Source organism: Rhizobium sp. H4 (genome assembly GCF_003013335.1).
In the GTDB taxonomy this organism is placed as follows: Bacteria; Pseudomonadota; Alphaproteobacteria; order Rhizobiales; family Rhizobiaceae; genus Rhizobium; species Rhizobium sophoriradicis.
Map to the genome: position 1 here is coordinate 1 of NZ_PSOW01000025.1, position 56,819 is coordinate 56,819.

Here is a 56,819-nt window from a genome sequence, read left to right on the forward strand (position 1 = left end):
ACTTGATCGAGACCTTGCCGGTAAAGGAGGTGTTCTTGACTTTGGTATAGGGCTTGAACCAGTCGATCCGCTTGCCGTGCTTGCCCCAGAACTTGTCCGGATCCTCGACGCTCTCCTCGTACCATTTCAGGTACTTCTCCTTATCGATCAGGGCACGCGCCTTCACCGACTTCGGCACCGGATGGATCTTCTCCGACATGCAACTCCTCCTCATGGGACATGCGACGGGCCAAGCAATTTATGAGCCCGGACCTCAAATCAGGGCAATTCATAGCAGGTCGCATCGCCACGGCAATTAGACAAAGGTCATTTGATTTCGGAAGAATTGCAATTCTGCGACAGTCCGGTTATATAGCGGCATATTTCCCGGACATTGTGGTGACAATCCACGGACCGCGACCGGCGCGGACGATAGAAGGACTATATCCATGGCTCAAACATTGCTCATGCCGAAGGCGACCGCCATCTGGCTTGTCGACAACACGGCGTTGTCTTTCGATCAGATCGCGCAGTTCTGCAAACTGCATCCGCTCGAGGTCAAGGCAATCGCCGACGGCGAAGCGGCGCAGGGCATCAAGGGCCTTGATCCGATCTCGACGGGACAGCTCTCGCGCGACGAGATCGCCCGCGCCGAAGCCAATCCGAACCACAAGCTGAAGCTTTCCGAGCCGAAGGTGCGCGTGCCGGAATCCAAGCGCCGCGGCCCGCGCTATACGCCGGTTTCCAAGCGCCAGGATCGCCCGAACGCCATTCTCTGGCTCGTTCGCAATCATCCGGAACTGAAGGACGCGCAGATTTCCCGCCTCGTCGGCACGACGAAATCGACGATCGAGCAGATCCGCGAGCGCACTCACTGGAACTCCGCCAACCTGGCGCCGATGGATCCGGTGACGCTCGGCCTCTGCAGCCAGATCGACCTCGACATGGAAGTGGAAAAGGCCTCCAAGGGCCGTCCGCTACCGACCGCGGCCGAACTCGGCGCGACGCTGCAATCGGCGCAGGAAACCGAGCGCCTGACCCCGAGCTACGAGCGCGAGGAAGAAAAGGAAAAGGAAATCGACGCCGATGCCGTCTTCCGCAAGCTGAGCTCGCTCCGCTCGGCCCCGAAGGACGAGGACGACGACGATCACTACTGAGAGATCGACGATCTCATGAAAAACCCCGCCGGTATGAGCTGACCGGCGGGGTTTTTGTTGCGGATTGCCTGTTTCGATTTAGCTGCGGAACAGGGTGAGGATGTTCTGTGCCGAGCTATTGGCAATCGAAAGCGACTGGATGCCAAGCTGCTGCTGCGTCTGCAATGCAGAGAGCTTGCTCGATTCCTCTTCCATATCGGCATCGACCAGGCGACCGATGCCCGAGTCGATCGAATCGTGAAGGCCGCTGACGAAATTCTCCTGCAGCTGGATGCGCGTCGAGATCGATCCCAGAGCCGAGCCGGCAGCGGTCATGGCGCCGAGAACCAGTTCGATCCCGGTCAAGGCTGAGTCGAGTTGACCCTGGGTAAAACCGGTAATGTCGAGATCATAGATTGACGGCATGACGATGACGGTGCCGCCATAAGTGCCGTTAAAAGCGGTGCCGATAATGCCGCTGCTCGTCTCGATCGCACCCGTGCTGGTCATGCCGAAGAGCACATTGCCGAGCGTTCCTGAATCGAGCACGTAGTCGGTCATCTTCACCGACACGGCATTGCTGCCGTCACGGACGAAGGAGGAGACGACGCTCTTCGTGCCGGAAGCGCCGGCCACCCAGTTTTCCCCGGAGAAGGAGGCGGACTGGGCGATGCTGAGCAGCTGCTCCTGCAGTTGGTCGAGTTCCTGCTGGATCTTCGTCTTGTCGACGCCCTTTTCCGTGGCGGCGACGATCTTCGCCTTGATTTCGCTGACGACGTCTAGGGCGCTGTCCATGGCCGCATAGGCGGTGTCGACCTTGGCCGCACCGAGGCCGAGGGCGTCGGAGACGGCGGAAAGCGCCAGGTTGTCGGAACGCATGGTCGTTGCGATCGACCAATATGCGGCATTGTCGGCAGCCTTCTCGACACGATAACCGGAGGAAACGCGACCCTGGGTGTCCTTGAGGCTATCGTTTACGCCGCGCAAAGTCTGCAGCGCTGCCATGGCAGCGTTGTTGGTGAGGATGCTCGTCATGATCCGTTCCACAATAGGAGAAAGGGGCATTCCGGACTACGCGCCGCGCGTCCTTCAGACGCGCAAAGGACACTGTAGCACTTCAACTGCTGCAGAATTTTCTCCTAAATCGATTCCGACTTAAGGAATTATGCAGCAGGCCGGTAACGGCGACTGCGTCATGCAAAGCCTGCTGTGCAAGCCTTTGCCGTTAACAAATCCTTGCGCAACTTGGTTAACAATTCCTCAATTGAGCTTATAGAATCCTTAATTTACATCGGCAGAGAGCCGAAACCGCGCTTGCGCAGCGCCTCGGCGATCTCCTCCAGAATCGCCGGATCATCAATGGTCGCAGGCATTTTCCATGGTATGCCGTCGGCAATTTTCTGCATGGTCCCGCGCAGGATCTTGCCCGATCGCGTCTTCGGCAATCGGTTCACTGTAATGGCCGTCTTGAAGGCGGCGACAGGCCCGATCTGATCGCGAATCATCGCCACCACCTCTGATTCGATTGCCGCCGATTCGCGAGCGACACTCCGTTTCAGCACCAGGAAACCGCAAGGCGCCTGACCCTTCAGCGCATCGATGACACCGATGACAGCGCATTCGGCGACATCGGGATGCCGCGCGCAGACCTCCTCCATCGCACCGGTCGAGAGCCGATGACCGGCGCAATTGATGATGTCGTCGGTGCGCGACATGATGAAGAGATAGCCGTCCTCATCGACATAGCCGGCGTCGGCGGTCTTATAATAACCGGGAAACTCATCGAGATAGGCCGATCGAAAACGGTCGTCCGCATGCCAGAGGGTCGGCAGGCAGCCGGGCGGCAGGGGCAGCCTGATGACGATATTGCCGAGCGTTCCCGCCTCGATCGGATGGCCGGCATCGTCGAGCACCGCAACTTCATAACCCGGCATCGGCAGCGCCGGCGAACCATGTTTGACCGGCAGGGCACCAAGGCCGAGCGGATTTGCGGCGATCGGCCAGCCCGTCTCCGTCTGCCACCAGTGGTCGATGACGGGGATGGCGAGCATGCGTTCGGCCCATTTCAAAGTCTCCGGGTCCGCCCGCTCGCCGGCAAGAAACAGCGCCCGCAAATTGGGCATCCTGTAGCGCGCGATCAGTTCGCCGTCCTCATCCTCTCGCCGGATGGCACGAAAGGCGGTCGGCGCCGTGAAGAGCACGCGCACGTCATGCTCTGCAACGACGCGCCAAAATGCGCCGGCATCGGGCGTACCGACCGGCTTTCCCTCGAAGATCAAGGTCATCACGCCCGATATCAACGGTGCGTAGACGATATAGGAATGGCCGACGACCCAGCCGATATCGGACGCCGTCCAGAAGACTTCGCCCGGCTTCAGCCCATAGATATTCCGCATCGACCAGTTCAGCGCGACCAAGTGCCCGCCATTGTCGCGCACCACACCCTTCGGCTGGCCGGTGGTGCCGGAGGTATAGAGGATATAGAGCGGATCGGTCGCCTTGACGGAAACACAGGCCAGCTCGGCGCCACGGTAAGGCGCCACCGCCGCTTCGAAATCCTCATCACGGCCGCCGACGAGTTCTGCCTGAAGCTGCGGCCGCTGCAGCACCAGGCAGCGCTCAGGCTTCATCCGGGCAAGCTCGATCGCCTGATCGACCAGCGGCTTATAGGCGACGACGCGGCCGGGCTCGAGCCCGCAGCTCGCGGTGATCACCAGCCTGGCGCCGCTGTCGTCGATACGGGCCGCAAGCTCACTGGCGGCAAAGCCGCCGAATACGACGGAATGGACCGCGCCGATACGAGCGCAGGCAAGCATGGAAAACACTGCCTGCGGCAGCATCGGCATATAGAGGATGACGCGGTCGCCTTTGCCGATGCCGAGCGCCAGCAGCGTCGCGGCGATGGCCTTCACCTCGCCGAGGACCTCGTCATATGAGAAGCGGCGCTTCTCGCCGGTCATGGCGCTGTCGAAGATGATGGCCGTCTCACTGCCGCGTCCGGCCGCGACATGCCGGTCCAGGCAATTGTGGCAGGTATTGGTTTCCGCCCCCGCAAACCAGCGGCCGTAAATACCGTCATCAGGCGAAAACACCCGCTCCGGCGGCTTGAACCAGTCGATCTCGGCGGCGGCTTCGCGCCAGAAGGCTTCGGGATCGCGTTTCCAGGCCGCATAGGCCTGATGATAGCCGTTCTGCATCTGCTCCTCCCCAGGACATGCAAGCCTCGATGTTAATCTAGGGAGAGGGGAGGGGAACGGGAAGCCCGACCAAAGCAGCGTATCAGCGCGAGCCGAAAATCGCCGATCCGACGCGGACACTGGTGGCGCCGAAGGCGATCGCCGTCTCGTAATCGCCCGACATGCCCATGGAGAGTTTCTCAACGCCGCATTTCGACGCGAGCTTTGCCAGCAGGGCAAAATGCGGCCCGGGATTTTCCTCGGCCGGCGGAATGCACATCATACCTTCGATCGGAAGACCGAGCTCGCCGCGGCAAAGCGAGACGAAGGCCGGCGTGTCGTCAGGCGCGATGCCGGCCTTCTGCGGCTCCAGCCCGGTATTGACCTGGACGTAGAGCCGCGGTGTCTTGCCTTGCCGCTTCATCTCCTCGGCAAGGGCCCGGGCAATCTTTTCCCGATCGACGGACTCGATCACGTCGAAAAGCGCCACAGCATCCGCCGCCTTGTTTGATTGCAGTGGTCCGATCAAATGCAGCTCGATGTCGGGATGCTCTGCCTTCAGTGCCGGCCACTTGCCCTGGCTCTCCTGCACCCGGTTCTCACCGAAGACGCGCTGCCCGGCTTCGATGGCCGGGCGGATCGCCTCCGCCGCGAAGGTCTTCGACACCGCGACAAGCCGAACGGAGCCGGCCGGACGACCGGCCGCGCGTTCCGCGGCGGCAATCCTTGACCGTACGTCGTTCAGGCGCTCTTGAAGTTCCATCGTTCTGCCTCGACATTTCCGCATGAGAGTGAAGGCAATGAACTAGCCAGCCATTCTGTGCTTGCCAAGGCCCGCTGCCGCGAAATCGCCCGGCCGGGACGAAGATCGGGCGCTTGCAGCGCCTGCAAAACTTGACGCTAAGGTGGTTTCATGGTGAAGGTCTCGACCAACCTCCCCTGATTTTCCGGAATTTCGAATACAATGGCCACCGAACGTTATAATCCGCGCGATGCCGAGCCCCGCTGGCAGCAGAAATGGAACGAAGACAAGGTCTTCGAGACCGACAACGCCGATCCGCGCGAAAAATATTACGTCCTCGAAATGTTCCCCTATCCGTCGGGGCGCATCCATATGGGCCATGTCCGCAACTACGCCATGGGCGATGTCGTTGCCCGCTACAAGCGCGCCCGCGGCTATAACGTGCTGCACCCGATGGGCTGGGACGCGTTCGGCATGCCGGCGGAAAACGCCGCCATGGAGCGCGGCGTCCACCCCGCCTCCTGGACCTACCAGAACATCGCCTCGATGAGGGCGCAGTTGAAGGCCATGGGGCTTTCATTGGACTGGAGCCGCGAATTCGCCACCTGCGACGTCGACTATTACCAGCACCAGCAGCATCTCTTCATGGATTTCCTCGAGAAGGGCCTGGTCTACCGCAAGCAGTCGAAGGTAAATTGGGATCCGGTCGACAACACGGTGCTCGCCAACGAACAGGTGATCGACGGCCGCGGCTGGCGTTCCGGCGCGCTGGTCGAACAGCGTGAACTGACGCAATGGTTCTTCAAGATCACCGATTTCAGCCAGGACCTGCTGGACGCGCTGGATACGCTCGACCAGTGGCCGGAAAAAGTCCGACTGATGCAGAAGAACTGGATCGGCCGCTCGGAAGGTCTGACGGTGCGCTGGGAGATCGTGCCGGAAACGGCGCCGGCCGGCGAGACCGAGATTACCGTCTATACGACCCGTCCTGATACGCTGTTCGGCGCCTCCTTCCTGGCGATTGCCGCCGACCATCCGCTGGCCAAGGACGCGGCCGCAAAGAATGTCGAGATCGAGGCCTTCTGCGAGGAATGCCGCCGCGCCGGCACCTCGCTCGCAGCACTCGAGACCGCTGAAAAGAAGGGCCTGGACACCGGCATCCGGGTCCGCCATCCGCTCGATCCCGCCTGGGAGCTGCCCGTCTATATCGCCAATTTCGTGCTGATGGATTACGGCACGGGCGCGATCTTCGGCTGCCCCTCCGGCGACCAGCGCGACCTCGATTTCGCCCGCAAATACGGCCTGCCGGTCGTGGCCGTGGTGATGCCTGGTGATGGCGACGCTGCGAGCTTCTCCGTCGGCGATACCGCCTATGACGGCGATGGCGTGATGATTAATTCGGGCTTCCTCGACGGCAAGACGACGCAAGAGGCCTTCAATATGGTTGCCGACCGGCTGTCGGCCGCTTCGCTCGGCAATACGCCGGTGGCTGAGCGGAAGATTAATTTCCGCCTGCGCGACTGGGGCATTTCACGTCAGCGTTATTGGGGCTGCCCGATCCCGGTCATCCATTGCGAAGCCTGCGGCGTCGTGCCGGTGCCGAAGAAGGACCTGCCGGTGAAACTGCCGGAAGACGTGACCTTCGACCAGCCGGGCAACCCGCTCGACCGCCATCCGACCTGGCGTCACGTCGCCTGCCCCAATTGCGGCAAGGATGCCCGCCGCGAAACCGACACGATGGACACCTTCGTCGATTCGAGCTGGTATTTCACCCGCTTCACCGCGCCGTGGGAAGCAAAGCCGACCGATCCTGAGGCGGCTAATCGTTGGCTGCCGGTCGATCAATATATCGGCGGCATCGAGCACGCGATCCTGCATCTGCTTTATTCGCGCTTCTTTACCCGCGCCATGCGCGAGACCGGTCACGTCGCCGCGAGCGAACCCTTCAAGGGCCTGTTCACCCAGGGCATGGTCGTTCATGAGACCTACAGCCGCAGCGCCGGCGCCGGACGTGAATGGGTGGCTCCCGCCGATATCCGCATCGAGGAGATCGATGGCAAGCGCCGCGCCCTGCTGCTGGCGACAGGCGAGGAGGTCGCCATCGGATCTATCGAGAAGATGTCGAAATCGAAGAAGAACGTCGTGGATCCCGACGATATCATCGCCTCCTATGGCGCCGATACCGCCCGCTTCTTCGTGCTGTCCGATTCGCCGCCGGAGCGCGACGTCATCTGGTCCGAGGCGGGTGTCGAAGGCGCTCACCGTTTTACCCAGCGCCTGTGGCGGCTGATTTCTGAAGCGGCCGGCGTCCTGTCGACCGTTGCAGCCGCACCGGCGAGCGAGGGCGAGGCGCTGGCGATCTCGCAGGCGGCGCACAAGACGCTGAAGGCCGTTCAGAACGACTATGACAAGCTCTGGTTCAACAAGGCAGTCGCCCGCATCTACGAGCTCGTCAATGCGCTCGCCGCACCGCTGACGAGGGTTGCGGCAGGTGAAGGCGATATCGCCTATCGTGCCGCCGTGCGTGACGCGGCCGAAATTCTGATTCAGCTCGTCGCCCCGATGACGCCGCATCTTGCAGAGGAATGCTGGGCCACGCTCGGCAATACGGAGCTGCTTGCCCGCACCGACTGGCCGCGTTTTGTCGAAGCGCTCGTCGTTGAAAACGACGTTGTGCTGCCCGTGCAGATCAACGGCAAGAAGCGCGCCGAATTGACAATTTCTCGCGATGCCGATCAGAATGCCGTCACCAACGCCGTGCTGGAACTGGATGCGGTGAAGAACGTGCTGAACGGTCAGGTGCCGAAGAAGATCATCGTGGTTCCCCAAAGGATTGTGAACATTGTCGTCTGATATCACCCGCAAGCTGGCCCGCAATGCCGGCATCGCCATGATCCTTGCCGCCTCGGCATTGCTGTCAGCCTGCCAAGTCCGGCCGCTTTATTCCGAGAGCTCGGGCGTCACCGAAAAGCTGTCCTCGGTCGGCTTTTCCGAGGCATCCGGCCGCGTCGGACAGCAGGTCCGCAACCGGCTGATCTTCCTGGCGTCGCGCGGCGCCGGCGAAGCGGCAAATCCGCAATATCACGTCGAATTGCGGACCACGTCGAGCGTCGCCGATACGCTTCTGCGGCAATCCGGCGATACCTCGCGCGCCGGCCGTGTGACCGTCACCGTCACTTATACGCTGAGCGCTGTCGCCGACGGTCGCGTCATCAAGGCCGGGAGCCGCCAAGCGACCGCACTGGTGGACTTCTCCGAGCAGGAATTTGCCAAGCAAAGGGCGATCCGAGATGCGGAGAATCGCGCCGCCGATCAGACGGCGGAATTCGTAGGCGCCGATCTCGCTGCTGCCCTCAGCCGCTGAGGGCGGGCAGATGGCGGAGATAAAGTCGCACGAGTTCGAGACCTTTCTGCAGAAATCGGCGCAGAACTACCGGATTTTCGTCATTTATGGCCCGGATCGGGGTCTGGTGTCCGAACGCGCCGGTCAACTCGCCGGCAAGACCGGCGTCGCGCTGAACGATCCTTTTTCGCTGACAAAACTCGATATCGCCGATTTGCAGAAGGATCCCGGGCGACTGGTTGACGAGGCCCAATCCATCGGGCTGTTCGGCGGCGAAAAACTCATCTGGATCCGCGGCGCCGCCAACGAAAAATACCTTGTCGATTCGCTGGCGCACCTGGCTGAAAAACCGCTCGAGGCCGCCTATCTGATCGTCGAGGCCGGCGATCTGAAAAAGGGATCGCTGCTGCGCAAGACAGCGGAAGCCGCGCGAGCCGTCATGACGGTACCGTCTTATGCCGATGACAGCCGCGCCTTGAACGGCTTGATCGATGCTGAACTCGGGGCGGAAAAGCTCGGCATTACACCGGCGGCGCGCCAGGCGCTGATCGCCTTGATCGGCGGCGATCGCATTGCCTCACGCAATGAAGTGCGCAAACTCGCCCTCTACTGCCGCGGCCTTGATACGGTCGAAGAACATCACGTTACCGAAATAATCGGCGATGCCAGCGCGATCTCCGTTGATGATGCCGTCGACGCCATCCTCGGCGGCGATCTCACCGGCTTCCTCCACGCCATGCAGAAGATCAGCAGTTCAAAAACAGCGATTTTTCTGGTGCTTCAGGCCTGCCTGAAGCAGTTTCAGCTTCTCGATACCATGCGTGCAGAGATGGATGAAAAGCGCCTGCAGGCGCCGCAGGTGATGCAGACGATGGGACGGCATCTGCATTTTCGCCGCAAGCCGATCCTCGAGCAGGCGCTTCGCCAGTGGTCCCCGGAAGGCATCGCGCGTGAATCCAACCGTCTGCAAGCGGCCATTCTGCAGAGCCGGCGTCGGCAGGTGCTGGAAGACAGCGTTGCGATGCAAACACTTCTCTCCACCACCCTGCAATCAGGCCGCAAGTCGGCGTGATTATCGCCGTTCCAGCAAGCGGCAGACTTCCTCGAGCTGCTCAAGCGACTTGTAGGAAATTTTGATCTGGCCGCCGCTGGTTTTGTGATTGATTGACACCTCGAGCCCGAGGGCATCGGACAGCGTGCGTTCCAGCGCCAGCGTATCCGAATCTTTTTGATCGCGGCGCGAGGCCATCTGCTGAGGCTCCGATTGCGCCTTGATATTGTTCTGCGCCAGCTTTTCGGCATCACGCACCGACATGCCCTTGGCAACGATCGTGCGGGCAAGGCTTGCCGGATCGGGCGTTGACACCAGCGCACGCGCATGTCCGGCCGAAAGACTGCCGGCAGCCAGCAGATCGCGAACCGGATCCGGCAGTTTCAGCAAACGCAGCGAGTTGGCGACATGGCTGCGGCTCTTGCCGATAATTTCGCCGAGATCGTTCTGGGTATAACCATATTCGGCGATAAGCTGCTCGTAGCCCAACGCCTCTTCAAGAGGATTGAGATCCGCGCGCTGGACGTTTTCGACAATAGCAATCTCAAGCGCCGTCTTGTCGTCGACATCGCGGATAATCACCGGGATTTCGATCAGGCCGGCAAGCTGCGCTGCCCGCCATCGCCGTTCGCCGGCGATGATTTCATAGCGGTCCCGCTCCATCGTGCGCACCACGATCGGCTGCACGATGCCATGCTGGCGGATCGAGCTGGCAAGATCGTGCAATTCGGTGTCGTCGAAAAAACGACGGGGGTTGCGGGGGTTGCGACTGACGAATTCTATCGGGATCATCCGATCGGCGCTGACGGTTCGCTCAGCCTCCACCGGAACGGGTTGATCCATTTCACCAATCAACGCCGCAAGACCACGGCCCAATCGCCTTTTCGATACATCGTCATTCATGATCTACACTCACCTGCATCCTGAAATGATTTTACGCAGCCAGTCTCTGGCGCTCCCGCTGAATGACCTCGGAGGCCAGCTGCAGATAGGCCTGGCTGCCCGCGCATTTCAGATCATAGAGAATGGCCGGCTTGCCGTAGGACGGCGCTTCGGACACCCGGACATTGCGCGGAATTAACGTATGATAAACCTTCTCGCCGAGATGCGTGCGCACGTCATTCACCACCTGTTGGGCAAGATTGTTGCGAGCATCGAACATCGTTAGGACGATGCCCTGGATATCCAGCCGCGGGTTAACCGTCCGACGCACCTGGCTGACGGTTTCGAGCAGTTGGCTCAGTCCCTCGAGCGCGAAAAATTCGCATTGCAGCGGTACCAGCACCGAATGGGCCGCCGCCATGGCATTCATCGTCAGCAGATTGAACGAAGGCGGGCAATCGAGAAGGATATAGGAAAATGCCATGGCTTCGGCGGACGACAGTGCCTTCCGCAATTTAAAGACGCGATCGCTCTGCTGCGAGATTTCCATCTCGATGCCGAGCAGATCCATGGTCGATGGCACGATGAAGAGGTTGGGAACGGCAGTTTCCAGCGTCACCTCGCTGATTCCGCGCTCTCCGACCATCAGGTCATAGGAGGAAAGTTTGCGATCGCGACGGTCGATGCCGAGGCCGGTGCTGGCATTGCCCTGCGGATCGAGATCCACGATCAGGACGCGCTCGCCGATGGCGGCCAACGCTGTTGCCAGGTTGATGGCGGTGGTCGTTTTGCCAACGCCACCCTTCTGATTTGCGATGGTGATTATCCGGTGTCGTTCGCCAGCCATTGCCGCAATATCCGATCTGTTAAACCAAGCGCCGGAGATTCGATATTTCCAAAATCACGGATTCCTGCTCGACGGCGCTCTTATGTTCTACCAGATCGAATTCCCACCGGCCACGCGCTTCATCGATTTCCCTCAGGTAATCCCGGCCTTTGTGAAAAAATCCACGACAATTTCCCTTGCCAAGCATCCAAGGTGCTGCATAGCCGATCAGCCCGTCGAGGTCGGCGAGGGCTCTGGCTGAAATCGCACCACACTCGCCGATCTCGGCATGGGCATCCTCGATTCGAATCGCGTGAACGCTCCCGCGTGCGTTTGTCTCCCGCAGTGCGGTTCGCAAAAATGCTGCCTTTTTGTGATTGCTTTCGACAAGATGCACCCACCCATCCTGCAGCTCCGCCAGGAAGATTGCGGTGATCACGCCGGGAAAGCCACCGCCGCTGCCGAGATCGACCCAGCGAACTGGCTCGGGGTAAATCTGGAAAATCTGGCTGCTGTCCGCGATATGACGCCGCCACAAATCATCGAGCGTCGATGGCGCTACGAGATTGATGGCTTTTGCCCATTTCTGAAAGAGTGCCGCAAAATGTTGGAGTCGTGCCTGTGTTTCACGTGAAACACGCAAACCGTTCAATTCCATTCTCAAAGACTCTCAAATCTTGTGTTAGGCAATTTGGCGCTCTGCACCGCTCCGGCGGCGCAAATGCACCAGCAACAGCGCAATAGCGGCGGGCGTCATGCCTTCGACAATGGCTGCCTGCGCGACGTTGAACGGACGGGCCGCACTAAGCTTTGTCTTGAGCTCGTTCGACAAGCCGGAAAGCGCAGAGTAGTCGAAATCATCGGGGATACGCCGTTCCTCGTCGCGCTGCTGGTCAGCAATGGCCGCAGCCTGCCGGTCGAGATAAACGGAGTAGCCCGCCTCTATCTCCAACGCCTCGGCAACCGTCGGCCGGATCGCGCCCAGAGCATCCGGCCAGACCCGCCGGAGGGCGGCAAAGTCGTAGTCCGGGTAGGACAATAAATCATAGGCCGTCCGGCGCTGACCATCCAGATTGATGTTCAGGCCGGCGCGCCGCGCTTCATTGGGGGTCACCTTCAGCGACATCAACTGGGCGCGCCCGGCGTCGACTTCTGCTTGATAGACTGTGAATCGCCGCTCGCGTGCACGGCTGACGCAGCCAAGCCGCATGCCAAGTGGTGTCAGCCGAGCATCAGCATTATCGGCCCGCAGCGTCAGACGATACTCCGCGCGCGACGTAAACATCCGATACGGTTCCGTAACGCCTCGCGACGTGAGGTCATCGATCATCACCCCAATGTAAGAATTTGTTCGGCTAAAATGGAACGGATCCGAATCGGTGCTTCGCAGTGCAGCATTCAAGCCTGCCGCCAACCCCTGCGCCGCTGCCTCCTCATAACCGGTGGTCCCGTTGATCTGGCCGGCGAGAAACAGGCCTCTCAGCCGCTTAACTTCGAGCGACGGCGTAAGCTCCCGCGGGTCGACATGATCATACTCGATGGCATAACCCGGCTGGAGGATCCGCGCCGTCTCGAGTCCGGGAATGGTCTTTATGAAGTCCGCCTGGACCTCGGCCGGCAGCGACGTCGAAATGCCATTTGGATAGACCGTATCGTCGTCGAGGCCTTCCGGTTCGAGAAAGACCTGGTGGCCGTCGCGTTCGCCGAACTTGACCAGCTTGTCCTCGATGGATGGGCAGTAACGCGGCCCGACACCTTCGATCTGCCCGGAATACATCGCCGAGCGTTTGATATTGTCTATGATGATCCGATGTGTCGCTTCGGTCGTCCGGGTGACGCCACATTCGATCTGCCGCGTCGTGATCGAATCGGTCATGAACGAAAAGGGCACGAGATCCTCGTCCGCACCCTGCCGACCGACGGACTGCCAGTCGATTGTCTTGCCATCCAGCCGGGCCGGCGTGCCCGTCTTCAATCGCCCCAAGCGCAGCCCCAACCGGGCCAGAGTTGCCGACAACCCCAGCGAGGGGGGTTCGCCGACGCGGCCGGCGGGTGTCTTATCCGAACCGATATGGATCAGACCACGCAAAAACGTCCCGGTCGTCAACACGACTGCCGGCGCTTTCAGCCGCCGGCCATCCTTCATGATCACGCCGGCAACACGGTTATCGACGACGTCGAGATCGAATGCGTCGCCCTCGACGATATCCAAGCCTGGTGTCGCTTCGATCGCCGCCAGCATCGCCAGTCGATAGAGCTTCCGATCCGCCTGCGTTCGCGGACCGCGGACGGCGGCACCCTTCTTCCGGTTCAACATTCTGAACTGAATGCCGGCAAGATCGGCGACCCGGCCCATCAGACCGTCCATCGCGTCGATCTCGCGGACCAGATGTCCCTTGCCAAGCCCACCAATCGCCGGATTGCAGGACATGACACCAATCGTGTCTCGCCTGTGGGTGACCAAGGCGGTTTTCGCCCCGAGGCGCGCAGCTGCACTGGCAGCCTCCGTGCCGGCATGGCCGCCGCCGATCACAATCACATCATAGACATTGCCGGTCATCTCAAACTCCAACTCGGCGGGTTTCACGTGAACTCAGGCGACAGCCTCAAGAAAAGGTTTCACGTGAATCATTTACCGATACAAAACTCCGAGAAGATCACATCGAGCAGCTGCTCGACATCCACCCGCCCGGTAATCCGTCCCAAATACTCAGCCGCCAGGCGAAGCTGCTCCGTGCGCAGTTCGAGATTCGTCTCGCTCTGCGAGATTGCCGCATCTAGCGCTGCCAAACATTTCGCCAGCGAATCCTTGTGCCGCTGTCGGCTCGGGATCGCCATAGACAGGCCAGCAAACCGCTCCTTGACGACGCGCCCGATCAGCGCCCGCAATTCCGGCAGGCCCTCACCGGTTGCCGTCGAAATCCGCAGATCATATCGATCGGAGCCAGTCTCGATGAGATCCTTCTTCGTTCCGACCCTAACATGCGGCACAGCCTGGTCCAAGTCGGCAGGAATGACGGGATCGCTCACATCGACCAGCAACAGCACAAGATCGGCATCACGAAGCGCTATGCGTGCCCGCCGCACGCCTTCCATCTCCACCCGATCGTCCGCCTCACGCAGACCGGCCGTGTCATAGAGTTTGACAAGATAGCCGTCAATGTCGAGATCGACCTGCAGGACGTCACGAGTGGTTCCGGCAATATCCGTGACGATTGCGACGTCGCGTCGGGCGAGAGCATTCAACAGGCTCGACTTTCCCGCATTCGGCGCCCCGGCGATCACCACCTTAAAGCCGTCTCTGATAATCTCGCCCGCCGAAGCCGCGTCGAGATGATGCCAGATATCATTGCGAAGCCGATCCATGTCGGCCCAGACCATATCTGACACCGATCCCGGGACATCGTCTTCGTCGGCAAAATCGAGTTCCGCCTCGATCAGGGCGCGCGAGCGGGTCAATCGTTCCGCCCACGAATCGTATACTGCCGAGACACCACCAGCGCTGTGTTCCACGGCGAGGCGGCGCTGCATCTCCGTCTCAGCCTCGATGAGATCGGCCAGGCCCTCGACCTCGACAAGATCAAGCTTGCCATTTTCGAAAGCGCGTCGCGAAAACTCGCCTTCAATCGCCATACGAACACCAGGAGTATCACCCAGCGCCTGAAACAGCGCTGCCAGGACGGCCTTGCTGCCGTGGATCTGCAGCTCGGCGACATCTTCACCGGTAAAAGAGTTTGGAGCGGGGAAAAACAGCACCAGACCGCTATCGATCGGTTGATTGTTGCGCGCCCGAATCGTTCGGTAGGAAGCCAGCCGATCAGCCGGCACTGATCCGGCCAGCCTGATCAAGAGCTCTCGGGTTAACGGACCGCTGATGCGAATGACCGAAACACCCGAGGGCGGGGCGCCGCTCGAAAGCGCATAAATCGTATCATTCACCATGGCTCATCGTCCGCTTGTCAGTTCGAATCCGAATCGATTCCTCTTAAATAAAAAGCTGGCGACATCGAGGCGATGCGCCAGCTCTCAATGGATGAATCCGGCTAAGGATCAGGTATTCATCGAGTCGAAGAAATCGGAATTGTTCTTCGTCTGTTTGAGCTTGTCGATCAGGAATTCGATTGCATCCGTGGTGCCCATCGGAGCAAGGATACGACGAAGAACGAAGATCTTCTGCAGATCCTGGCGTGGCACGAGCAGGTCTTCCTTACGCGTGCCGGACTTGAGGATGTCCATCGCCGGGAAGATGCGCTTGTCGGCGACCTTGCGGTCGAGGACGATTTCCGAGTTGCCGGTACCCTTGAACTCTTCGAAGATCACTTCGTCCATGCGGCTGCCGGTATCGATCAGCGCCGTTGCGATGATGGTCAGAGAACCACCTTCCTCGATGTTGCGCGCGGCGCCGAAGAAGCGCTTCGGCCGCTGCAGCGCATTGGCGTCGACACCGCCGGTCAGAACCTTGCCGGAGGAGGGGACGACGGTGTTGTAGGCGCGGCCGAGGCGCGTGATCGAATCGAGCAGAATGACGACGTCACGGCCATGTTCGACGAGACGCTTGGCCTTTTCGATGACCATTTCAGCCACCTGGACGTGACGCACCGCCGGTTCGTCAAAGGTCGAGGAAATCACCTCGCCGCGGACGGAACGCTGCATGTCGGTGACTTCCTCCGGACGTTCGTCGATCAGAAGCACGATGAGATAGCATTCCGGATGATTGGCCGTGATCGAATGCGCAATGTTCTGAAGAAGGACGGTCTTACCGGTGCGCGGCGGCGCAACGATCAGGCCGCGCTGACCCTTGCCGAGCGGCGCCACGAGATCGATCACGCGGGGCGACAGATCCTTGGAAGTCGGAATATCGAGTTCCATCTTGAAGCGCTCATTCGGATAGAGCGGCGTCAGATTGTCGAAATGAACCTTGTGACGGATCTTTTCCGGATCGTCGAAATTGATGGTGTTGACCTTGAGCAGCGCGAAATAGCGCTCGCCTTCCTTCGGTCCGCGGATCGGTCCCTCGACCGTGTCGCCTGTCTTCAAAGAGAAACGGCGGATCTGCGATGGCGAGATATAAATGTCGTCAGGGCCGGGCAGGTAGTTGGCGTTGGCCGAGCGCAGGAAGCCGAAGCCGTCCTGGAGCACTTCGACTACCCCTTCGCCGATGATCTCCACATCCTGGCTGGCTAGCATCTTGAGGATGGCAAACATCAATTCCTGTTTGCGCATCGTGCTTGCATTCTCGACCTCGAGCGATTCGGCGAAAGCCAGAAGATCCGTCGGGGATTTGCTCTTAAGTTCCTGAAGCTTCATTTCAGCCATGAAGTGACCAATACTCTTTTCAATTTCGAAGGGGAAAGGCGATGTTGGGGGTCGTATTCGGTACTGCGAATGGGGCTCGCAGACGACTGAACTCTTCACACATGCCACGTAGATGAGATGCGCGGAAAATAGCGAGTCGCAATCGCCCCCGCAAGGGGGCTGATTAAAATGAAGCAAATTTAACCCGAGGAAGATTTTCCTCAGAACGGCTTCACCACCACGAGGATCACGATCAGGATCATCAGCAGTGTCGGCGCCTCATTCATGAACCGCCAATAGCGCGCCGAGCGGCGATTTTCGTCGCGCTCAAATGCGCCGACGGCGCGGCTGAAGAATACATGAACAGCGGTCAGCAGCACGACCAGACCGATCTTAGCATGCAGCCAGCCGCCCTGGAATCCATAGACCGACCAGGCGAGATAGAGGCCGAAAAGCCAGGTCAGCATCATCGCCGGCGTCATGATAATCCGCAGCAGCCGGCGCTCCATCACCTTGAAGGTTTCCGACTGCACCGAGCCCGGTTCCGCGTCGGTGTGATAGATGAACAGCCGCGGCATGTAGAACAGTCCTGCCATCCAGGAAATCACCGCGATGATGTGAAGCGCCTTGATCCAGAGATAGAGATTGTCGGGGTTCCAGGCGAAAAGCCCGACCGCCATCAGCGCGAAGAAGGCCAGGGCAAAATGAGCACGGCGCCGGGCATAAGCGCCGGGTTTCCGATCCGTCTGCCTTTCCCGCGTCACTTCGTCCCCCGCACGCGCTCGACCAGCTGACGCACATGATCGGGGTCGGCCTGCGGCGTGATGCCGTGGCCGAGATTGAAGATCAGCGGTCCATGGCCGAGATGCTGCAGAATATCGTCGACGCCCTCTTCCAGCGCCCGGCCGCCGGCAACGACACGCATCGGATCGAGATTGCCCTGCACCGGTCCATCTTTCTGAAGTTCGGCAGCGAAGGCCAATGGGACGGACCAGTCGAGGCCGATCGCATCGGCACCTGTCTTCTGACGATAGGTTTTCAGCTGATAGCCGGCACCCTTGGCGAAGGCGATGATGCGCGCATGCGGCCGCCGCGATTTGATCGAAGCGATCATTCGCGCAACCGGCCTGATCGCGAAGGCCTCGAATTCCCTTTCCCCGAGAACCCCAGCCCAGGAATCAAAGATCTGCACGGCGTCGGCGCCGGCATCGATCTGGGCGACGAGATAATCTGACGACACGTCGGCAAGCAGCATCAGCAGATGCTCGAAGGCGCCGGGATAATTGTAGGCGAAGAGGCGGGCAGGGGCCTGATCCGGCGTGCCGTGACCGGCGATCATATAGGTAGCAATCGTCCAGGGCGCACCGCAGAAGCCGAGCAGCGTCGTCTCATCAGGCAACTCCTCCCGCAACCGTCGCACCGTTTCCAGAACCGGTCTGAGATAAGCGACGACCTCTTCCCCATTCAATCGCCCGATCCCGGCTTCATCGATCGGATCCATCTCCGGCCCATGCCCTTCGGTGAACCGGACATTCCGTTTCATTGCATCGGGGATGACCAGAATATCGGAGAACAGGATGGCCGCGTCGAAGCCATAGCGGCGGATCGGCTGCAGCGTCACCTCGACGGCGTAATCGGGCGTGTAGCAGAGATCGAGAAAACTTCCGGCCTTTGCCCGAGTCTCTCTGTATTCCGGCAGATAACGTCCCGCCTGCCTCATCAGCCAGAGAGGCGGAGGGCTGAGGCTTTCGCCGTCGAGAACCCTCATGATCTTTCGGCGCGTGTCGCTCAAGCGCTTCTTCCCTATAAAAAATCAAAGATATTTTAAAAGGTTTCTATTTCTTAGAGTCGGTGTCTATCAAGGATTAAAATCCATCCACTGCCGATGCCATTTGTCGCGCGCCTGCACCAAAACTCGAAAAGAATTTTCCGATTCTTCGAAATTTCCGGGAGAAGGCGAATCCCAAAATGATTCCAAAATCTTGCCAGGCAGCCGATTTTCTCCTTCCTGTGGATAGCTTGTGGACTTGCCTTCGACAAACCAATTTCGTCCCCATCCTCCACAGGACCTGGCAAAACCGGTCCGCAAAATTCGAAATGTGGATAAGGCGGCATGTTTTCCCTTGCCCGAGGCAGCCTCGCCGCCTTAGCTCTCCATCATCCAGTGTTTTCAACAGGCAGCGGAAAATAGCGTGGAGAACAGAACGAACTTCTTTCATCTGCATCTGATTTCTGACTCGACGGGAGAGACTCTGATCTCCGCTGGCCGTGCCGCCTCGGCGCAGTTCCGATCCGCTCAGCCGATCGAGCATGTCTATCCGCTGATCCGCAATCGCAAACAGTTGCTGCCGGTTCTGCAGGCGATCGACGATGCGCCCGGCATCGTGCTCTACACCATTGTCGACCGGGAGCTGGCGAGCCTGATCGACGAGCGCTGCACCGAAATGGGCGTCGCCTCGGTCAATGTTCTGGAGCCGGTGATGAATGCGTTTCAGATCTATCTCGGCGCTCCGTCGCGCCGCCGGGTCGGAGCCCAGCATGTGATGAATGCCGGTTACTTCGCCCGCATCGAAGCGCTGAATTTCACCATGGATCACGACGACGGCCAGATGCCGGACGATTACAACGATGCCGATGTCGTCATCATCGGCATCAGCCGGACGTCGAAGACACCGACATCTATCTATCTCGCCAATCGCGGCATCAAAACGGCCAACATTCCGATCGTCTATGGCGTGCCGTTGCCCGAGAGTCTTTTTGTCGCGACCAAACCCTTGATCGTGTGCCTGATCGCCACCACCGATCGTATTTCCCAGGTGCGGGAAAACCGCATCCTCGGAGCGACCCAGGGCTTCGATCGCGAACATTACACCGATCGCGCCGCGATCTCCGAGGAGCTGAAATATGCGCGCTCGCTTTGCGCCCGTCACAACTGGCCGCTGATCGACGTGACCCGCCGCTCGATCGAGGAAACCGCCGCGGCGATCGTTGCCCTGCGCCCGAAGCTGCGCTAAGCGCTGACGCAAAGTCGGCACTCCGAGGAGCCTATGACAACAACAATCATCCTTGCATCGTCGAGCCCGTTTCGGCGGATGCTGATGGAAAATGCCGGCCTGTCCTTCGAGGCGCAGGCCGCAACGATCGATGAAAGGGCGCTGGAAGCGCCGTTGGAAAAAGCCGGGGCAACGCCGGATGCCGTTGCCCTCGCTCTGGCCAGGGCCAAGGCCGAGGATGTCAGCCGGCGCTTTTCGGACAGCCTGGTTATCGGTTCGGATCAGACGATGTCGCTCGGCGACCGGGTCTTTCATAAGCCGAAGGACATGGCCGACGCGGCCGGCCACCTTCACGCCCTGTCGGGAAGAACGCATCGATTGAACAGCGCCGTCGCCATCGCCAACAATGGTGTAGTCCTGTGGGAACATCTCGCCCATGCCGAACTGACGATGCGGCCTCTGACGGCGGAATTCATTGCCGGGCATCTGGCGCGGGTCGGTGACAAGGCGCTTTCGAGCGTCGGCGCCTACCAATTGGAGGGGCAGGGCATTCAGCTCTTCGAGAAAATCGAAGGTGATTACTTCACCATTCTCGGCCTGCCGATGCTGCCGCTTCTGACGAAATTGCGCGAACTCGGAGCGATCGATGGGTGATTCACGTGAAACATTCGGGCCGAAGGCGTTTGTCACAGGCTTTCCGATCAAGCATTCGCGCTCGCCGTTGATCCACGGATATTGGTTGAAGACGCTCGGCCTGCCAGGCAGCTACCGCGCTCATGAAGTCGCACCGGAAGCCTTTGCCGATTTCATCGCTTCGCTGAAGGATGGCAGTTCCGGCTTTACCGGCGGCAATGTCACCATTCCCCATAAGGAATTGGCCTTCCGCCTCGCCGACAAACCGGACGCGCTGTCGCTCGAACTCGGCGCGTCGAACACGCTCTGGCTGGAGGATGGCCTTCTCCACGCGACAAATACCGATGGCCGCGGCTTCACTGCCAATCTTGACGAACGCCATCCGGGCTGGGACCTTCATGACACGGCCGTGATCTTTGGCGCCGGCGGCGCCAGCCGGGCCGTCATCCAGGCGGTTCGCGACCGCGGCTTCAAGACAATCCACGTCGTCAACCGTACCGTCGAACGGGCCCACGAACTGGCCGACCGTTTTGGCCCGAAGGTTCAGGCCCATCCGGCCGGTGCGCTTGCCGAGGTCATGAAAGACGCCGGCCTCTTTATCAACACCACGTCGCTCGGCATGGACGGCGAGCCGGCGCCGCAGCTTGATTTCACTCCACTTGCTGCCGACGCCGTCGTTACCGATATCGTCTATGTGCCGCTGAAGACGCCGATCCTGGCGCAGGCGCAAGAGCAGGGCTTTGCGATCGTCGACGGTCTCGGCATGCTGCTGCATCAGGCCGTGCCGGGCTTCGAGAAATGGTTCGGCAAGCGCCCCGTCGTCGACGCCGCACTGCGTGCACTGATCATTGCGGATATGGAAGCACACTGATGCTGAAGATCGGATTGACCGGCTCGATCGGAATGGGAAAGTCGACGGCCGGCAAGCTCTTTGCCGAGGCCGGGATTCCGCTGAACGATTCCGATGCCGTGGTCCACGATCTCTATGCCGGCGAGGCTGCACCGCTGGTGGATGCCGCCTTTCCCGGCACGATGAAGGACGGCGTGGTCGACCGGCAAGAACTCGGCCGCCAACTGGCGCACGATCCCGACGGCTTCAAACGGCTGGAGGCAATCGTTCACCCGCTGGTCCGCAAGCGCGAAACGGAATTTCTGGCCCGCCACCGTGCCGCCGGCGCCGAGATGGTTCTGCTCGATATCCCGCTGCTTTTCGAAACTGACGCTTGGGAAAGGGTGGATGTCATCGTCGTCGTCAGCACCGATCCACAGATTCAGCGTCAGAGGGTGCTTGCGCGCGACGACATGACCGAGGAAAAATTCGACATGATTCTCTCTCGCCAGACGCCGGATGCAGAAAAACGGCGCCGTGCCGATTACCTGATCGACACCAGCCACAGCATTGAGCAGACGAGGGAACGGGTGCTTGAGATCGTCGCCGATCTGAGAATGCGAATTGCCAAGGGAGATTTCCGGAATGCGTGAGATCATTTTCGATACGGAAACCACCGGCCTTGACAACCGGATGGACCGCATCATCGAAATCGGCGGCATCGAACTCTTCAATCACTTCCCGACCGGCAACACCCTTCATATCTACATCAATCCGGGAGATCAGAAGGTCCATCCGGATGCGCTCGCCGTGCACGGCATTACGGATGAATTCCTCAAGGACAAGAAAGCCTTCGCCGAGGTCGCCGAGGAAATTCTCGCCTTTTTCGGCGATGCCAAGTGGATCGCCCACAACGCCACTTTCGACATGGGCTTCATCAACGCCGAATTCGCGCGGATCGGTTTGCCGCCGATCCTGCCGGAACGGGTGGTCGATACGCTGTCCATGGCGCGGCGGAAAAATCCGATGGGACCAAATTCGCTCGACGCACTTTGCCGGCGTTACGGCGTCGACAATTCGCACCGCGCCAAACACGGCGCGCTTCTCGACTCCGAGCTGCTGGCCGAAGTCTATATCGAAATGATCGGCGGCAGGCAGGCGGCCCTTGGCCTCGGCCAATCCGGCCAGGCGGCGGGCGGCGAAATGGCGATGGAAGATGATGGAGCGATATTAGCGGTGCTTGAGCGGCCCCGGCCGCTTGCACCCCGCCTCAGCCAGGCCGAAGCGCAGGCGCATGAGGCGCTGGTCGCCAAGCTCGGCGAAAAAGGCATCTGGTCGAAATTCGCCAGCTCGCCAGCGTGACAAATCGGGCCGCAGCGTCCCTTTCGCGTCTTTCAGACGCGCGGCGCTGAATTAAAAATGCCCGGGACTTGCCCGGGCATCCGCATGTCAGAACCGACGGAATTCGATCAGTTCGGAACGGCCTGAACCTTGGCGCGGGCCTGCTCTTCGGCAACGCGCTGGGCAAACATCTGCGTGAAGTCGATCGGGTCGATCATCAGCGGCGGGAAGCCGCCGTTGCGGGTCACGTCGGCGATGATCTGACGGGCGAAGGGGAAGAGCATGCGCGGGCATTCGATGAAGAGAACCGGTAGCATGTGCTCCTGCGGGAAGCCGGTAACGCGGAAGACGCCGCCATAGACGAGTTCGGTGTGGAACACCGTCTTGTCATCATCCTTGGCTTCGGCATTCAGCGACAGCACGACATCGAAATCCGTGTCGGAAAGCGGATTGGCGTTGACGTTCACATTGATGTTGATCGTCGGCGCCTTGTCGCGCGCCTGCAGCGAACGCGGCGCACCCGGATTTTCAAAGGACAGATCCTTCGTATATTGCGCAAGGATCGAAAGGGTGGGGTTGGTCGCACCGTTGCTGTTGTTGTCGTCTGCCATTGGCTTTTCCTCGAAGGGCATGGGAATGGTGCCGCCATCTAACATTTCGGGGAGGGGCTTACAACCCTGAGCGCTGGGCGCTGTTGCTCGGTCGAAGCACTTCAATCACCGAGATGTTTGCCGGACCACGGCGAGTTGCGATCCTGCTGCCTATGATAATCCTCCTCGTCGAGATCCACCACCTTCGAATTCCGGTTGCCGTCGCGGGACTGCGGTTTCGGGCCGGCGGAAAAGCCGCCCCGGACGACGACGAAGCGCTTGGCGATCGACCGCCAGACAAGATCGCCCACCGGCGGAATGAGAATGAGGATTGCGATGATATCGGTGAGGAAGCCGGGAATGATCAGCAGCAGCGCGGCGATGACCGTCATCGCCGGCTTCAGCAGATCGCGGCCGGGCATCACGCCGTTCCGTCCTTGGCTCGACATGCGGCGCAGGATGTCGATGCCCTGCCGGCGCAGCAGGACCACGCCCAAAACAAAGCTCGCCATGACAAGCGCCAGTGTCAGCACCAAGCCGAGCGCCCGGCCGACGACGACGAAACCGGCAATTTCGCCAAGCGGCAGCAGCAGAATGAAAGCCGGCAGGATTGAAAAACGCATGGTCGTCATGTCCCGGACTGGCCGGTCTCCTCTTGGCGCCGGCGAAGATGCCAGCCATCATTTGAATCATCTGTATAGGCGGACTATATGGGAGTACAAATCAGAGATGTTAACGGCGGCTGCGATACGATATGAGTTCGAACGACTTCATCACATTATTCTTCCTGGTGGCGGCGGTGCTGATTTTCTTTCAGCTCCGCTCCGTGCTCGGCCGCCGCACGGGAAACGAGAAGCCGCCGCGCGATCTCTATACGCCGCGGGACGCGGCGCCTGCTGAAGCTGCCGATGCCGGCAAGGTCGTGACGCTGCCGCGGCGCGATGCGACAGGGGAGGACGAGGATCGCTTCGCCGCCATCGATGCCGTTGCCGCACCAGGAACGCCGCTCAACGAATCGCTACGCGCCCTGAATAAGGCCGATCCTTCCTTCAATCCGAAGGAATTTCTGAACGGCGCCCGCATGGCCTACGAAATGATCGTCATGGCCTATGCCGACGGCGACCGGAAAACGCTGAAGAACCTGCTGTCCCGCGAAGTCTATGACGGTTTCGATGCGGCGATCGGCGAGCGCGAAAGCCGCGGTGAGAAGGTGAAGTCCACCTTCGTCGGCATCGACAAGGCCGAAATCACCCATGCCGAGACGAAGGGCAGCGAAGCGCAGATCACCGTGCGCATCGTCAGCCAGCTGATATCGGCCACTTACGACAAGGCGGATGCTCTGATCGAAGGCGACGCCGAGAACGTCGCCGAGGTCAATGACCTCTGGACCTTCGCCCGCGACACCCGCTCGCGCGATCCGAACTGGAAACTTGTGGCGACCGAATCGGAACATGAGTGACCACGCATCGGACTTCGTCCTGCAGGCCATAAGCTTTGACACTCTGGAAGGCTGGAAGGATGATGATCCCTCCGGCCTTTTTGAAGTCATGCGATGCTGCAGGCGGCAAATCACCGAGGTCAAACCCTACCGCGCCGGCTCGCTGGGCCTGAGTTCGGAAGACTTGCTTCCGCTTCTGATCGCCGCTGAAGATTTCACGCCGTCCTCCCCCGCATCGGCACGCCGCTTTTTCGAAACACACTGCCGGCCATTCCTGATCCGCCGCAAGGATGGCAATCCCGGCTTCGTCACCGCTTTTTACGAACCCGAGATCGACGTGTCGGACCAGCCGGACGATGTCTTCCGGTTTCCTTTCTACCGCCGCCCCGACGATCTGATCGATCTCGACGACGGCAATCGCCCGGCCGAACTGGACGAGGCCTATGCGTTCGGCCGCCGCCATGATGACGGCGGGATCGGCGCCTATCCGGATCGCCGCGCGATCGACCAGGGTTTTCTTGAAGGCCGCGGCCTCGAAATCGCCTGGGCGAAGTCGAAGGTCGATGTCTTCTTCGTCCATGTGCAGGGCGCCGCCCGGCTGCGTTACAGAAATGGCCGGATCGGCCGCATCACCTACGCAGCGAAGGCCGGCCATCCCTTCTCGGCAATCGGCAAACTGCTGATCGAGTGCGGAGAAATCGACCGAGCCGAGATTTCGATGCAGTCGATCCGCGCTTGGCTGGCGTACAATCCCGAGCGGGTGGACGAAGTGTTATGGCACAACCGCTCCTATATTTTCTTCCGGGAGGCGGCGGTCGCCGATCTTGAGGCCGGTCCGATCGCGGCCGCCAAGGTGCCGCTTCTTGCCGGCCGTTCGCTAGCCGTCGACCGGCTGATCCATACCTTCGGCTTTCCCTTTTTCATCCGCGCCGAAAGCCTCACCCATCTCGATCATGGCCGGGCCTTCGGCAGGCTGATGCTGGCGCTCGATACCGGCTCGGCGATCGTCGGGCCGGCCCGCGGCGACATCTTCACCGGTTCGGGGGATACGGCAGGAGAACGAGCCGGCACCGTCCGCAACGACGCCGATTTCGCCATACTCATTCCCAATGCCGCCGCCGGACGATTTGACTGATGGCTAGGGATCGCAAGCTCAGCGCTGATGAGAGAATCCTCTGGGGCAAGGTTGCCCGCAGCACGCGGCCGATGCCCGGCAAGACGGATGAACTGAGCGAACTCGATGCCTTTCTCGCCGAGACCGAAGCGGCGGTTGAACGGGAGAAGGCCGAAAAGCAGCTGCCTGCCTCGTTTACACCGGAACAGAAGGCAACGCCTTCGGCGTCGAAACCGTCGGCCGGGGTGCACCATCCGCTGGAAAAGCCGGTCAAGCGTAAGATCGCCAAGGGCCGGCTGGCGCTGGAAGCGCGGATCGACCTGCATGGGCTGGTACAGAGCGAGGCTCATGTCATCCTTCTCGATTTCCTGATCCGCGCCCATGAGCGCGGCCTGCGCCATGTCTTGGTCATCACCGGCAAAGGCAGCTCGATGGGCAGCGACGGTGCGCTGAAGCGGGCCGTGCCGCTGTGGTTCTCAAAGCCGGAATTCCGCTATTTGATCTCTTCCTATGAGCCGGCCGCACAGCATCATGGCGGCGAGGGCGCGCTCTATATCCGCCTGTCGCGGCGGCATGGGGAAAGGCCATGACCCCCTTCGGCGAGGCGGTTCGCCGGCTGAGGGTGCGCAAGGGCGTCTCGCAGAAGGAAATGGCGGAAGCACTGAACGTCTCCCCCGCCTATCTCTCGGCGCTCGAACATGGCAAGCGCGGTCTGCCGACATTCGATCTGCTGCAGCGCATCGCAGGCTATTTCAATATCATCTGGGACGAGGCCGAGGAACTGTTCCTGCTCGCCCGTTCCTCCGACCCACGCGTCGTCATCGACACCTCGGGCCTGCCGCCGGAATATACCGAATTTGCCAACCGGCTGGCCCGGCGGATCCGCGAGCTTGACAGCGCTGAGATCGCCCGGTTATCGGCTCTTCTCGAAAATAGCGGCAAAGGCGACGGAAAAGCGTCATAATCCCCTGTTTTATGGCTTGTTCAGGGGACTTGCCATTGGGAACAGGGCTCAAAAAACCTATATACGAGAGTGAAGAAAGCCGGTGATTCGCAAGGCGCGCCGCCGCTTACGACAACAGGGAAAATCTCGACAGAATGAGCGATACATCCGCGACGGAAAACGGCGTAAGCACCGAATATGGCGCAGATTCCATCAAGGTCCTGAAGGGCCTCGATGCCGTGCGCAAACGCCCCGGCATGTATATCGGCGATACCGACGACGGCTCCGGCCTGCATCACATGGTCTATGAAGTCGTCGACAACGCCATCGACGAAGCGCTGGCCGGCCATGCCGACATCGTTACCGTCAGCCTCAATCCGGATGGTTCGGTGACGGTCACCGATAACGGCCGCGGCATCCCGACCGACATTCATTCCGGCGAAGGCGTGTCGGCGGCCGAAGTCATCATGACGCAGCTGCATGCCGGCGGCAAGTTCGACCAGAATTCCTACAAGGTCTCCGGCGGTCTGCACGGGGTCGGCGTTTCCGTCGTAAATGCGCTTTCCGTCTGGCTGAAGCTGAAGATCCGCCGCCATGGCAAGATTCATGAAATGAGCTTCACTCATGGCGTAGCCGACGCGCCGCTGAAGGTCACGGGCGAAGCGCCAGACGAGACCGGCACCGAAGTGAGCTTCATGCCGAGCAGCGAAACCTTCACCATGACGGAGTTCGACTACGGCACGCTGGAGCATCGCCTGCGCGAGCTCGCCTTCCTGAATTCCGGCGTGCGCATCCTGCTGACCGATAAGCGCCATTCCGATATTAAGCAGGAAGAATTGCGCTATGACGGCGGCCTCGAAGCTTTCGTCGCCTATCTCGACCGCGCCAAGAAGTCGCTGGTCGACAAGCCGGTCGCCATCCGCGGCGAAAAGGACGGCATCACCGTCGAAGTGGCGATGTGGTGGAACGACAGCTACCACGAGAACGTGCTCTGCTTCACCAACAACATTCCCCAGCGCGACGGCGGCACGCATATGGCCGGCTTCCGGGCGGCATTGACGCGCCAGGTCGTGTCCTATGCCGATAATTCCGGCATCACCAAAAAGGAAAAGGTGACGCTGCAGGGCGAAGATTGCCGCGAGGGCCTGACCGCGGTCCTGTCGGTCAAGGTGCCCGATCCGAAATTCTCCTCGCAGACGAAGGACAAGCTCGTGTCCTCGGAAGTCCGTCCCGTTGTCGAAAGTCTCGTCAATGAGGCGCTGAGCACCTGGTTCGAAGAGCATCCGAGTGAAGCCAAGATCCTCGTCGGCAAGGTCGTCGAGGCGGCAGCCGCACGCGAAGCAGCCCGCAAAGCCCGCGAATTGACCCGCCGCAAGGGCGCGCTCGATATCGCCTCGCTGCCTGGCAAGCTCGCCGACTGCTCCGAGCGTGATCCGGCAAAATCCGAAGTTTTCCTGGTCGAGGGCGATTCCGCCGGCGGCTCGGCCAAGCAGGGCCGTTCGCGCGAAAACCAGGCGATCCTGCCGCTGCGCGGCAAGATCCTCAACGTCGAACGTGCCCGTTTCGACAAGATGCTGTCGAGCCAGGAAATCGGCACATTGATCACAGCGCTCGGCACCGGCATCGGCAAGGACGAGTTCAATGCCGAGAAGCTGCGTTATCACAAGATCATCATCATGACGGACGCCGATGTCGACGGCGCCCATATCCGCACGCTGCTGCTCACCTTCTTCTTCCGGCAGATGCCGGAGCTGATCGAGCGCGGCCATCTCTATATCGCCCAGCCGCCGCTCTATAAGGTCGCGCGCGGCAAGTCGGTGCAGTATCTGAAGGACGAAAAGGCGCTTGAGGAATATCTGATCGGCCAGGGTCTGGAAGATGCGGCGCTGCGGCTCGGCAGCGGCGAGGTCCGCACCGGTCAGGATCTGCGCGAGGTCATTCTCGATGCGCTGCGTATGCGCGCTCTGCTCGACAACCTCCATTCGCGTTACAATCGCGCCGTCGTCGAACAGGCGGCAATTGCCGGCGCGCTCAACGCCGAACTCGTCAGTGACCAGGCAAGAGCCCAAGCATTGGTAAGCGAAGTCGCAAGCCGTCTCGATATTATCGCCGAGGAAACCGAGCGCGGCTGGCAGGGCGATCTGACCAGCGATGGCGGCCTGCGCCTCGAGCGCATGGTCCGCGGCGTCAAGGAAATCGTCGTGCTCGATATGGCGCTGATCGGCTCCTCGGACGCCCGGCACATAGATCAGCTGACGTCACGTCTCAAGGAAATCTACCAGACGCCGCCGTCGCTGCATCGGCGCGAAGGCGACATCGAGATTTCGGGGCCGCGCGCCCTGCTCGACGCGATCTTCGCCAGCGGCCGCAAGGGCCTCACCATGCAGCGCTACAAGGGGCTCGGCGAGATGAATGCCGAACAGCTCTGGGAAACGACGCTCGATCCGAACGTCCGTTCGCTGCTGCAGGTCAAGGTCGCGGACGCCACCGATGCCGATGGTCTCTTCGCCCGCCTGATGGGTGACGAGGTCGAGCCGCGGCGCGAATTCATCCAGGACAACGCGCTGAGCGTCGCAAACCTCGATATCTGATCAATATTTTCTCAGCAAAAGGCCCCGCTGTTCTCGTACCGCGGGGCCTTTTGTTTTTTCGGTTTCGCTCAGTTCGCGACGAAACGGCCGTTGAAGGCGACTTCGGAGAGCGGCTTGCGCTGGCTGGGGAATTCGCGCGCCTGGTTGCGTTCGGAAAGGACGGTCTTATCGGCCAGGCGGCCAACCGCAACACCCGCCTCGACCCTATACCCCTGAGGAATGCCGAAGGTCTTCATGATATCTTCGTGTTTGATACCGCCCATGCCATGGGCGTAAAAACCGGAAAGGCGCGCCTGGAGCGCCAGGTGGCCCCATGCCGCGCCGGCATCGAAGGAATGCGTGTAGCTCGGCTTTTCCTCGCCGGAACCGGCAGCGCCGGTGAAGCTGCGCGACACGACGAAGATTAGCGCTGACGCATTCTTCGCCCATTCCTGATTGGCATCGACGAGCAATGCGACGAATTTCTCCCAATGCTGTGAACCTTTCAGGGCATAGATGAAGCGCCAGGGCTGCTGGTTGGAAGAAGACGGCGCCCAGTGGGCGGCGTCGAGCAGGCTGAGAAGCTGCGCCTCCTCGATGATTTCGCCGGTGAAGGCGCGCGGCGACCAGCGATCGAGAAACATCGGATCAATCGGATATTGGGATTCGCGGTTATTGCTCTTCGTCATGCTTGTTCCGGGGTTGGGAGCAGAAATTCGGGTCAGCTTCGGTCAGTCCATCCAGACGATGTCGAGTTCCTCGCGGAAGGCGAAGCGCTTCAGGTGATCGTCGATAACGCCCTGCATCCTTGCCTGCTGGGCTGGATCGGCAACGGAAAGCACCATGGTGAGGGCCGCATCATCGGCCGTGAACGTCACTTCAGCGGTATCGTTGAACGGCACCCGGCCCTTATGGGGGTCGAAATCGACACTGAACTTATGACTCCAGTGTTTGCAAAGCTGCTGCAGGTAGCGGCTTGCATGTTCGGTACGCACGACGGCTTTGGAGAAGTGCATCGAGAAAACTCCATCTCATTTGAGCTCGTTCAGAAGTCATATTTCGCAGCTTCGCTGCCTTGGCAAGCGCGGCATCGTCGCATGCTCGATTGGCGGGGCATCGCCGAAACTGTCAATCTCGATCATATCAAGCGCGGCTACTACTCGCTGGAAAGCCTCAACCCGACGAAAATCTTTCCCGCCGGTCCTGACTTGTCTGAAATTTCTAGAAGGCCGTACCGCTTCCCGGCAAAGCCGTAATGACACCGATGAATAATTCGTTCATAGGTGATCGCAACTTCGTTTTTGATGAGGAGGAACTCCATGAAGCTGATGCGTGTTGGCGAAGCAGGTCGCGAAAAACCGGCACTTCTCGATGCCGATGGCAAAATCCGCGATCTCTCCGGTCATGTCGGCGATATCGGCGGCGAGGCAATCTCGCCGGCCGGCCTTGCAAAGATCGCGGCGATCGATCCGAAGAGCCTTCCCGAACTCGGCGCCGGCCGCATCGGCGCCTGTGTTGCCGGCACCGGCAAATTCATCTGCATCGGCCTCAACTTCTCGGACCACGCCGCCGAAACCGGCGCCACCGTGCCGCCCGAGCCGGTGATCTTCATGAAGGCGACGTCGGCCATCGTAGGGCCGAATGACACCGTCCTCATCCCGCGCGGCTCGGAAAAGACCGATTGGGAAGTCGAGCTCGGCGTCGTCATCGGCAAGACGGCGAAATATGTCAGCGAGGCCGACGCGCTCGACTACGTCGCCGGTTACTGCGTGTCGCACGACGTTTCCGAACGCGCCTTCCAGACGGAACGCGCCGGCCAGTGGACCAAGGGTAAGTCCTGCGACACTTTTGGGCCGATTGGCCCCTGGCTTGTGACCAAGGACGAGATTGCCGACCCGCAGAACCTCGGCATGTGGCTGAAGGTCAACGGCCAGACGATGCAGAACGGCTCCTCGAGGACGATGGTCTACGGCGTCGCCCACATTGTTTCCTATCTCAGCCAGTTCATGTCGCTGCATCCAGGCGACGTCATTTCGACGGGCACGCCGCCCGGTGTTGGCATGGGCATGAAGCCGCCGCGCTATCTTCGGGACGGCGATGTCGTCGAGCTCGGCATCGAAGGCCTCGGCAGCCAGAAGCAGAGCTTCGTCGCCGATCGTTAACGACACTAGTAGCGCTGAAGCTTAAGCTTTCAGTTTTATGGTGATGCCAGGGATCAACACTCTGGCATTTCCTGTGCAGGTTCGGCACGTCCATGTTGCTGTGCAACAAAAACCTGTTAATCTACGTTACGTGCCAGCGTGCGGAAAGGTTCGATGTCTATCAATCGACGTCATCTTTTCGATAGAGAAAGGCAGCGCCTTGTATGTTTTATCAGCTTTATGAATTGAATCATGCTGCCATGGCGCCGTTTCGCGCCGCGGCAGATATCATGCGTTTTGCCTATGCCAATCCGCTGAACCCGTTTGCCCAGACGCCGTTCGGCCGCACGATCGCGGCAAGCCTCGAAATGTTCGAGCGCACGACACGCCGCTACGGAAAGCCTGAATTCGACTTGAAGTGGACGACGATCGACGACCAGACGGTTTCCGTCCGTGAAGAGGTCGTCTGGTCGCGCTCCTTCTGCAATCTGCTGCATTTCGCCCGCAACGTTCCGCCCGGCCGCTCCAGCGACCCGCGCATCCTGATCGTGGCGCCGATGTCCGGTCACTATGCGACGCTGTTGCGCGGCACGGTCGAGGCGCTGCTGCCGAGCGCCGATGTCTACATCACCGACTGGATCGACGCCCGGATGGTGCCGATGACGGAGGGCACGTTCGATTTCGACGATTACGTCGATTATGTCATCGAGATGCTGCATTTCCTCGGTCCCGACACGCATGTGATCGCCGTCTGTCAGCCTTCCGTCCCGGTGCTGGTCGCAGCCGCGGTGATGGAGGAAGCCAACGATCCGCTATCGCCATCCTCGATGACGCTGATGGGCGGCCCGATCGACACGCGCATCAATCCGACCGCCGTCAACAAGCTCGCCCAGGAACGGTCGCTGCAGTGGTTTTCCGATAATGTCATCATGCATGTGCCCTGGCCGCAGCCGGGCTTCCTGCGGCGTGTCTATCCGGGCTTCCTGCAGCTTTCTGGCTTCATGTCGATGAACCTCGACAGGCACGTCGTCGCCCACAAGGAATTCTTCATGCACCTCGTGAAGAACGACGGCGAACCGGAAAAACATCGCGATTTCTACGACGAATATCTCGCCGTCATGGATCTGACGGCCGAATTCTACCTGCAGACGGTCGAACAGGTCTTCATGAAGCATTCGCTGCCGAAGGGCGAATTGATGCATCGCGGCAAACGCGTCGATGCCGCGGCGATCCGCAACGTCGCGCTTCTGACCGTTGAAGGTGAGAATGACGACATCTCGGGCGTCGGCCAGACCAAGGCGGCGCAGACCATCTGCGTGAACATTCCCGAAGATATGCGTATGCATTATCTCCAGCCGGATGTCGGCCACTACGGGGTTTTCAACGGCTCGCGTTTCCGCCGCGAGATCGCACCGCGCATCGTCAATTTCGTCCGCCAGCATTCGCGTGCCGCGGTCAAGCGCCCGGTGCGGCGCGTCATCAAGGGCGGCCGGACGGCGTAAATCAGGGCCAGCTGAATTAGAAAAGTGGATTCAAGACCTTGTCCGATTTCCCGGGCAATCGTCTTGAAGCCTGCTATTGCGGTAACCACATCGATTTCAGCGTTCGGCATCTTGCCGGCGCAGAACGCGAGGATACCGCACGATGAACCAGTCAGCATTGCTTCGACCGGATTGGACTCCGGCTACCATTGCCCTGATGATTCTCGGCTTCATGGTTTTCTGGCCTCTGGGTCTGGCCATGCTTGCCTATATCATCTTCGGCGAGCGTCTGCGCGGCTTCAAGCGCGACGTAAACCAGGCGACCGACGGCTTCTTTGCCTCCTGCCGCCGTTCGCATGGCCATCACCGCTCGCATTTCTCGACCGGCAACGTCGCCTTCGACGACTGGCGTAAGGCCGAGCTCGACCGGATCGAGGAAGAGCGCCGCAAGCTGGACGAAATGCGCCAGGAATTCGACGAGTATCTCCGCGAACTCCGCCGCGCCAAGGACCAGGAAGAGTTCGACCGCTTCATGCGTGAGCGCAGGAATGCCAAGCGCGACGATAACGGCGGCCCGGTCGCGGAATTTCAGACGCCGTGAGTGGATGAGTGATGAAGCGATGACCGGCATCTTGACCGATGCCGGTTTTTCCATGCCCGGCTTCCCGCTGAAGCGTTTAGCTTCGCCGGCGAATCGTATAGAAAACACCCATGTTTCCGCTTCTGAAGACACGGCCAAAGGTGCGAAAGCCGGCTCCGCCCGAAACGCGGACGCTTGATGTCGCCGGCCGGCTCATGCCTCTCACCATCAAGCATCATGACCAGGCGACGCGCATCACGCTGCGCATCGAGCCAGGCGGCCGCGCGTTGAAGATGACGGTGCCGAGGGGCCTTGCGGCGCGTGAGGTCAACGCCTTCCTCGATCGGCACCAGGGATGGCTGCTCACCAAACTTGCCAAGTTTTCGACCGACACCGGGCTGCGCGATGGCGGCAAGATCCTCCTGCGCGGCGTTTCCCATCGCATTGTGCATACGGGCAGCTTGCGCGGTTTGACGGAGGTGGTCTCTGTGGGCGGCGATCCGGTGTTGCGTGTCAGCGGCATGCCTGAACATGTCGGGCGGCGCATTGCGGCCTTCCTCAAGAAGGAGGCGCGCGCCGATCTCAAGAGGCTGGCGGCAACGCATGCCGCAACCATCCGGGCGCCGATCCGCTCGATCTCGATGAAGGATACCCGAAGCCGCTGGGGCTCCTGCTCGTCGGAGGGAAATCTGAGTTTCTCCTGGCGGATCGTCATGGCGCCGCCTTCCGTGATCGACTATCTCGCCGCCCACGAGGTCGCCCATCTCAAGGAAATGAACCACGGGCCCCGCTTCTGGGCGCTTTGCAAGAAGCTTTGCCCGGGCATGGAGGAAGCGAAATCCTGGCTGAAGCGGCACGGCAGCCAGCTGCACGCCATCGATTTCGACTGATCGAAGCTCGCCCTAAATGCAGCTTTGCATGCAAATTGGCTCGACTCTTGCCGCATTTCGTGTCACTTCGCTGCCATGAAACCGGATATCAAAATCTGTGGCTTGAAGACGCCGGAAGCTGTCGATCGCGCGCTGGAACGCGGCGCGACCCATATTGGTTTTATCTTCTTTGAAAAGAGCCCGCGCTACATCGAGCCGGACCTGGCGGCAAAACTTGCCGAACCGGCCCGCGGCAAGGCGAAGATCGTCGCCGTCGTCGTCGATGCCACAAATGACGAGCTGGATGAGATCGTCTCGCTGTTGAAGCCGGATATTCTGCAGCTCCATGGCAGCGAAAGCCCCGAACATGTGCTGACCATAAAGGCGCTCTATGGCTTGCCGGTCATGAAGGTCTTTTCGGTGCGCACGGCCGACGATCTGAAGCGGGTCGAAGCCTATATCGGCATTGCCGACCGTTTCCTGTTCGATGCGAAAGCGCCGAAGGGTTCCGAACTGCCGGGTGGTAACGGTATTTCCTTCGACTGGAGCCTTCTCGGTTGGATCGACGAGAGCATCGACTACATGCTGTCCGGCGGACTGAACAAGAACAATGTCGCGGATGCGCTGGCGAATACCAAGGCACGTGGTATCGACGTCTCCTCGGGCGTCGAAAGCGAGCCTGGCGTCAAAAGCGTTGCAATGATCGATGAATTTTTCGATGCGGTCGAAACGGCGGATGCGCCTGTCATGGCCTCAGGGAGTTGAGAGTGAACGAGACGCCTAAACCGAATTCCTTCCGTTCCGGCCCCGATGAAGATGGTCGCTTCGGCATTTTTGGCGGTCGTTTCGTTGCCGAAACATTGATGCCGCTGATCCTCGATCTGCAGGACGAGTGGAACAAGGCGAAGACCGATCCGGTCTTTCAGGCGGAGCTGAAACACCTCGGCGCGCACTACATCGGCCGCCCCAGCCCGCTCTATTTTGCCGAGCGGCTGACGGCTGAACTCGGCGGCGCGAAGATCTATTTCAAGCGCGAGGAGCTGAACCACACCGGCTCGCACAAGATCAACAATTGCATCGGCCAGATCCTGCTCGCCAAGCGCATGGGCAAGACGCGCATCATCGCCGAAACCGGCGCCGGCCAGCACGGTGTCGCCTCCGCCACCGTTGCCGCCCGCTTCGGCCTTCCCTGCGTCGTCTATATGGGTGCCACCGACGTCGAGCGTCAGGCGCCGAACGTGTTCCGCATGAAGCTGCTCGGCGCCGAAGTCAAACCGGTGACCGCCGGCAGCGGCACGCTGAAGGACGCCATGAACGAGGCGCTCCGCGACTGGGTCACCAATGTCGAGGACACCTATTATCTGATCGGCACGGCAGCCGGTCCGCACCCCTATCCGGAGATGGTCCGTGACTTCCAGTCGGTGATCGGCGCCGAAGCAAAAGAGCAGATGCTGGCGGCCGAAGGCCGCCTTCCGGATCTCGTCATCGCGGCCGTCGGCGGCGGTTCGAACGCGATCGGCATCTTCCACCCCTTCCTCGACGATTCCTCCGTGAAGATCGTCGGTGTCGAGGCCGGCGGCAAGGGCCTGCAGGGAGATGAACATTGCGCGTCGATCACTGCCGGCACGCCCGGCGTGCTGCACGGCAATCGCACCTATCTCCTGCAGGACGGCGACGGACAGATCAAGGAAGGCCACTCGATTTCGGCCGGTCTCGATTATCCCGGCATCGGCCCGGAACATTCGTGGCTCAGCGATATCGGCCGCGTCGATTATGTGCCGATCATGGATCACGAAGCGCTCGAGGCCTTCCAGACCCTGACCCGCCTCGAAGGCATCATCCCGGCGCTCGAGGCCGCGCATGCGATTGCCGAGGTGATCAAACGTGCGCCGACGATGGGCAAGGACGAGATCATCCTGATGAACCTCTCCGGCCGCGGCGACAAGGACATCTTCACCGTCGGCAAGATTCTGGGAATGGGACTGTAAGACATGACCGCACGCATGGACAAACGCTTTGCCGAGCTGAAGGCCGAGGGCCGTCCGGCGCTTGTGACCTATTTCATGGGCGGCGATCCTGACTACGATACCTCTCTCGGCATCATGAAGGCGCTGCCGGAGGCAGGCTCTGACATCATCGAGCTCGGCATGCCCTTTTCCGATCCCATGGCCGATGGCCCCGCGATCCAGCTGGCCGGCCAGCGCGCGCTGAAAGGCGGTCAGACGCTGAAGAAGACGCTGCAGCTGGCGTCTGATTTCCGCAAGACCAACGATCAAACGCCAATCGTAATGATGGGCTATTACAATCCAATCTACATCTATGGCGTCGAGAAATTCCTCGACGATGCGCTCGCCGCCGGCATCGACGGCCTTATCGTCGTCGACCTGCCGCCCGAGATGGATGACGAGCTCTGCATCCCGGCAATCCGCAAGGGCATCAACTTCATCCGCCTGGCGACGCCGACCACCGACGAGAAGCGCCTGCCCGCCGTGCTGAAAAACACCTCCGGCTTCGTCTACTACGTCTCGATGAACGGCATCACCGGCTCGGCGCTGCCCGATCCGTCGCTTGTTTCGGGCGCCGTCCAGCGCATCAAGCAGCACACCGAGCTGCCGGTCTGTGTCGGCTTCGGCGTCAAGACTGCGGAACATGCCAAGGTCATCGGCGGCTCGGCCGACGGCGTCGTCGTCGGCACCGCCATCGTCAATCAGGTCGCCACCAGCCTGACCAAGGACGGCAAGGCGACGGCGGACACCGTTCAGGCGGTCGCAACGCTGGTGCGCGGCCTCTCATCGGGAACCCGTTCGGCGCGCCTTGTTGCTGCCGAATAGTTTTCCCACATTGGCACTCGTCAATCAGGAGTATTCGAGTTGAACTGGATCACCAACTACGTTCGCCCGCGGATCAATTCCATGCTGGGCCGTCGCGAAGTGCCGGAGAACCTCTGGATCAAGTGCCCGGAAACGGGGGAAATGGTCTTCCACAAGGATCTGGAATCCAACAAATGGGTCATTCCGGCGTCCGGTTATCACATGAAGATGCCCGCCAAGGCCCGGCTGGCCGATCTCTTCGACAATGGCGAATACGAATCGCTGCCGCAGCCGAAGGTCGCCCAGGACCCGCTGAAGTTCCGCGACTCGAAGAAATATATCGATCGCCTACGCGACAGCCGCGTGAAGACCGAACAGGAGGACACCATCCTCGCCGGCCTCGGAAAAGTGCAGGGCTTGAAGCTCGTCGCCGTCGTGCACGAATTCAACTTTATCGGCGGTTCGCTCGGCATTGCCGCCGGCGAGGCGATCGTCAAGGCGTTTGAGCGTGCGACGTCGGAAAAGTGCCCGCTGGTAATGTTCCCCGCTTCCGGCGGCGCGCGCATGCAGGAAGGCATTCTCTCGCTCATGCAGCTGCCGCGCACGACGGTTGCCGTCGACCTGCTGAAGGAATCGGGCCAGCCCTATGTCGTCGTGCTGACGAACCCGACGACCGGTGGCGTGACCGCCTCCTACGCCATGCTCGGTGATATTCATCTGGCCGAGCCCGGCGCCGAAATCGGCTTTGCCGGCAAGCGCGTCATTGAGCAGACGCTGCGCGAAAAGCTGCCGGAGGGCTTCCAGACCTCCGAATACCTGCTGGAACATGGTATGGTCGACATGGTCGTCAAACGTCACGACATCCCGGAAACGCTGGCGCGCCTCCTGAAGATCCTGACGAAGAAACCCGTCTCGGCGGCCAACGACATGAATGCCGGTGCGATCGCCCTGGCGGCGAGCGCCTGATAACCGACAAGCAGGCGGGGTGCCGAATTGATACCCAGAGGCCAAACCGCGGTGAGTGAGGCAGCGCAAGAGATCGAAAAACTCATGGGATTGCATCCCAAGGGCTTCGATCTGTCGCTCGATCGCATCACTCGTCTTCTCGATCAACTCGGCAATCCGCACAGGAAACTGCCGCCCGTGATCCACGTCGCCGGCACCAACGGCAAGGGGTCGGTCACCGCCTTCTGCCGCGCTTTGCTTGAGGCAGGCGGCTACAGCGCCCATGTCCACACATCGCCGCATCTCGTCAATTGGCACGAGCGCTATCGCATCGGTGTGGCGGGCGGACGCGGCCAGCTCGTGGACGATGCCGTCTTCGCCGATGCTCTCCGCCGCGTGGCAGAAGCCAATGCCGGACAGCATATTACCGTCTTCGAAATCCTGACGGCGGTCACCTTCATTCTGTTTTCCGAACATCCGGCCGACGCGGCGATCATCGAAGTCGGTCTCGGCGGACGCTTCGATGCCACCAACGTCATTTCCGATCCGGCCGTCTCGGTGATCATGCCGATCTCGCTCGATCACCAGCCCTATCTCGGCGACAGGGTCGAGCTGATCGCCGCTGAAAAAGCCGGCATCATGAAGCCGGGATTGCCCGTCGTTATCGGCCACCAGGAATATGACGCGGCACTCGACGTGCTGATGTCGACGGCCGAGCGGCTGCATTGCCCGAGCGCGGTGTTCGGCCAGGATTTCATGGCGCATGAGGAATATGGCCGGCTGGTCTATCAGGACGAATACGGGCTTGCCGACCTGCCGCTGCCGCGCCTTCCCGGCCGCCATCAATATGCCAATGCCGCCGCCGCCATCCGCGCCGTCAAGGCGGCAGGTTTCACCATCACCGAGACGATGATGGAAAAGGCGATGAATTGCGTGGAATGGCCGGGCCGGCTGCAGCGCCTGAGCGATGGCCGGCTGTTGCAGCATGCGACCGCCGGCGCCGAGATCTGGGTTGATGGCGGGCACAATCCCGGTGCCGGCGAAGTGATCGCCGAAGCCATGGCCAATTTCGAAGAGCGCCAGTCCCGGCCGCTGTTCCTGATCATCGGCATGATCAACACCAAGGACCCGGTCGGCTATTTCAAAGCCTTCGCCGGGCTGGTCGAAAAGGTTTTCTGCGTGCCGATCCGCGGCAGCGAAGCGATGATCGATCCGGTGATACTCTCGCATGCTGCCTATGATGCCGGTTTGGTTGCCGAACCGATGTCGACGGTCGGCGAAGCGCTCGAAGCCATAAAAGCCGTTAGCGATCCGCAAGCGCTGCCGCCGCGCATCCTCGTCGGCGGTTCCCTCTACCTCGTCGGCGACGTGCTTTCCGACAACGGCACGCCTCCCAAGTGAGGGGCGAATGAAGAGCCCAAAATGAAAAAGCCCGGTCAAAGCCGGGCTTTTTCGTAATGTGACATCAATCGATCAGGCAGCGTTCGAAATCCAGTTCGACAGAGCGGTCTTAGGCTTGGCGCCGACCGAGATATCGGCGACTTCGCCGCCCTTGAAGATTGCAAGCGTCGGAATGGAGCGCACGCCGAACTGTGCGGCGAGTTCCGGGTTCTCGTCGATATTGAGCTTGGCAACCTTGACCTTGCCTTCCATTTCGACGGAGATTTCTTCGAGGCTCGGCGCAATCATCTTGCACGGGCCGCACCATTCAGCCCAGAAATCGACGACGACGGGTTCTGCAGATTCCAGAACTTCCGACTGGAAGTTATTGATATCGACTTTCACGGTAGCCATAGGCTGCTCCTTTGACGGAATTGGATGTTGAACCACATGTGATGCTGCGGTGCCAAATTTTCAATGTCCGGTATTTCACTTTGTCTTCAGTCCTGCAAGCGCCAAACCGAGCGCCCTTTCGCTCAGCGTGTAGAGGGAGGCGTTCTCGGTATAGACGAGCATGCAGTCGATGCGCTTGCCGGGATAGAGCGGTGCCAGGATCTCGCGATAGATCGCCAGCTGCGCCCGGTGTGCAAAGGGGATGGCGTCTTCGGACGCCGGCGGCACGCGATTGGTTTTGTAATCGAGAATGACGACGCGATCGGTAAGCACCGCCAGCCTATCGATGCGACCGGAGACGGCATAGCGCCTGCCGTCGAGGGTCAATGTCCCCATGATCGAGACCTCGGGCCGGGCCTGCTCGCCGAGGACGGGCTGCAAGTCCTTCTCGTCCAATAGTTTCAGAACCGAATCGACCAGCTTGCGCCGTTCGGCCTCGGGCCAGAAACGGGCCGCCCGTTCGCCGTAACGCTGGGCCGCACCGGGCCGCTCCTCCGGCGGAATATCGGGAAGCGCCTGCAGCATGCGATGCAGCAGCCTGCCTTTCTCCAGCGAGCGATCGCTGCGTTGCTTCTCTGAAAAGAGCGGAGAAGCGACAACCAGGCCGCCTTCGTCTTCGTCGATGATCGTCCCGGCGCCGGAAGGGCTGAGGGGCCGAGGCAGTTCCGCCTGTGGCGGCAATGGCCGCAACAGGCCTTCCGGCAGCCTAATTTCGTCGTCGCGCGCCTCACTGCGGATGATACGCTCGAAGCTCCGCTCCACCCGCGGCACGCGCCATCTGATGCCCTGCCATTCCCCGTCGGGGTCGGAGAAGCTGGCTGCCTCCACATGCGGATGACCTTCGCTGAGCGCGGTGGAAATCATCATATGCCAGGTGTCGTTGTTCGCGCGCACGCCACGGTAGCCGCAGACGACCAGCCGGTCGGCGGCCCGCGTCATGGCGACATAGAGCAGCCGGCGATACTCCTCTTCGGCCAGTATCTGGATTCGCGCGGCATCGTTCTGCGTCAGCGAATTGGCGAGGTCGGCGACGGGAACCCAGGCGGGCATCGGCGGCTCATCCGGGTCGGTTTCGATCAGGCGAAGCTTCGGCAGATGCGTATGCGTGAAGGCTTTGGAGCCACCGTCGACCAGGAAAACGATGGGTGCCTCAAGACCCTTTGAGGCATGCACGGTCATGATCCTGACCTCGTTGCGTCCCTTGTCCTGCTCTCGCTTGACCTCGGGCGCTTCGAGCTCGAGCGTCGAGACGAAGGATTGCAGCCCGGGAAGGCCGGAGCTCTCATGGTCGAGGGTGAAGGTCAGGAATTCGTCGAGGATATCGCTGACTTCAGTGCCGAGGCGGGCAAGAAACTGCCGCCGTCCGCCGTGGCTGCCCAGCAGGCGCGCATAGAAATCATGCACCGATAGGGTTTTCGATTGTCGGAGGAACAGTTCCAGCTTTTCGACCGCCGCGCGGAAACGCTCGTTGCCGTCGGCGGCGAATTTCTTGAGATGGCTCCAGACGCTCTCATCGTCGCCCCGCAGTGCCGCGGCCGCAAAGATGTCCTCCTCAGAGAGATCGAAAAGCGGGCTCTTGAGCACGGCGGCGAGCGACAGGTCATCTTCCGGCAGAAGCAGGAAACGGCCGAGTGCGAGCAGATCCTGCACGGCGATATGGCTGGTCAGGGTGAGCCTGTCGGCGCCGGCGACGGGAATGTCGCCGCGACGTTTCAAGGCGCGTGTCAACGCATTGACGAATGCGTCGCGCTTGCGCACCAGCACAAGAATATCACCGGCCTCGATCAGCCGCTCCTTGCCTTTGTCGACGATCGTTTCACGGCCGACGAGCGCGCCGATCGAATGGGCGATGCGCCGCGCGAGAATTGCGGCCGGCGCGCTTTCCGGCGTCGCATCGAAGGGCGCCGTCCAATCCTCTTCCTTCACCACCGCTTCCGGCGCGACCATTTCCCAGAGGTCGACGGCGCCGGGATGTCCGATGCGGCTGGAACGATGCACGACCGGCTCGCCGACAGCGCTGAGGCCTCGCGCATTGTCGGATGTCCTGAAAATCTCGTCGACGGCCTCGAGCACGTCGGCAGTCGAGCGGAAGGAGAGCGGCAGCCGCACGGAAGAAAAGCTCTGCCCGCTGTCCGAGACGCGCCGCCGCGTCCGGTCGCTCTCTTCCGAAAAACGCTCGGGCCGCGCCCCCTGAAATGAATAGATCGACTGTTTCTCGTCGCCGACGGCAAACAGCGTGCGCACGATCGGCCGGGCGCTCTCGCCGGAAAAGAAATCCTCGGCGAGCGACTGGATGACGCTCCATTGGATCGGGCTGGTATCCTGCGCCTCGTCGACGAGGATATGATCGATACCCCGGTCGAGCTTGTAATGGATCCAGGGACCGACGCCGCTCTTTGTCAGCAGGTCGGCGGTGCGGGTGATCAGGTCCTCGAAATCGAGTTGGCTGCGCTGTTTCTTCAGTTCCTCGTAATCGTGATTCAGCCGATCGGCGAGCACGAGCGCGGCTTGCGTGGCGCCGTGCATCCGCATCAGTTTCAGCCGGTCGCGGCTTGCCGCGACATGCGCGCGGGCGGTGATGATGGCCTCCGCCAATTGCGGCGCTTCAGCAAGCATGGCCTTGACCAGGAACTGCGCGTCCGTTTTCTGCTCGCCCTTCGCCGTCAGGAAAATTTTCTCAAGCATCGCAGCGCGTCTGGCGTCATCCGGCTCCCGGCCGGCGAGCCTCAGGCCATAGGCAACCTCCTGCGCTTTGGCGCCGCCCTTTTGATCGGCCAGCGACAGATAAAGTTCCAGCGTACCGCATGAAAGTTCCGGCAGCGGCCAGTATTGCGCCGCGATCCCTCTCTCGGTGTCATCGGCGGCGAGCCCCAACCTTTTGCGCAGAACCATGTCCACGCCGCCCTGCTGTTCGGCGGCCGCGGTAAAGCGGCGGATGGCGTTGCGGTTGGCGACAATGTCGCCGAGCAGGTTCTCCAGGCCGGATTCGTCGCCGAGATTGAGAACGTAGGCGAAAGCCTCTGCAAGGGCGCCGCCTTCTTCCGGCGCAGTCGCCGTCAGCAGCGCCCGGCGCGCATCGGAAAGCAGCGCCGCGGCGGCGCGGTCGTCGAGAACCGAAAAATGCCCAGCGACATTGGCCTCCAGTGGGAACTGATGCAGCAGCGCCTCGCAAAAGGCGTGGATCGTCTGGATCTTCAAGCCGCCCGGTGTCTCCAGCGCCTTGGCAAACAGCCGCCGGGCCTCGGCCAGTTTTATCCGATCGGGCGCCGTACCTTCGATCTCAATGATCCGCCGGCTGAGATCGTCATCGTCAAGCACGACCCAGTCGGCCAGCCGTTCGAAGACCCGGTTCGACATTTCCGAAGCCGCGGCCTTGGTATAGGTGAGGCAGAGAATGGCCGAAGGCCGCGCGCCGGCGAGCAGAAGCCGGATGACGCGCTGGGTCAGGACATGCGTCTTGCCGGAACCGGCATTGGCCGAAACCCATGCCGAGCGCACCGGATCGGAGGCGATCGCCTGTTGGACCGTGGTCCAGCCGATCCAGGCCCCCGGATCGTCGTTATCAGGAAGGTCGCTCCGCTCACTCATCGCCGCCGCCTTCCTCATTCTCGGCCGTCGACCATTCGGAGACGCGGGCGAGATGATCGTAGTCGCCGCCGAAATCAAATTGCTGCGCCGGGATGAGCCGCGAGGTAAAGCCTTTTTCGCCGGATTGCAGCAGGCTGACGAACTTGATCAGCTGGTCGACCGATTCCTCGGCAAGGTCGATTGCCGATTTCGCCTTGTCGCTGCGGGCGGCGTTTTCATTGTTGACCATATCGACCTGGAATCGGTTTCCGGGACGCAGGCGGACATAAAGCAGATCCTGCGGCGTGAGGCTGCCGGCATCGCGAAAGGCGCCGGCGCGCAAGGCCGCGGCTTCCAGCGCGAGCTGCGGATCGAGAAGCGCGCGTGCCTGCGCCGGCGAAGGGTTGTAGCCGGTCTTGTAGTCGATGATGTCGGCGGCGTTCGGCCCGGTAATGTCGATCCGGTCCGCGACGCCATTGAGCCGGATATTGATCGCCTCCAGCTCCACGCCGCCGCGCACTTCCGTCAGCGTCCGGCGGATGGCTGGCCGTCGTCCGGCCTCCCATTCGAGGAAGGCGCGAGCCACTTCCCGAAAACGCGGCCGCCATACGGCATCGATATGCGGCGGCAGCTTTTCCATGTCGAAAAGCTCGGTCAGGATAAGCTCCATCGCTGCTGCCGCCTCCGGCGTGCCGGCCACATGCGCCGCGCGGATGAACCGGTCGATGATCGTGTGATAGAGCGTACCGCGTTCAGCTGCGCCGGGGTCGCGATTGAACGCGTCGACCGGATCCAGCCGCAGGATGCGGCGGGCATAGATGGCATAGGGATCGCGGCGCAGCCGTCCGACCTCGCTGAAGGAGTAGGATTTCGGCTGCAGCGCCAGCGGCGGTTTCGGTGAAGGCCGTTGCGCCGGCGCCTGGCTCTCTCCCCGATCGATGAGACCGGCCCATTGCAAGAACCGGCTGCCGCGCCCCTTGAGTTCCGCTTCGAGCGCCTCCCCGCCCAGCGCCAGCAGCCGCTGCAGCCAGCGCGAGGCGACCGTCGGCGTCGAGCCCTGACGCAGCGCCCTGGAATAGATCAGGTGGCGGGTGCCGTTCGCCATCTCGAAATCATGCGCCAGCTGGCCGATGCGCCGCTCCGGCGGTTCGAGCCCGATCTCCGTCTTCATCATTCGCGGAATGAAGGGATTGTTGGCGCTCTGCCCCGGCCATGAGCCTTCGTTCAGTCCGCCGAGGATCAGCGTATCGACGCTCTGCAGCCGGGCTTCCAGCGTGCCGAAGATGAACAGCCTGGGATGGCTGAGCGCCCGTGGTTTCACCGCATGGCCGGCGGCGAGCGCCGCCATGATGTCGATCCATTGCGGCCCGTCGGCCTCCATCTGCCCGTCCGTGTCGATCACTTCGCCGAGAAGGGAGGCAAGTGCGTCCCCCGCCTCGTTCGACCAGAGATCGGCAAGATTGCCTTGCGGATCGGCCGCGACCGCTTCGAGAGCACGGCCGGTACGCGCGGCCCATTCGGACAGCGTGAAACTCGCCGTCTTGCCGCGATCCTCCGGCCGGTGCCGGAAGAGCGCAGAGGCGAGAGGCTCGGTCGCCTGGGTAATCCGGCGGGCAAGCTCGGATGCGAGATTGGCGGCGTCGGCGGGAAGCGCCTTTCGCCATTGCGGTGCGTGCCGATCCAGGGCCTGTTCGGCAAGCTGATGGGTCAGAAGCACCTCGAGCGCGCTGATATCCACCTCGGTCACGCCGCCGCGCAGCGCCAGAAGCTCGAGCGTTTCGGTGGCGGAAATCAGGGCGTCGCGTTCGAGGCCGAAGCGGGCCAGAGGATGTTTGAGCAGTGAGACGATCGCCACCGGATCACCCGGGCGCAGCGCCGCCTCCAGCAGCAATTGCAGCAAGCTGCCCTGCGGCGTGGCCGAAAGCGGCGTGCCGGCCGAATCGTCGGCGAGGATGCCGAAGCGTGAAAGCTCCGCCATCACCCGACGGGCGAGGTTGCGGTCCGGCGTGATCAGGGCTGCCCGGCTCTCGCCGTCCTGCCCCGGCCGTTCCAGCGCCAGTCTGAGCGCGACGGCAATCGCGGTTGCTTCCTCGCGCTCGTTGGCGGCTTCGATCAGCGAAACGTCGTTGAAGGCCGAAGTCAGCGCTCCCCCGGGGAGCTCGCTCTTCCATGTTCCCCAATCGCTGGTCGCCTCTGCCGGGGCAAGCGCCCGGGACAGGATTTCGGCGCGCCGGTCAAGATCGGCCTCCGGTCTGTCAAGGATGCTGACATCGGCCCGGGTCAGCCTTAGCCTCTTCAGCAGCGATGACAGTCCGTATTGCGGATGGCTCCGGCTGGCCGGATTGGGATGCTGGCCCGGCGCCGGTTCGGGCGCGACCATCTGCCAATGTCCTTCCGGCATGGCGAGATCGAGGCCCGGAAGCACGATCACGCCTTCGGACAGATGGGCGACGGCGGCGATCAGATCGGCAGTCGCCGGAACCGAACCTGTCGACCCGGCGATGATGATCGGACCGCCGGGCTTGGTCGCCGAAAGCTGGGCCGCTTCGGCCCTGAGAATGGCGTTTCTGTGCCGTGCCGGCGAAGATTTGCCGAGTTCGGAAAGCCGCGCCGGCCAAAAGGCGCTGGCGATCTGCAGAAACTCGGCGGTCAGCTGCCACCAGGCGGCATAATCGCCGGTGTCGAGCTTCGACAGTTCCGACCAGTCGAGATCCTCGGTTTCGATGGAATCGATCAGCTCGGCGAGATTGCGGGCGAGCCAGATCGCATCCGCCGGGCTTGCCGGCGCGACCAGCGGCGAGTCCGAATGAATATGGCGGACGATCTCCGGCAGTTTGTTGCGCCAGGCAAGGATCAGGCGCGCCAGTTCCAGCAGCCGCGCAGTATTCGACAGCGGCTGGGCGAGGTCGATCGTCGTCGGCAGCACCTCGTCGAAATAGCCGCTGTCATCGTCGGTTTCACCGAGCGGGCGGATGACAGGCAGGATCGCCGACCGGCCGCCGAGCAGATCGACGAATGCCGAGCGCAGCACACGCACGGCGCGCCGCGTCGGCAGGTAGATGGTTACTCCGGCGAGCGACAGCGGGTCGTCGACATTATGCCGGAAGAGCGGCGTCAATCGGCCGTCGCACAGTGTCGTCGCCAGGGTTTTCAGGAAGGGAAGGCCGGCCGGGATCGTCAGGATGCGTGGCTGGTGCCGCTCCGTCATGGCTCACGCGAACGCCCGCAACCTGCGGATCGTTTCCTCCGCCTCGCCGATCGCCTCCGGCGTTCCCACAGTCAGCCAGTGCCCGTCGAGCACCAGACCGAAAAGCCGGTCGCGTGCAATCGCCTTGTCGAAATAGATATTGAGGTTGAAAGCATCCTTCGGCGCATCGTCGAACAGCGACGGGTTCATGGCGATCGCGCCGGCATAGACGACGGGATTGGACGGATCATCGCGGTAACGTATCAGCCGGCCGTCGGCCGCAAGGTTGAAGTCGTTCTTGCCGTTGTGACCGGTGGTATCTTCGATGCCGACACAAAGCAGCGCCATGTCCATCTGATCGGCGTCGAGGAATCCGGCTAAGCGCTGCAGGTTCGTCGGCCGCCCGGGCTGCTCGCCGATCCAGAAGAGATCCGCATTCATGACGAAGATATCGTCCCGATCCAGCAGCCTCAGTCCCTTCGCCAGCCCGCCGCCGGAATTCATCAGCCCGTCCCGCTCGTCGGATATGATGATCTCGAGGCCGCGATAATTGCCGAGATGGGCGAGCATCTGGTCGGCATGGTGGTGAACGTTGACGACGGCCCGTTCGACGCCGGCCGCCACCAGCGCGTCCAGCGCATAATCGATCATCGGCTTGCCGTCGATCTTCACCAGCGGCTTTGGGATCGTGTCGGTGATCGGGCGCATGCGGGTTCCGAGACCCGCGGCCAGTACCATGGCTTGTCTGATGGTCATCTTGATCCGGAATTTATGATTCGCTCTGGCCTATTCCAGCCCTTGCGCACCAATCGCGCAAGGGGGCAAGCTCCTCATGCTCGAGCGCGACGTTGAGATAGGCGAGTGTGCGCGGCATATGCCTGAGATAATCGGGCTTCCCGTCCCGCTGCAGCAGCCGCACCCAGAGACCGGCAAGTTTGCAGTTGCGCTGCGCCGACATGATCGCCCAGGCCTTCATGAATCCGGCTTCGTCGAAGCCGCCCTGCGCATGGCGAAGAGCGAGATAATCGTCCATCAGCTGCCGGAACAGCTCGGGCTTGATCGTGACGCGTGCGTCCTGGACGATCGAGGCAAGATCATAGGCGGTGGGGCCGATCATGGCATCCTGGAAATCGATGAGACCGACCTGTCTGATGCCGGCCTCCTGCGGGCGCCAGATGATATTCGGCGAGTGGAAGTCGCGCAGCAGCAGGTTCTTTTCGGCCGCGGCGAGCTCTTCGATCAGCGCGTCCCAGATCGCCAGATAGTCCTTGCGCTCTGCGTCCGAGGGTGCGGAGCCGCGCTTCCAGCCGATGTGCCAGTCTAGCACAAGCTGCACTTCCATCTTCATTGCGGTGCGATCGAAGTCGGGAATGTGATGCGTGTGCGCGGCGGAAACAGGGATATCCTGCGGAAACTGCATGGAATGAAGATGGGCAAGGCAGGCGACGCTTTGCCGGTAACGCTCGGCGATCGGCCGGCCGGCGTCATCGAGCACGCCTTCGGTGCCTAGATCTTCGATCAGCAGGATGCCCTGCTCATAATCAACCTTGTAGATCTCCGGAGCTGCAAACCCCCGTTCGCGCAACGCATCGGCAATCGCAACGAAGGGATAGGCGTTCTGTGCCAGATGCGCGACCTTGGGATAGGGCTTGCCGTCGTAGACCGGCGGTCCCTCGGGATGCGGGCGCCAGTCCATCAGGATTTTTCGCGGGGCAGCATCCGGATAGATCGCTTCATAGGCGCGCAGCGACGCATCGCCGGTGAGGAAGCGTCGTTTGGCCTCGGCATAGCCGGCCCCGTCGAGGAAATCGCGAATCGCGAAGACCCGGCGGATGCGCTGCGCCTGCTGGCCGGCGGCCTCGATCGTTGCCCGGCGACCGCTGCCCTCATGCACCAGCGTCAGGGCAATGCGCTCTGCCGGCAATTCGCTGTCAGCCATCTCCGGCCATTCGACGAGACAGATGCCGTTCTGCAGCGCCTCGTCGAAGCCGAGTTCGGTCAATTCGCTGGCGTCGCCGAGCCGATAGAGGTCGAAGTGCGAAACCGGGATCCGCAGGTCGTAGGATTGCACCAGCGTGAAGGTCGGGCTCGGGACCTCTAGCCCATCGTCATCGGCCATGGCACGCAAAATCGCCCGAGCGAGCGACGATTTACCGGCGCCGAGATCACCGGAAAGCGCAAGGTAATCGCCGGCCTTCAAGGCGAGCGCCAGATCTTCGCCGAGGCGAATGGTGGCCGCCTCGTCCTTCAGGAAAAGCGAGATCGTATCGGTGGTGGTCATTCGGCAGCGGCGGTATGGGGAATATCAACCGAGGGGATACGGCAGACGACCGTCGTGCCCTTGCCCGGCTCGCTGTCGATCGTCACGTCGCCGTGATGCAGGCTGACGAAACTGTCGACGATCGAGAGGCCGAGGCCGGCACCGCCGCGCTTGCCGCTTTTAGCGCCCGTGGCGAACCGGTCGAAGACGGTCGCGATCATGTCGGGCGAGATGCCGGGGCCGCGATCGCGGACGGAGAAGACGAAATCCGTGCCTTCGCGCTGGCATTCCAGCGAAATCGAGCTGCCCTCCGGCGAGAAATTCGCCGCGTTGGAGAGAAGCTTCAGCAGAATCTGTTTCAGCCGCTGCGGATCGGCGACGATCGAGCCGAGATAGGCAGGCGCGGTGATTTCGAGCGCCACGCCGCTTTCCTGCAGCCGATCGGCGATCTGCATCGAGACGTCGTCAAGCAGGTCGTTGAGATCGATTTCCGCATAGTTGAGGCGCATGATGCCGGCATCGACGGTGGCAAGATCGAGAATATCGTTGACGAGCGTCAGCAGAACCGAGGACGAGGTCGAAATATGGTCGATATATTCGGCCTGCCGCTCGTTCAGCGGCCCCACACCCTGCGTGCGCAGCAGGTCGGTGAAACCGATGATATTGGTCAGCGGCGAGCGCAATTCATAGGAAACATGCTGAACGAAGTCGTTCTTCAACTCGTCGGCCTTGCGCAGTGCCTCGTTCTTTTCCGTCAGAGCCCGCTCGGCCCGCACGCTGTCCGTCATGTTGACGAAGGTCAGCATGGTCTGGGCGTTCGGCAGCGGGATGACGGCGTAGTCGAGCACGAGGCCGGAGAACAGTTCGAGCGTCCCCTGGCTCGAGCGGCGCTCGTCGTCAAAGCTGGTGATCAGTTCCGCGAATGTCTTCCAGCCGTCTGGCTGGTCGTAGGAGGGGGCGCAGGCTTCGCCGAGCGCACGGATATGGGTGCCGGGCTTGGCCTCGGCTTCGGTGATCCCCCAGAGCGCCCGGAAGGCCGGGTTCGACAGGCGGATGCGTCCATCCGGGCCGAACACCGCCACACCTTCGGAAAGATGATCGATCGTTTCGCCCTGCACCTTGACGAGCGTGTTGTAGCGCGTTTCGAGATCGACCTGTTCGGTCAGGTTTTCGAACACCCAGGTGGCGCCGCCCTGCGGATGGGCGGTGGCGAAGACGCGCAGCGTCTGACCGTTCGGCAGGTGCCAGAGGTCCGATTGCGTATCGAGCGCGCGATAGACGGAAAGAGCCGCTTCCTTCCAGCTTTTCCAGTTGAGCTGGTCCGGCAGCTTCTTGGCAGCTCGCAGGCGCTCGAGCAGCTCGCTATTGTCCGGCCGGCCTTCGAGAAAGGCGATATCGAGCTCCCAGAGCGCCACGAAGGCCTGATTGTAGAATTGCAGCCGGCGCTCGCCGTCGAAGATGGCGACAGGCGTGGCGAGATGGTCGAGCGTCTCGGCATGGCTCTTCAGCGTCCGGTCCAGCTCGGCGCGCACCGCCTCGATATCGGACACGTCGACCGCCATGCCGGCCGAGCCGCCGGGAAGCGTGACGTCGACCACATCGAAGAATGTACGGTTGCCATGCACGACGGTTGAAATCGTGTCGTGAAACGGCGATTCCGGCGTCGTCGTGGCGCGAATGCGTTCGCGCGCCACCGTCGTCAGCATCTCGCGGCCTTCATTGATCGCCTGTTGCGGCGAGCGCGCCTCGACCGCCTCGCCATAGGCCTGGTTGACCCAGGTGAGGCGACCCGCCGGGTCGCGCTGCCAGGCCGGCATGTCGATCGCGTCGAGCATCGTCTGAAAGGCCGAGATCGAAGTCATCAGCCGGTCGCGCTCGATCCGGAGTTCGGCAAGTTCGGCGCGCAGATTGTTGAGCGCCACGAAGCGGACGAAGGCGCGTCCCCCGGAAACCCGGCCCTGCGCCTCGAGGATCTCATCGCGGATGGTCTCGACCACCATGTCGAAGCTCTGCGCTTCGTCGCGCAGCCGGTCGATCGCCTTTTCCAGCTCGGAGGCCGAACGTGACTTCAGCCAGAGGCCGAAGGCCAGGAATTCGCCGTCCTGCGGCGCGCCGGTCTCGGGCGGGAGCTGGCCGAGCAGCTCCGGACGGGCATTGCCGTCCCAGATGACGATCCGTCGGTTCTTGTCGGCGATCAGCGCCTGATATTGTGAAATGCGTTGCTGGGCATCGGAGAGCGCCGAGCGGATTTCCCGGCTCTCGTTTTCCAGATTGCCGCGCTGGCGCACCAGCCAGAGCGTCGAAAGCAGGGCCGCCGATATGACGCCGATGACAACGGAGACGCCGATAACCTGCGAGGAGGTGAAGAGGTGAGCCGAGGCTGCCGCCTGCTGCTCGCTTTGTGCGAGAACCGGCCGCGCCAGCGCGGCAAGCGCCGTGCCGGCCGCGCAGGTTTTCAGGAAGCGCGCCAATGATCCATGCTCTTGCTTTGCGGCCTCGTGTGCCGTTGCAGATTTATAGTCTTGGCCTGGCGTCGGCGGGCGGCGATGGGCGCGAGCGCCGTCGTCCGCCTGACCGGGCAGGCTGTTTTTCAGTTCCGACATCCGCGGTATGTCTCCGTCCTTCAATGTGCCGCATTACGACAAGACATCCCATTTTCGAAGCGGTCGGACGGGGTCCGGCGCCACGAATCAAGTCTTAAAACAATACTTCGGAAGGGAATCGGCGGGAAGGGAGCGGCCAAAAAATAAGCCGCGGCATTTGTCAATGCCGCGGCTTCTACATCTTGTGGATATCGATGATGAGATCAATATCTGTAGTGGTCGGACTTGAACGGGCCCTTCGGCGAGACGCCGATATAGGCAGCCTGCTCTTCGCTAAGCTGGGTCAGCTTCACACCGAGCTTGTCGAGATGCAGGCGCGCGACCTTTTCATCGAGGTGCTTCGGCAGGATGTAGACCTTGTTCTCGTACTGGCCGGGCTTGGTAAAAAGCTCGATCTGCGCCAGCGTCTGGTTGGTGAAGGAAGCCGACATGACGAAGGAGGGGTGGCCGGTGGCGTTGCCGAGGTTGAGCAGGCGGCCTTCGGAAAGCAGGATGATGCGGTTGCCCCTCGGGAATTCGATCAGGTCGACCTGCGGCTTGACGTTGGTCCACTTGAGGTTCCGCAGCGCGGCGACTTCGATTTCGTTGTCGAAATGGCCGATATTGCCGACGATCGCCATGTCCTTCATCTCGCGCATATGGTCGATGCGGATGACGTCCTTGTTGCCGGTCGTGGTGATGAAGATGTCGGCCGAGGAAACCACGTCCTCGAGCAGCACCACTTCGTAACCATCCATCGCCGCCTGCAGGGCGCAGATCGGATCGGCTTCGGTCACCTTGACGCGGGCGCCGGCGCCGGAGAGCGAAGCGGCAGAACCCTTGCCGACATCGCCATAACCGCAGACGACGGCGACCTTGCCGGCCATCATCACGTCGGTACCGCGGCGGATGCCGTCGACCAGCGATTCCTTGCAGCCGTACTTGTTGTCGAACTTCGACTTGGTGACGGAGTCGTTGACGTTGATCGCCGGGAACGGCAGCAGGCCCTTCTGGCTGAGCTGATAGAGGCGGTTGACGCCCGTCGTCGTTTCTTCGGTAACGCCCTTGATCGCATCGCGCTGCTTGGTGAACCAGCCGGGCGAAGCGGCAAGGCGCTTCTTGATCTGTGCGAAGAGGATTTCCTCTTCCTCGGAATGCGGATGGGACAATACGTCCTCGCCGGCTTCGGCGCGGGCGCCGAGCAGGATGTACATGGTGGCGTCGCCGCCGTCATCGAGGATCATGTTGGAAAGGCCGCCATCGGCCCACTGGAAGATCTTGTCGGTGTAGACCCAGTAGTCCTCGAGCGACTCGCCCTTGACGGCGAAAACCGGAACGCCGGCAGCGGCGATTGCCGCAGCGGCATGATCCTGCGTCGAGAAGATGTTGCAGGAGGCCCAGCGGACTTCGGCGCCGAGGGCCACCAGCGTCTCGATCAGCACGGCCGTCTGGATGGTCATGTGCAATGAGCCGGTGATACGCGCGCCCTTCAGCGGCTTTGCGTCGCCGAATTCGGCGCGGCAGGACATCAACCCCGGCATTTCGGTTTCGGCGATCGTAATTTCCTTGCGGCCGAAATCCGCAAGCCCGAAATCGGCGACGACATAATCTTTTTCAGTGCTCATAGAGGTCTCCAGGCTGAAAAACGTCTCAAAAATTGGCGCAGGCGCGAAGATGACCGCGCGACGGATAGGCCGCGTGCCGATGCATGTCGCCCGGATATGTGCAGCAGTTCCGGGAACGCGAGATGCATAACAGAGCCAAAGCGCATTGCATGAACCAGGTTCGATGCGACACGCTTCAGCGCACGGCATGTCTGCCGTTTAGCAGGCTTCTGATGGGAAGGCAATAAGGATATAAAGAAGTCTTTATATGTTTATATGAGTTCAGCCGTAGCTCACATCTCTTCGCCGAATCGGTTCTGGATCAATTGGTCCAAGGCCTCCAGCGCCTCCTCGGCCTGGCTGCCGCTCGCCGAGACGACGACGCTGGAGCCTGGGCTCGCCGCAAGCATCATCAGGCCCATAATCGAGGTGCCGCCGACTGTCATTCCATCCTTGGAGACCGTGATGGCGGCATCGAAGGTCTCGACCATCTGCACGAATTTGGCGGAGGCGCGCGCGTGAAGTCCGCGCTTGTTGATGATAAGGAGTTCTCGGGAAAGCGATGTCATGAAGCGCCGTTATTTTCCGCTGAGCACACGGCTCGCGACATTGATATATTTCCGCCCGGCTTCGGAAGCCTCGACCAGCGCCTTCTCCATATTGTTCTCGCCACGCACGCCGGCGAGCTTGATCAGCATCGGCAGGTTGACGCCGGCGATGACTTCGGTGTGGCCGCTGCTCATGACCGATATGGCGAGATTGGACGGCGTGCCGCCGAACATGTCGGTGAGGATAACGACGCCATGGCCATCATCGGCACCGGAAACGGCTTGCAGAATGTCCTGCCGTCTCTGGTCCATGTCGTCTTCGGGGCCAATACAGACCGTCTCGATGAATTTCTGAGGACCGACGACGTGCTCGACAGCATGACGAAACTCTTCAGCCAGCTTGCCATGAGTGACAAGCACAAGTCCGATCATGATATTACTGCTCCCCTATACGCAAACGATGGCTGAGATATCGCAATGCAGCAATTACGTCCACCGGTGGGGGCACATCTTGGCGATGAAAAGCCGAAGTGCAAGACAAAAATGCAAACATATAAGGCAGATTGATCAATCCGGAAGCCCTCAATCGCCGATATCAGGCGCTTTCGCCATCAGGACTGCAAGCGGTGACGGCACACCGGTGAGCAAGCGCAATGCGGGAAGCGAAAACCCGGCGGCAAGGCTGACGAATTCGCCATCGGGGGGTACACGGTTTTCGCCGGAAGCGCTGCCCGGAAGCACCGCATAATGCATGGCCGCCTGAGGAATATGATCCTGCCGGACGATGCCGGTGCCGCGCAGTTCGATCAGCCCGGCGATCGACGGCGGGCAGGTGGCGATCACCGAGCCTGCCTCTCCTGACAGAAGCACCTGATCGTCGGCAACCAGTGCCGTGAACAAACCGAGCCGGCGGGCCTCTGTCATGCAGGTAAAGGCCAGCATCGATTTGCCCCAGCCGGAGGGCCCGCTGAACAGGAGCCCCGTCCTGCCCACGACGATCGCCGTCGCATGGATGTTGGGAGCCTCGCTCATGCTGCGGCATCGAGGGGCAGGGCGAGGATGAAGCGCGCGCCGAGTATGCGCCCGCTCTCGCCGTCGGTGATGTTTTCCGCCCTCAGCGAACCGCCATGGGCTTCGGCGATCTGCCGGCTGATCGAAAGGCCAAGGCCGGAATTCTGGCCAAAACCTTCCGATTCCGGGCGATCAGTATAGAAGCGCTCGAAGATGCGGTCGATATTCTCCGCCTGGATGCCGGGACCGTTGTCTTCGATAGTGGTGACGCAGCGCGACCGTGTGCGCACCAGCCGCACGGTGATCTTGCCGCCCTTCTCAGGGACGAAGGATCGGGCATTTTCGATCAGGTTCGTTATGATCTGGCCGATGCGCAAGTCGTGGCCGTTGACGACGAAGCGTGTCTTGATGTTCGGCTTGCGCTCGATCGCATATTCGATCTCCACCTGCTTCTTGCTGCCTCTGATCTGGCGCGACACTTCGATCAGATCGCGCAGCAGCACTTCCATGTCGATGGAGGCGGCATCGACGCGCGCGAGTTCGGCGTCGAGGCGCGAGGCATCGGAAATATCGCTGATCAGGCGGTCGAGACGGCGCACATCGTGCTGGATGACATCAAGCAGCCGCTTCTTGGAATCCTCGGATTTGGCGAGCGGCAGTGTTTCAACGGCGCTGCGCAGTGAGGTCAGCGGGTTCTTGAGCTCGTGGCTGACATCGGCCGCAAAGCTCTCGATTGCATCGATGCGGTCGTAGAGCGCCGTCGTCATCTCGCGCAGAGCGATGGAAAGATTGCCGATTTCATCCTGGCGGGCGGAGAAGTCGGGGATCTCCTCACGTGCCTTGGCGCCGCGGCGCACGCGAATGGCGGCGGCCGAAAGGCGGCGCAGCGGATTGGCGATGGTCGACGACAGCACCAGCGAAAGCAGCACGTTGACGAGCGTTGCAACGCCGAAGACACGCATGATGGCAAGCCGTTCGGCATGAACGATATTGTCGATGTCGCCAGCCTGCGTCGACAAGAGCAGCACGCCGAGCACGGCGCGGAAGCGCTGGATCGGCACGGCGACGGAAACGATGAGTTCGCCTTTCTCCGTGGTGCGCACCACTGCGCCGCGCACGCCGGTCAGGGCGTTCATCACTTCGGGATAGATCGAACCGTCGCCACCCGGCGCTTCTTTATAGAGCGGCAGGTTGCCGGGCTGCAGCGCCTTGTTGAACAGGGTCGCGAACCAATCGCCCCAGGTCTGCTTTTCTTCCTCGACCGGCGGCAGATCGAAACGCAGCACCTGGCCACGCGAATAGAGGTGACGCGAATCGAGCAGCAGATTGGCATCGGCATCGAAGATGCGCGCGCGTGTGCGCGTCGGAGAAATCAGCCGGCGCAGGACCGGGGCGACTTTCTCGGGATCGATCGGAAACTCCAGGTCCTCGTCGTTCGGCACCGGCGTAATGCTCTGGCCGGCTTGCAGTTCGAGCAGCTTCTGCGGATCGATGGTGATCGAATTCGTATCGACCGATGCGGAGGCCGAAACCGCGCCGGCGATGATCTCGCCCTGCGTCAACAGGCTTTCGGCGCGGGCGTCGATCAGGCCCTCGCGAAACTGGTTGAGATAGAGGATGCCGCCGACGAGCACCACCAGCGCGACCAGATTGAAGAACAGGATGCGCCGCGTCAGGCTCGAAAACACCGCATTGCCAAAGATGCGGCGAATCAGCGTGAAGGGATGCGACCAACGGCGGCCTCGGACGCGACGGGTGCTCACGCCCTCCGCATCGTCCAGATCCCTTTCCTGCACCAACTGTGCCAATGACAGGCCCTTTCAAAGGGCGGGGCCGGATGAACCAGCCCGCAACCCTCAACTATGTCTCGCGCCGCGCCGCTGGGCTCAGGCCGCTTCGCGGAAGCGGTATCCCACTCCGTAGAGCGTTTCAATCATATCAAAATCGGTATCGACCATCTTGAATTTCTTGCGCAGCCGCTTGATGTGGCTGTCGATCGTCCGGTCGTCGACATAAACCTGTTCGTCATAGGCGGCGTCCATCAGCGCGTCGCGGCTCTTGACGACGCCCGGACGCTGCGCCAGCGAATGCAGGATCAGGAACTCGGTGACCGTCAGCGTCACCGCTTCGCCCTTCCAGGTGCAGGTATGGCGCTCCTGGTCCATGACCAGTTGGCCACGCTCCAGCGAACGCGCCTGTTGCACGGCCCCGGCCTTCGGCGTGCCGCTGGGGCTCGTGCCGCCGGCGGCCGCGGCTTCGCGGCTCGAAGCGCGACGCAGCACGGCGCGCACCCGCTCGACCAGCAGGCGCTGCGAAAACGGCTTGGTGATGAAATCGTCGGCGCCCATCTTCAGGCCGAACAGCTCGTCGATCTCCTCATCCTTGGAGGTGAGGAAGATTACCGGGATATCCGACTTCTGCCGCAGGCGGCGCAAAAGCTCCATGCCGTCCATGCGCGGCATCTTGATATCGAAGATCGCCAGCTGCGGCGGTCGCGCCAGCAGCCCGTCGAGCGCCGAG

Annotated in this window: 53 protein-coding genes (1 of these 53 running past the window's edge); 25 read left to right on the forward strand and 28 right to left on the reverse strand. The window is 61.3% G+C overall.

All coding sequences use genetic code 11. The annotated features are described in order from the left end of the window. Positions 1 to 199 (reverse strand): acetyl-coenzyme A synthetase N-terminal domain-containing protein (locus tag C4N04_RS28610; RefSeq protein WP_280954368.1); only part of this gene is annotated, 199 nt, incomplete at its 3' end. A gap of 229 nt (positions 200 to 428) precedes the next feature. Between C4N04_RS28610 and C4N04_RS28615 the strand changes: the two genes are divergently transcribed. After that, on the forward strand, positions 429 to 1,136 hold the full coding sequence (locus C4N04_RS28615; RefSeq protein ID WP_003571448.1) for a DUF1013 domain-containing protein: 708 nt from the start codon (positions 429 to 431) through the stop codon (positions 1,134 to 1,136). A 78-nt stretch (positions 1,137 to 1,214) separates the two neighbouring features. On the opposite strand, the gene C4N04_RS28620 is transcribed toward C4N04_RS28615, so the two are convergent. The 3 genes from C4N04_RS28620 to C4N04_RS28630 all read right to left on the reverse strand — a co-directional run bounded on the left by C4N04_RS28620 (position 1,215) and on the right by C4N04_RS28630 (position 5,054). Next, positions 1,215 to 2,150 carry a flagellin gene (locus tag C4N04_RS28620; protein ID WP_096764521.1) on the reverse strand — a complete coding sequence of 312 codons (936 nt, stop codon included), beginning with the start codon at positions 2,148 to 2,150 and terminating at the stop codon, positions 1,215 to 1,217. A gap of 251 nt (positions 2,151 to 2,401) precedes the next feature. Further along, positions 2,402 to 4,312 (reverse strand): propionyl-CoA synthetase, encoded by a 1,911-nt coding sequence (locus C4N04_RS28625; RefSeq protein ID WP_106797601.1) that lies wholly within the window; start codon positions 4,310 to 4,312, stop codon positions 2,402 to 2,404. Positions 4,313 to 4,394: 82 nt separating this feature from the next. After that, entirely contained in the window at positions 4,395 to 5,054 is a 660-nt protein-coding gene (locus C4N04_RS28630) for a YggS family pyridoxal phosphate-dependent enzyme (RefSeq protein ID WP_106797602.1), read from the reverse strand. 201 nt (positions 5,055 to 5,255) lie between these two features. Between C4N04_RS28630 and leuS the strand changes: the two genes are divergently transcribed. Genes leuS through holA form a run of 3 tightly spaced genes read left to right on the forward strand, consistent with a single transcriptional unit; the run spans position 5,256 to position 9,448 of the window. Beyond that, entirely contained in the window at positions 5,256 to 7,886 is a 2,631-nt protein-coding gene (gene leuS, locus C4N04_RS28635) for a leucine--tRNA ligase (RefSeq protein WP_106797603.1), read from the forward strand. Beyond that, a complete protein-coding gene (lptE, locus tag C4N04_RS28640; RefSeq protein WP_038692098.1) occupies positions 7,876 to 8,397 on the forward strand; it encodes an LPS assembly lipoprotein LptE in 522 nt (173 codons plus the stop codon). The genes leuS and lptE overlap by 11 nt, the downstream gene beginning before the upstream one ends. 10 nt (positions 8,398 to 8,407) lie before the next feature. Then, a complete protein-coding gene (holA, locus tag C4N04_RS28645) occupies positions 8,408 to 9,448 on the forward strand; it encodes a DNA polymerase III subunit delta (RefSeq protein WP_106797604.1) in 1,041 nt (346 codons plus the stop codon). Here holA and C4N04_RS28650 read toward each other — a convergent pair whose 3' ends face one another. The 8 genes from C4N04_RS28650 to hemE form a co-directional block, all read right to left on the reverse strand. Then, a complete protein-coding gene (locus C4N04_RS28650; protein WP_106797605.1) occupies positions 9,449 to 10,330 on the reverse strand; it encodes a ParB/RepB/Spo0J family partition protein in 882 nt (293 codons plus the stop codon). It lies immediately after the preceding gene. 31 nt (positions 10,331 to 10,361) lie between these two features. After that, on the reverse strand, positions 10,362 to 11,156 hold the full coding sequence (locus tag C4N04_RS28655; protein ID WP_038692104.1) for a ParA family protein: 795 nt from the start codon (positions 11,154 to 11,156) through the stop codon (positions 10,362 to 10,364). Positions 11,157 to 11,175: 19 nt separating this feature from the next. Continuing rightward, entirely contained in the window at positions 11,176 to 11,793 is a 618-nt protein-coding gene (rsmG, locus tag C4N04_RS28660; RefSeq protein WP_009996162.1) for a 16S rRNA (guanine(527)-N(7))-methyltransferase RsmG, read from the reverse strand. Between the two features lie 24 nt (positions 11,794 to 11,817). Beyond that, on the reverse strand, positions 11,818 to 13,695 hold the full coding sequence (mnmG, locus tag C4N04_RS28665) for a tRNA uridine-5-carboxymethylaminomethyl(34) synthesis enzyme MnmG (protein WP_106797606.1): 1,878 nt from the start codon (positions 13,693 to 13,695) through the stop codon (positions 11,818 to 11,820). A 68-nt stretch (positions 13,696 to 13,763) separates the two neighbouring features. Continuing rightward, a complete protein-coding gene (mnmE, locus tag C4N04_RS28670) occupies positions 13,764 to 15,077 on the reverse strand; it encodes a tRNA uridine-5-carboxymethylaminomethyl(34) synthesis GTPase MnmE (RefSeq protein ID WP_077992746.1) in 1,314 nt (437 codons plus the stop codon). A gap of 108 nt (positions 15,078 to 15,185) precedes the next feature. After that, entirely contained in the window at positions 15,186 to 16,451 is a 1,266-nt protein-coding gene (gene rho / locus C4N04_RS28675) for a transcription termination factor Rho (protein ID WP_003571435.1), read from the reverse strand. Positions 16,452 to 16,651: 200 nt separating this feature from the next. Continuing rightward, positions 16,652 to 17,194, reverse strand: coding sequence for a protoporphyrinogen oxidase HemJ (hemJ, locus tag C4N04_RS28680; protein WP_039622940.1), 543 nt, complete (start codon positions 17,192 to 17,194; stop codon positions 16,652 to 16,654). Continuing rightward, the gene (hemE, locus tag C4N04_RS28685) at positions 17,191 to 18,222 is read right to left on the reverse strand and encodes a uroporphyrinogen decarboxylase (protein WP_106797607.1); all 1,032 of its coding nucleotides are present in this window, start codon (positions 18,220 to 18,222) and stop codon (positions 17,191 to 17,193) included. The genes hemJ and hemE overlap by 4 nt, the downstream gene beginning before the upstream one ends. Before the next feature lie 400 nt (positions 18,223 to 18,622). Here hemE and C4N04_RS28695 point away from each other — a divergent pair, with 400 nt between their 5' ends. Genes C4N04_RS28695 through dnaQ form a run of 5 tightly spaced genes read left to right on the forward strand, consistent with a single transcriptional unit; the run spans position 18,623 to position 22,247 of the window. Further along, positions 18,623 to 19,444: a pyruvate, water dikinase regulatory protein gene (locus tag C4N04_RS28695; protein ID WP_038685850.1), complete on the forward strand. Its 822-nt coding sequence runs from the start codon at positions 18,623 to 18,625 to the stop codon at positions 19,442 to 19,444. Between the two features lie 33 nt (positions 19,445 to 19,477). Beyond that, positions 19,478 to 20,077, forward strand: coding sequence for a Maf-like protein (locus tag C4N04_RS28700; protein WP_077992750.1), 600 nt, complete (start codon positions 19,478 to 19,480; stop codon positions 20,075 to 20,077). Beyond that, positions 20,070 to 20,927 (forward strand): shikimate dehydrogenase, encoded by an 858-nt coding sequence (locus C4N04_RS28705; protein ID WP_106797608.1) that lies wholly within the window; start codon positions 20,070 to 20,072, stop codon positions 20,925 to 20,927. The genes C4N04_RS28700 and C4N04_RS28705 overlap by 8 nt, the downstream gene beginning before the upstream one ends. Next, positions 20,927 to 21,538, forward strand: coding sequence for a dephospho-CoA kinase (gene coaE / locus C4N04_RS28710; RefSeq protein ID WP_106797609.1), 612 nt, complete (start codon positions 20,927 to 20,929; stop codon positions 21,536 to 21,538). The genes C4N04_RS28705 and coaE overlap by 1 nt, the downstream gene beginning before the upstream one ends. Then, positions 21,531 to 22,247: a DNA polymerase III subunit epsilon gene (gene dnaQ / locus C4N04_RS28715; RefSeq protein WP_077992754.1), complete on the forward strand. Its 717-nt coding sequence runs from the start codon at positions 21,531 to 21,533 to the stop codon at positions 22,245 to 22,247. Before coaE ends, dnaQ begins: the two co-directional genes overlap by 8 nt. Before the next feature lie 107 nt (positions 22,248 to 22,354). Here the strand turns inward: dnaQ and secB are convergent, their stop codons facing one another. Together secB and C4N04_RS28725 are read right to left on the reverse strand one after the other, a co-directional pair. Continuing rightward, positions 22,355 to 22,837 (reverse strand): protein-export chaperone SecB, encoded by a 483-nt coding sequence (gene secB, locus C4N04_RS28720; protein ID WP_038685862.1) that lies wholly within the window; start codon positions 22,835 to 22,837, stop codon positions 22,355 to 22,357. Between the two features lie 101 nt (positions 22,838 to 22,938). After that, positions 22,939 to 23,439, reverse strand: coding sequence for an FxsA family protein (locus C4N04_RS28725; protein ID WP_106797625.1), 501 nt, complete (start codon positions 23,437 to 23,439; stop codon positions 22,939 to 22,941). A 131-nt stretch (positions 23,440 to 23,570) separates the two neighbouring features. Here C4N04_RS28725 and C4N04_RS28730 point away from each other — a divergent pair, with 131 nt between their 5' ends. The 5 genes from C4N04_RS28730 (at position 23,571) to gyrB (ending at position 28,902) form a co-directional block, all read left to right on the forward strand. Then, positions 23,571 to 24,275: a Tim44/TimA family putative adaptor protein gene (locus C4N04_RS28730; protein WP_010055719.1), complete on the forward strand. Its 705-nt coding sequence runs from the start codon at positions 23,571 to 23,573 to the stop codon at positions 24,273 to 24,275. Next, positions 24,268 to 25,389 carry a murein transglycosylase A gene (locus tag C4N04_RS28735; protein ID WP_106797610.1) on the forward strand — a complete coding sequence of 374 codons (1,122 nt, stop codon included), beginning with the start codon at positions 24,268 to 24,270 and terminating at the stop codon, positions 25,387 to 25,389. Before C4N04_RS28730 ends, C4N04_RS28735 begins: the two co-directional genes overlap by 8 nt. Beyond that, positions 25,389 to 25,958, forward strand: coding sequence for a Smr/MutS family protein (locus C4N04_RS28740; RefSeq protein WP_106797611.1), 570 nt, complete (start codon positions 25,389 to 25,391; stop codon positions 25,956 to 25,958). The genes C4N04_RS28735 and C4N04_RS28740 overlap by 1 nt, the downstream gene beginning before the upstream one ends. Further along, complete coding sequence (locus tag C4N04_RS28745; RefSeq protein ID WP_106797612.1) at positions 25,955 to 26,332, forward strand: helix-turn-helix transcriptional regulator; 378 nt, start codon at positions 25,955 to 25,957, stop codon at positions 26,330 to 26,332. Before C4N04_RS28740 ends, C4N04_RS28745 begins: the two co-directional genes overlap by 4 nt. 134 nt (positions 26,333 to 26,466) lie before the next feature. Continuing rightward, on the forward strand, positions 26,467 to 28,902 hold the full coding sequence (gene gyrB, locus C4N04_RS28750) for a DNA topoisomerase (ATP-hydrolyzing) subunit B (RefSeq protein ID WP_038685872.1): 2,436 nt from the start codon (positions 26,467 to 26,469) through the stop codon (positions 28,900 to 28,902). Between the two features lie 68 nt (positions 28,903 to 28,970). Here the strand turns inward: gyrB and C4N04_RS28755 are convergent, their stop codons facing one another. After that, a complete protein-coding gene (locus C4N04_RS28755) occupies positions 28,971 to 29,570 on the reverse strand; it encodes a nitroreductase family protein (protein WP_096771424.1) in 600 nt (199 codons plus the stop codon). Between the two features lie 42 nt (positions 29,571 to 29,612). Beyond that, on the reverse strand, positions 29,613 to 29,897 hold the full coding sequence (locus C4N04_RS28760; protein ID WP_106797613.1) for a DUF2218 domain-containing protein: 285 nt from the start codon (positions 29,895 to 29,897) through the stop codon (positions 29,613 to 29,615). On the opposite strand from C4N04_RS28760, the gene C4N04_RS32020 reads away from it, so the two are divergent. From C4N04_RS32020 to C4N04_RS28810, 11 genes are all read left to right on the forward strand, one after another. Beyond that, positions 29,862 to 30,137, forward strand: coding sequence for a hypothetical protein (locus tag C4N04_RS32020; protein WP_186007897.1), 276 nt, complete (start codon positions 29,862 to 29,864; stop codon positions 30,135 to 30,137). The genes C4N04_RS28760 and C4N04_RS32020 overlap by 36 nt on opposite strands. A 63-nt stretch (positions 30,138 to 30,200) precedes the next feature. Then, positions 30,201 to 31,043, forward strand: coding sequence for a fumarylacetoacetate hydrolase family protein (locus C4N04_RS28770; RefSeq protein ID WP_038685876.1), 843 nt, complete (start codon positions 30,201 to 30,203; stop codon positions 31,041 to 31,043). 203 nt (positions 31,044 to 31,246) lie between these two features. Continuing rightward, the gene (gene phaZ / locus C4N04_RS28775; protein ID WP_038685878.1) at positions 31,247 to 32,524 is read left to right on the forward strand and encodes a polyhydroxyalkanoate depolymerase; all 1,278 of its coding nucleotides are present in this window, start codon (positions 31,247 to 31,249) and stop codon (positions 32,522 to 32,524) included. Positions 32,525 to 32,666: 142 nt separating this feature from the next. Then, the gene (locus tag C4N04_RS28780) at positions 32,667 to 33,104 is read left to right on the forward strand and encodes a DUF2852 domain-containing protein (protein ID WP_038685880.1); all 438 of its coding nucleotides are present in this window, start codon (positions 32,667 to 32,669) and stop codon (positions 33,102 to 33,104) included. Between the two features lie 4 nt (positions 33,105 to 33,108). Continuing rightward, positions 33,109 to 33,282 (forward strand): hypothetical protein, encoded by a 174-nt coding sequence (locus tag C4N04_RS31955; protein ID WP_186007898.1) that lies wholly within the window; start codon positions 33,109 to 33,111, stop codon positions 33,280 to 33,282. Next, positions 33,215 to 33,973 (forward strand): SprT family zinc-dependent metalloprotease, encoded by a 759-nt coding sequence (locus C4N04_RS28785; protein WP_038685882.1) that lies wholly within the window; start codon positions 33,215 to 33,217, stop codon positions 33,971 to 33,973. The genes C4N04_RS31955 and C4N04_RS28785 overlap by 68 nt, the downstream gene beginning before the upstream one ends. Before the next feature lie 75 nt (positions 33,974 to 34,048). Then, positions 34,049 to 34,717: a phosphoribosylanthranilate isomerase gene (locus tag C4N04_RS28790; RefSeq protein ID WP_106797614.1), complete on the forward strand. Its 669-nt coding sequence runs from the start codon at positions 34,049 to 34,051 to the stop codon at positions 34,715 to 34,717. Positions 34,718 to 34,719: 2 nt separating this feature from the next. Beyond that, positions 34,720 to 35,940, forward strand: coding sequence for a tryptophan synthase subunit beta (gene trpB, locus C4N04_RS28795; protein WP_038685886.1), 1,221 nt, complete (start codon positions 34,720 to 34,722; stop codon positions 35,938 to 35,940). A 3-nt stretch (positions 35,941 to 35,943) separates the two neighbouring features. Continuing rightward, the gene (trpA, locus tag C4N04_RS28800) at positions 35,944 to 36,783 is read left to right on the forward strand and encodes a tryptophan synthase subunit alpha (RefSeq protein ID WP_038685887.1); all 840 of its coding nucleotides are present in this window, start codon (positions 35,944 to 35,946) and stop codon (positions 36,781 to 36,783) included. A 39-nt stretch (positions 36,784 to 36,822) separates the two neighbouring features. After that, a complete protein-coding gene (gene accD, locus C4N04_RS28805; protein ID WP_010054481.1) occupies positions 36,823 to 37,728 on the forward strand; it encodes an acetyl-CoA carboxylase, carboxyltransferase subunit beta in 906 nt (301 codons plus the stop codon). 27 nt (positions 37,729 to 37,755) lie between these two features. Further along, the gene (locus C4N04_RS28810; protein ID WP_199852511.1) at positions 37,756 to 39,108 is read left to right on the forward strand and encodes a folylpolyglutamate synthase/dihydrofolate synthase family protein; all 1,353 of its coding nucleotides are present in this window, start codon (positions 37,756 to 37,758) and stop codon (positions 39,106 to 39,108) included. A 72-nt stretch (positions 39,109 to 39,180) separates the two neighbouring features. On the opposite strand, the gene trxA is transcribed toward C4N04_RS28810, so the two are convergent. From trxA to C4N04_RS28870, 12 genes are all read right to left on the reverse strand, one after another. After that, positions 39,181 to 39,501, reverse strand: coding sequence for a thioredoxin (gene trxA, locus C4N04_RS28815; RefSeq protein WP_004672616.1), 321 nt, complete (start codon positions 39,499 to 39,501; stop codon positions 39,181 to 39,183). Positions 39,502 to 39,576: 75 nt separating this feature from the next. Continuing rightward, positions 39,577 to 43,128: a double-strand break repair helicase AddA gene (gene addA / locus C4N04_RS28820; RefSeq protein ID WP_106797616.1), complete on the reverse strand. Its 3,552-nt coding sequence runs from the start codon at positions 43,126 to 43,128 to the stop codon at positions 39,577 to 39,579. Continuing rightward, a complete protein-coding gene (gene addB, locus C4N04_RS28825; RefSeq protein ID WP_106797617.1) occupies positions 43,121 to 46,315 on the reverse strand; it encodes a double-strand break repair protein AddB in 3,195 nt (1,064 codons plus the stop codon). The genes addA and addB overlap by 8 nt, the downstream gene beginning before the upstream one ends. A 3-nt stretch (positions 46,316 to 46,318) precedes the next feature. Beyond that, on the reverse strand, positions 46,319 to 47,050 hold the full coding sequence (locus tag C4N04_RS28830; protein ID WP_077992781.1) for a nucleotidyltransferase family protein: 732 nt from the start codon (positions 47,048 to 47,050) through the stop codon (positions 46,319 to 46,321). A 13-nt stretch (positions 47,051 to 47,063) separates the two neighbouring features. Next, complete coding sequence (tsaE, locus tag C4N04_RS28835; protein WP_077992784.1) at positions 47,064 to 48,575, reverse strand: tRNA (adenosine(37)-N6)-threonylcarbamoyltransferase complex ATPase subunit type 1 TsaE; 1,512 nt, start codon at positions 48,573 to 48,575, stop codon at positions 47,064 to 47,066. Further along, on the reverse strand, positions 48,572 to 51,157 hold the full coding sequence (locus tag C4N04_RS28840; RefSeq protein ID WP_077992785.1) for a PAS domain-containing sensor histidine kinase: 2,586 nt from the start codon (positions 51,155 to 51,157) through the stop codon (positions 48,572 to 48,574). Before C4N04_RS28840 ends, tsaE begins: the two co-directional genes overlap by 4 nt. 203 nt (positions 51,158 to 51,360) lie before the next feature. Beyond that, a complete protein-coding gene (ahcY, locus tag C4N04_RS28845) occupies positions 51,361 to 52,761 on the reverse strand; it encodes an adenosylhomocysteinase (protein ID WP_077992786.1) in 1,401 nt (466 codons plus the stop codon). 272 nt (positions 52,762 to 53,033) lie between these two features. Then, positions 53,034 to 53,309: an HPr family phosphocarrier protein gene (locus tag C4N04_RS28850; RefSeq protein ID WP_003544133.1), complete on the reverse strand. Its 276-nt coding sequence runs from the start codon at positions 53,307 to 53,309 to the stop codon at positions 53,034 to 53,036. A 9-nt stretch (positions 53,310 to 53,318) separates the two neighbouring features. Further along, entirely contained in the window at positions 53,319 to 53,720 is a 402-nt protein-coding gene (locus C4N04_RS28855) for a PTS sugar transporter subunit IIA (protein ID WP_004672623.1), read from the reverse strand. 150 nt (positions 53,721 to 53,870) lie between these two features. Beyond that, positions 53,871 to 54,320, reverse strand: a complete 450-nt coding sequence (locus C4N04_RS28860; protein WP_077992789.1) for a serine/threonine protein kinase — start codon at positions 54,318 to 54,320, stop codon at positions 53,871 to 53,873. Continuing rightward, positions 54,317 to 56,107, reverse strand: coding sequence for a sensor histidine kinase (locus C4N04_RS28865; protein WP_038685906.1), 1,791 nt, complete (start codon positions 56,105 to 56,107; stop codon positions 54,317 to 54,319). The genes C4N04_RS28860 and C4N04_RS28865 overlap by 4 nt, the downstream gene beginning before the upstream one ends. Positions 56,108 to 56,185: 78 nt before the next feature. Beyond that, positions 56,186 to 56,819, reverse strand: partial view of a response regulator transcription factor gene (locus tag C4N04_RS28870; protein ID WP_190233656.1) — the 3' portion only. It continues 104 nt past the right edge of the window; only the last 634 of its 738 coding nucleotides appear in the window; its start codon lies beyond the right edge, outside the window; its stop codon occupies positions 56,186 to 56,188.

What these genes read in the sequence shown, in the direction of transcription:
- mnmE (WP_077992746.1), bottom strand. Translation starts at nt 15,077, where the DNA reads ATGGTGAATGATACGATTTATGCGCTTTCGAGCGGCGCCCCGCCCTCG.
- C4N04_RS28855 (WP_004672623.1), bottom strand. Translation starts at nt 53,720, where the DNA reads ATGATCGGACTTGTGCTTGTCACTCATGGCAAGCTGGCTGAAGAGTTT.
- C4N04_RS28655 (WP_038692104.1), bottom strand. Translation starts at nt 11,156, where the DNA reads ATGGCTGGCGAACGACACCGGATAATCACCATCGCAAATCAGAAGGGT.
- dnaQ (WP_077992754.1), top strand. Translation starts at nt 21,531, where the DNA reads ATGCGTGAGATCATTTTCGATACGGAAACCACCGGCCTTGACAACCGG.
- C4N04_RS28745 (WP_106797612.1), top strand. Translation starts at nt 25,955, where the DNA reads ATGACCCCCTTCGGCGAGGCGGTTCGCCGGCTGAGGGTGCGCAAGGGC.
- C4N04_RS28700 (WP_077992750.1), top strand. Translation starts at nt 19,478, where the DNA reads ATGACAACAACAATCATCCTTGCATCGTCGAGCCCGTTTCGGCGGATG.
- phaZ (WP_038685878.1), top strand. Translation starts at nt 31,247, where the DNA reads ATGTTTTATCAGCTTTATGAATTGAATCATGCTGCCATGGCGCCGTTT.
- C4N04_RS28705 (WP_106797608.1), top strand. Translation starts at nt 20,070, where the DNA reads ATGGGTGATTCACGTGAAACATTCGGGCCGAAGGCGTTTGTCACAGGC.
- C4N04_RS28760 (WP_106797613.1), bottom strand. Translation starts at nt 29,897, where the DNA reads ATGCACTTCTCCAAAGCCGTCGTGCGTACCGAACATGCAAGCCGCTAC.
- rho (WP_003571435.1), bottom strand. Translation starts at nt 16,451, where the DNA reads ATGGCTGAAATGAAGCTTCAGGAACTTAAGAGCAAATCCCCGACGGAT.
- C4N04_RS28740 (WP_106797611.1), top strand. Translation starts at nt 25,389, where the DNA reads ATGGCTAGGGATCGCAAGCTCAGCGCTGATGAGAGAATCCTCTGGGGC.
- C4N04_RS28730 (WP_010055719.1), top strand. Translation starts at nt 23,571, where the DNA reads ATGAGTTCGAACGACTTCATCACATTATTCTTCCTGGTGGCGGCGGTG.
- C4N04_RS28840 (WP_077992785.1), bottom strand. Translation starts at nt 51,157, where the DNA reads ATGTCGGAACTGAAAAACAGCCTGCCCGGTCAGGCGGACGACGGCGCT.
- C4N04_RS28625 (WP_106797601.1), bottom strand. Translation starts at nt 4,312, where the DNA reads ATGCAGAACGGCTATCATCAGGCCTATGCGGCCTGGAAACGCGATCCC.
- secB (WP_038685862.1), bottom strand. Translation starts at nt 22,837, where the DNA reads ATGGCAGACGACAACAACAGCAACGGTGCGACCAACCCCACCCTTTCG.
- C4N04_RS28770 (WP_038685876.1), top strand. Translation starts at nt 30,201, where the DNA reads ATGAAGCTGATGCGTGTTGGCGAAGCAGGTCGCGAAAAACCGGCACTT.
- trpA (WP_038685887.1), top strand. Translation starts at nt 35,944, where the DNA reads ATGACCGCACGCATGGACAAACGCTTTGCCGAGCTGAAGGCCGAGGGC.
- addA (WP_106797616.1), bottom strand. Translation starts at nt 43,128, where the DNA reads ATGAGTGAGCGGAGCGACCTTCCTGATAACGACGATCCGGGGGCCTGG.
- gyrB (WP_038685872.1), top strand. Translation starts at nt 26,467, where the DNA reads ATGAGCGATACATCCGCGACGGAAAACGGCGTAAGCACCGAATATGGC.
- rsmG (WP_009996162.1), bottom strand. Translation starts at nt 11,793, where the DNA reads ATGGAATTGAACGGTTTGCGTGTTTCACGTGAAACACAGGCACGACTC.
- C4N04_RS28620 (WP_096764521.1), bottom strand. Translation starts at nt 2,150, where the DNA reads ATGACGAGCATCCTCACCAACAACGCTGCCATGGCAGCGCTGCAGACT.
- C4N04_RS28830 (WP_077992781.1), bottom strand. Translation starts at nt 47,050, where the DNA reads ATGACCATCAGACAAGCCATGGTACTGGCCGCGGGTCTCGGAACCCGC.
- C4N04_RS28860 (WP_077992789.1), bottom strand. Translation starts at nt 54,320, where the DNA reads ATGAGCGAGGCTCCCAACATCCATGCGACGGCGATCGTCGTGGGCAGG.
- C4N04_RS28780 (WP_038685880.1), top strand. Translation starts at nt 32,667, where the DNA reads ATGAACCAGTCAGCATTGCTTCGACCGGATTGGACTCCGGCTACCATT.
- C4N04_RS28615 (WP_003571448.1), top strand. Translation starts at nt 429, where the DNA reads ATGGCTCAAACATTGCTCATGCCGAAGGCGACCGCCATCTGGCTTGTC.
- C4N04_RS28735 (WP_106797610.1), top strand. Translation starts at nt 24,268, where the DNA reads ATGAGTGACCACGCATCGGACTTCGTCCTGCAGGCCATAAGCTTTGAC.
- C4N04_RS32020 (WP_186007897.1), top strand. Translation starts at nt 29,862, where the DNA reads ATGTTCGGTACGCACGACGGCTTTGGAGAAGTGCATCGAGAAAACTCC.
- mnmG (WP_106797606.1), bottom strand. Translation starts at nt 13,695, where the DNA reads ATGACCGGCAATGTCTATGATGTGATTGTGATCGGCGGCGGCCATGCC.
- C4N04_RS28725 (WP_106797625.1), bottom strand. Translation starts at nt 23,439, where the DNA reads ATGCGTTTTTCAATCCTGCCGGCTTTCATTCTGCTGCTGCCGCTTGGC.
- ahcY (WP_077992786.1), bottom strand. Translation starts at nt 52,761, where the DNA reads ATGAGCACTGAAAAAGATTATGTCGTCGCCGATTTCGGGCTTGCGGAT.
- coaE (WP_106797609.1), top strand. Translation starts at nt 20,927, where the DNA reads ATGCTGAAGATCGGATTGACCGGCTCGATCGGAATGGGAAAGTCGACG.
- tsaE (WP_077992784.1), bottom strand. Translation starts at nt 48,575, where the DNA reads ATGACCACCACCGATACGATCTCGCTTTTCCTGAAGGACGAGGCGGCC.
- holA (WP_106797604.1), top strand. Translation starts at nt 8,408, where the DNA reads ATGGCGGAGATAAAGTCGCACGAGTTCGAGACCTTTCTGCAGAAATCG.
- C4N04_RS28785 (WP_038685882.1), top strand. Translation starts at nt 33,215, where the DNA reads ATGTTTCCGCTTCTGAAGACACGGCCAAAGGTGCGAAAGCCGGCTCCG.
- C4N04_RS28650 (WP_106797605.1), bottom strand. Translation starts at nt 10,330, where the DNA reads ATGAATGACGATGTATCGAAAAGGCGATTGGGCCGTGGTCTTGCGGCG.
- C4N04_RS28790 (WP_106797614.1), top strand. Translation starts at nt 34,049, where the DNA reads ATGAAACCGGATATCAAAATCTGTGGCTTGAAGACGCCGGAAGCTGTC.
- C4N04_RS28630 (WP_106797602.1), bottom strand. Translation starts at nt 5,054, where the DNA reads ATGGAACTTCAAGAGCGCCTGAACGACGTACGGTCAAGGATTGCCGCC.
- C4N04_RS28755 (WP_096771424.1), bottom strand. Translation starts at nt 29,570, where the DNA reads ATGACGAAGAGCAATAACCGCGAATCCCAATATCCGATTGATCCGATG.
- leuS (WP_106797603.1), top strand. Translation starts at nt 5,256, where the DNA reads ATGGCCACCGAACGTTATAATCCGCGCGATGCCGAGCCCCGCTGGCAG.
- addB (WP_106797617.1), bottom strand. Translation starts at nt 46,315, where the DNA reads ATGACGGAGCGGCACCAGCCACGCATCCTGACGATCCCGGCCGGCCTT.
- C4N04_RS28850 (WP_003544133.1), bottom strand. Translation starts at nt 53,309, where the DNA reads ATGACATCGCTTTCCCGAGAACTCCTTATCATCAACAAGCGCGGACTT.
- trxA (WP_004672616.1), bottom strand. Translation starts at nt 39,501, where the DNA reads ATGGCTACCGTGAAAGTCGATATCAATAACTTCCAGTCGGAAGTTCTG.
- C4N04_RS31955 (WP_186007898.1), top strand. Translation starts at nt 33,109, where the DNA reads ATGAGTGATGAAGCGATGACCGGCATCTTGACCGATGCCGGTTTTTCC.